Source organism: Kribbella sp. CA-294648, assembly GCF_050943845.1.
In the GTDB taxonomy this organism is placed as follows: domain Bacteria; phylum Actinomycetota; class Actinomycetes; order Propionibacteriales; family Kribbellaceae; genus Kribbella.
In genome coordinates this window covers 5662658-5717427 of record NZ_CP191981.1, presented here as the reverse complement: position 1 = coordinate 5717427, position 54770 = coordinate 5662658, and the positions used below count along the sequence as shown (strand labels likewise).

Annotated in this window: 57 protein-coding genes (2 of these 57 running past the window's edge); 27 read left to right on the top strand and 30 right to left on the bottom strand. The window is 68.1% G+C overall.

What is annotated here, in order from left to right; all coding sequences use genetic code 11:
* A protein-coding gene (locus ACQPYM_RS26990) for an AraC family transcriptional regulator (RefSeq protein ID WP_433005550.1) crosses the window boundary here: on the top strand, nt 1-374 show its 3' portion. The gene continues 283 nt to the left of window position 1, outside the view; the window shows 374 of its 657 coding nt (coding positions 284-657); its start codon lies off the left edge, out of view; it ends in the stop codon at nt 372-374.
* Between the two features lie 374 nt (nt 375-748).
* On the opposite strand, the gene ACQPYM_RS26985 is transcribed toward ACQPYM_RS26990, so the two are convergent.
* Both ACQPYM_RS26985 and ACQPYM_RS26980 read right to left on the bottom strand, forming a co-directional pair.
* Nucleotides 749-1321 (bottom strand): OsmC family protein, encoded by a 573-nt coding sequence (locus ACQPYM_RS26985; protein WP_433005547.1) that lies wholly within the window; start codon nt 1319-1321, stop codon nt 749-751.
* A 62-nt stretch (nt 1322-1383) separates the two neighbouring features.
* Complete coding sequence (locus tag ACQPYM_RS26980; protein ID WP_433005544.1) at nt 1384-2634, bottom strand: MalY/PatB family protein; 1251 nt, start codon at nt 2632-2634, stop codon at nt 1384-1386.
* Nucleotides 2635-2716: 82 nt separating this feature from the next.
* Between ACQPYM_RS26980 and ACQPYM_RS26975 the strand changes: the two genes are divergently transcribed.
* Both ACQPYM_RS26975 and ACQPYM_RS26970 read left to right on the top strand, forming a co-directional pair.
* Nucleotides 2717-3169, top strand: coding sequence for an Lrp/AsnC family transcriptional regulator (locus tag ACQPYM_RS26975; RefSeq protein ID WP_433005541.1), 453 nt, complete (start codon nt 2717-2719; stop codon nt 3167-3169).
* Between the two features lie 253 nt (nt 3170-3422).
* Nucleotides 3423-4913 carry a leucine-rich repeat protein gene (locus tag ACQPYM_RS26970; RefSeq protein WP_433005537.1) on the top strand — a complete coding sequence of 497 codons (1491 nt, stop codon included), beginning with the start codon at nt 3423-3425 and terminating at the stop codon, nt 4911-4913.
* 3 nt (nt 4914-4916) lie between these two features.
* Here ACQPYM_RS26970 and ACQPYM_RS26965 read toward each other — a convergent pair whose 3' ends face one another.
* Together ACQPYM_RS26965 and ACQPYM_RS26960 are read right to left on the bottom strand one after the other, a co-directional pair.
* Nucleotides 4917-6572, bottom strand: coding sequence for a substrate-binding domain-containing protein (locus tag ACQPYM_RS26965; protein WP_433005535.1), 1656 nt, complete (start codon nt 6570-6572; stop codon nt 4917-4919).
* A gap of 125 nt (nt 6573-6697) precedes the next feature.
* On the bottom strand, nt 6698-8941 hold the full coding sequence (locus tag ACQPYM_RS26960; protein ID WP_433005533.1) for an ATP-binding cassette domain-containing protein: 2244 nt from the start codon (nt 8939-8941) through the stop codon (nt 6698-6700).
* A 63-nt stretch (nt 8942-9004) separates the two neighbouring features.
* Between ACQPYM_RS26960 and ACQPYM_RS26955 the strand changes: the two genes are divergently transcribed.
* Entirely contained in the window at nt 9005-9973 is a 969-nt protein-coding gene (locus tag ACQPYM_RS26955; RefSeq protein ID WP_433005531.1) for a helix-turn-helix transcriptional regulator, read from the top strand.
* A gap of 27 nt (nt 9974-10000) precedes the next feature.
* Entirely contained in the window at nt 10001-11002 is a 1002-nt protein-coding gene (locus ACQPYM_RS26950) for an acyl-CoA dehydrogenase family protein (protein WP_433005529.1), read from the top strand.
* On the opposite strand, the gene ACQPYM_RS26945 is transcribed toward ACQPYM_RS26950, so the two are convergent.
* From ACQPYM_RS26945 to ACQPYM_RS26930, 4 genes are read right to left on the bottom strand one after another with little or no spacing between them, the layout of a single operon-like run.
* Nucleotides 10919-11659 carry a carboxymuconolactone decarboxylase family protein gene (locus ACQPYM_RS26945; RefSeq protein ID WP_433005526.1) on the bottom strand — a complete coding sequence of 247 codons (741 nt, stop codon included), beginning with the start codon at nt 11657-11659 and terminating at the stop codon, nt 10919-10921. The genes ACQPYM_RS26950 and ACQPYM_RS26945 overlap by 84 nt on opposite strands.
* A gap of 13 nt (nt 11660-11672) precedes the next feature.
* The gene (locus tag ACQPYM_RS26940) at nt 11673-12491 is read right to left on the bottom strand and encodes an SDR family oxidoreductase (protein WP_433005523.1); all 819 of its coding nucleotides are present in this window, start codon (nt 12489-12491) and stop codon (nt 11673-11675) included.
* A 15-nt stretch (nt 12492-12506) separates the two neighbouring features.
* Nucleotides 12507-12971, bottom strand: coding sequence for an SAM-dependent methyltransferase (locus tag ACQPYM_RS26935; protein WP_433005519.1), 465 nt, complete (start codon nt 12969-12971; stop codon nt 12507-12509).
* A 25-nt stretch (nt 12972-12996) separates the two neighbouring features.
* Nucleotides 12997-13989 (bottom strand): alpha/beta fold hydrolase, encoded by a 993-nt coding sequence (locus ACQPYM_RS26930; RefSeq protein ID WP_433005517.1) that lies wholly within the window; start codon nt 13987-13989, stop codon nt 12997-12999.
* A gap of 270 nt (nt 13990-14259) precedes the next feature.
* On the opposite strand from ACQPYM_RS26930, the gene ACQPYM_RS26925 reads away from it, so the two are divergent.
* On the top strand, nt 14260-14976 hold the full coding sequence (locus ACQPYM_RS26925; protein WP_433005514.1) for a hypothetical protein: 717 nt from the start codon (nt 14260-14262) through the stop codon (nt 14974-14976).
* On the opposite strand, the gene ACQPYM_RS26920 is transcribed toward ACQPYM_RS26925, so the two are convergent.
* Nucleotides 14977-17688, bottom strand: coding sequence for an AAA family ATPase (locus ACQPYM_RS26920; protein WP_433005511.1), 2712 nt, complete (start codon nt 17686-17688; stop codon nt 14977-14979).
* 94 nt (nt 17689-17782) lie between these two features.
* A complete protein-coding gene (locus tag ACQPYM_RS26915; RefSeq protein ID WP_433005508.1) occupies nt 17783-18670 on the bottom strand; it encodes an alpha/beta hydrolase in 888 nt (295 codons plus the stop codon).
* A gap of 77 nt (nt 18671-18747) precedes the next feature.
* Between ACQPYM_RS26915 and ACQPYM_RS26910 the strand changes: the two genes are divergently transcribed.
* Nucleotides 18748-19449, top strand: coding sequence for a TetR family transcriptional regulator (locus tag ACQPYM_RS26910; protein ID WP_433005505.1), 702 nt, complete (start codon nt 18748-18750; stop codon nt 19447-19449).
* Here the strand turns inward: ACQPYM_RS26910 and ACQPYM_RS26905 are convergent.
* Together ACQPYM_RS26905 and ACQPYM_RS26900 are read right to left on the bottom strand one after the other, a co-directional pair.
* Entirely contained in the window at nt 19439-20119 is a 681-nt protein-coding gene (locus tag ACQPYM_RS26905) for a hypothetical protein (RefSeq protein WP_433005502.1), read from the bottom strand. The two genes, ACQPYM_RS26910 and ACQPYM_RS26905, sit on opposite strands and share 11 nt — an antisense overlap.
* Nucleotides 20120-20279: 160 nt before the next feature.
* Nucleotides 20280-21470, bottom strand: a complete 1191-nt coding sequence (locus ACQPYM_RS26900) for an NAD(P)/FAD-dependent oxidoreductase (RefSeq protein WP_433005499.1) — start codon at nt 21468-21470, stop codon at nt 20280-20282.
* Between the two features lie 315 nt (nt 21471-21785).
* Between ACQPYM_RS26900 and ACQPYM_RS26895 the strand changes: the two genes are divergently transcribed.
* On the top strand, nt 21786-22979 hold the full coding sequence (locus ACQPYM_RS26895; RefSeq protein WP_433005496.1) for an MFS transporter: 1194 nt from the start codon (nt 21786-21788) through the stop codon (nt 22977-22979).
* A 763-nt stretch (nt 22980-23742) separates the two neighbouring features.
* On the opposite strand, the gene ACQPYM_RS26890 is transcribed toward ACQPYM_RS26895, so the two are convergent.
* Nucleotides 23743-24081, bottom strand: a complete 339-nt coding sequence (locus tag ACQPYM_RS26890) for a putative quinol monooxygenase (RefSeq protein ID WP_433005493.1) — start codon at nt 24079-24081, stop codon at nt 23743-23745.
* A gap of 212 nt (nt 24082-24293) precedes the next feature.
* Here ACQPYM_RS26890 and ACQPYM_RS26885 point away from each other — a divergent pair, with 212 nt between their 5' ends.
* The 3 genes from ACQPYM_RS26885 to ACQPYM_RS26875 all read left to right on the top strand — a co-directional run bounded on the left by ACQPYM_RS26885 (nt 24294) and on the right by ACQPYM_RS26875 (nt 26593).
* Nucleotides 24294-25175 (top strand): GNAT family N-acetyltransferase, encoded by an 882-nt coding sequence (locus ACQPYM_RS26885; RefSeq protein ID WP_433005490.1) that lies wholly within the window; start codon nt 24294-24296, stop codon nt 25173-25175.
* Nucleotides 25176-25193: 18 nt separating this feature from the next.
* Entirely contained in the window at nt 25194-26222 is a 1029-nt protein-coding gene (locus ACQPYM_RS26880; protein WP_433005487.1) for a helix-turn-helix transcriptional regulator, read from the top strand.
* Between the two features lie 101 nt (nt 26223-26323).
* Nucleotides 26324-26593, top strand: a complete 270-nt coding sequence (locus ACQPYM_RS26875) for a hypothetical protein (protein ID WP_433005484.1) — start codon at nt 26324-26326, stop codon at nt 26591-26593.
* Nucleotides 26594-26596: 3 nt separating this feature from the next.
* On the opposite strand, the gene ACQPYM_RS26870 is transcribed toward ACQPYM_RS26875, so the two are convergent.
* Nucleotides 26597-27229, bottom strand: coding sequence for a hypothetical protein (locus ACQPYM_RS26870; protein ID WP_433005481.1), 633 nt, complete (start codon nt 27227-27229; stop codon nt 26597-26599).
* Nucleotides 27230-27385: 156 nt separating this feature from the next.
* Between ACQPYM_RS26870 and ACQPYM_RS26865 the strand changes: the two genes are divergently transcribed.
* Together ACQPYM_RS26865 and ACQPYM_RS26860 are read left to right on the top strand one after the other, a co-directional pair.
* Nucleotides 27386-29350, top strand: coding sequence for a sensor histidine kinase (locus ACQPYM_RS26865; protein ID WP_433005478.1), 1965 nt, complete (start codon nt 27386-27388; stop codon nt 29348-29350).
* Nucleotides 29338-29982 (top strand): LuxR C-terminal-related transcriptional regulator, encoded by a 645-nt coding sequence (locus tag ACQPYM_RS26860; protein ID WP_433005475.1) that lies wholly within the window; start codon nt 29338-29340, stop codon nt 29980-29982. The genes ACQPYM_RS26865 and ACQPYM_RS26860 overlap by 13 nt, the downstream gene beginning before the upstream one ends.
* Nucleotides 29983-29990: 8 nt before the next feature.
* On the opposite strand, the gene ACQPYM_RS26855 is transcribed toward ACQPYM_RS26860, so the two are convergent.
* Nucleotides 29991-30119 (bottom strand): hypothetical protein, encoded by a 129-nt coding sequence (locus ACQPYM_RS26855; protein ID WP_433005473.1) that lies wholly within the window; start codon nt 30117-30119, stop codon nt 29991-29993.
* A 157-nt stretch (nt 30120-30276) separates the two neighbouring features.
* On the opposite strand from ACQPYM_RS26855, the gene ACQPYM_RS26850 reads away from it, so the two are divergent.
* Entirely contained in the window at nt 30277-30630 is a 354-nt protein-coding gene (locus ACQPYM_RS26850; protein ID WP_433005470.1) for a hypothetical protein, read from the top strand.
* An 82-nt stretch (nt 30631-30712) separates the two neighbouring features.
* Complete coding sequence (locus ACQPYM_RS26845) at nt 30713-31756, top strand: phosphotransferase (RefSeq protein ID WP_433005467.1); 1044 nt, start codon at nt 30713-30715, stop codon at nt 31754-31756.
* A 30-nt stretch (nt 31757-31786) separates the two neighbouring features.
* Here ACQPYM_RS26845 and ACQPYM_RS26840 read toward each other — a convergent pair whose 3' ends face one another.
* Nucleotides 31787-32161: a DUF4267 domain-containing protein gene (locus ACQPYM_RS26840; RefSeq protein WP_433005464.1), complete on the bottom strand. Its 375-nt coding sequence runs from the start codon at nt 32159-32161 to the stop codon at nt 31787-31789.
* Nucleotides 32162-32267: 106 nt separating this feature from the next.
* On the opposite strand from ACQPYM_RS26840, the gene ACQPYM_RS26835 reads away from it, so the two are divergent.
* On the top strand, nt 32268-32840 hold the full coding sequence (locus tag ACQPYM_RS26835; protein WP_433005461.1) for a TetR/AcrR family transcriptional regulator: 573 nt from the start codon (nt 32268-32270) through the stop codon (nt 32838-32840).
* A 62-nt stretch (nt 32841-32902) separates the two neighbouring features.
* Here ACQPYM_RS26835 and ACQPYM_RS26830 read toward each other — a convergent pair whose 3' ends face one another.
* Entirely contained in the window at nt 32903-33640 is a 738-nt protein-coding gene (locus ACQPYM_RS26830) for an IclR family transcriptional regulator (protein ID WP_433005459.1), read from the bottom strand.
* A 155-nt stretch (nt 33641-33795) separates the two neighbouring features.
* Here ACQPYM_RS26830 and ACQPYM_RS26825 point away from each other — a divergent pair, with 155 nt between their 5' ends.
* Together ACQPYM_RS26825 and ACQPYM_RS26820 are read left to right on the top strand one after the other, a co-directional pair.
* Complete coding sequence (locus ACQPYM_RS26825; RefSeq protein ID WP_433005457.1) at nt 33796-34482, top strand: SDR family NAD(P)-dependent oxidoreductase; 687 nt, start codon at nt 33796-33798, stop codon at nt 34480-34482.
* A gap of 202 nt (nt 34483-34684) precedes the next feature.
* Nucleotides 34685-35680, top strand: coding sequence for an RNA ligase family protein (locus tag ACQPYM_RS26820; protein WP_433005454.1), 996 nt, complete (start codon nt 34685-34687; stop codon nt 35678-35680).
* A 21-nt stretch (nt 35681-35701) separates the two neighbouring features.
* On the opposite strand, the gene ACQPYM_RS26815 is transcribed toward ACQPYM_RS26820, so the two are convergent.
* Entirely contained in the window at nt 35702-36091 is a 390-nt protein-coding gene (locus tag ACQPYM_RS26815; RefSeq protein ID WP_433005451.1) for a VOC family protein, read from the bottom strand.
* 146 nt (nt 36092-36237) lie between these two features.
* Between ACQPYM_RS26815 and ACQPYM_RS26810 the strand changes: the two genes are divergently transcribed.
* From ACQPYM_RS26810 to ACQPYM_RS26790, 5 genes are all read left to right on the top strand, one after another.
* Nucleotides 36238-36771 carry a DUF1360 domain-containing protein gene (locus ACQPYM_RS26810; protein WP_433005448.1) on the top strand — a complete coding sequence of 178 codons (534 nt, stop codon included), beginning with the start codon at nt 36238-36240 and terminating at the stop codon, nt 36769-36771.
* A gap of 76 nt (nt 36772-36847) precedes the next feature.
* The gene (locus tag ACQPYM_RS26805) at nt 36848-37234 is read left to right on the top strand and encodes a DUF2243 domain-containing protein (protein WP_433005445.1); all 387 of its coding nucleotides are present in this window, start codon (nt 36848-36850) and stop codon (nt 37232-37234) included.
* Nucleotides 37234-38067 carry a cytochrome c oxidase assembly protein gene (locus ACQPYM_RS26800; RefSeq protein ID WP_433005442.1) on the top strand — a complete coding sequence of 278 codons (834 nt, stop codon included), beginning with the start codon at nt 37234-37236 and terminating at the stop codon, nt 38065-38067. The genes ACQPYM_RS26805 and ACQPYM_RS26800 overlap by 1 nt, the downstream gene beginning before the upstream one ends.
* 9 nt (nt 38068-38076) lie before the next feature.
* Complete coding sequence (locus ACQPYM_RS26795) at nt 38077-38844, top strand: hypothetical protein (RefSeq protein ID WP_433005439.1); 768 nt, start codon at nt 38077-38079, stop codon at nt 38842-38844.
* A 619-nt stretch (nt 38845-39463) separates the two neighbouring features.
* Nucleotides 39464-40024, top strand: a complete 561-nt coding sequence (locus tag ACQPYM_RS26790; RefSeq protein ID WP_433005436.1) for a hypothetical protein — start codon at nt 39464-39466, stop codon at nt 40022-40024.
* Between the two features lie 45 nt (nt 40025-40069).
* Here ACQPYM_RS26790 and ACQPYM_RS26785 read toward each other — a convergent pair whose 3' ends face one another.
* Both ACQPYM_RS26785 and ACQPYM_RS26780 read right to left on the bottom strand, forming a co-directional pair.
* On the bottom strand, nt 40070-40939 hold the full coding sequence (locus ACQPYM_RS26785) for a cytochrome c biogenesis CcdA family protein (RefSeq protein ID WP_433005433.1): 870 nt from the start codon (nt 40937-40939) through the stop codon (nt 40070-40072).
* Between the two features lie 12 nt (nt 40940-40951).
* A complete protein-coding gene (locus ACQPYM_RS26780) occupies nt 40952-41545 on the bottom strand; it encodes a redoxin domain-containing protein (RefSeq protein WP_433005430.1) in 594 nt (197 codons plus the stop codon).
* Nucleotides 41546-41755: 210 nt separating this feature from the next.
* Here ACQPYM_RS26780 and ACQPYM_RS26775 point away from each other — a divergent pair, with 210 nt between their 5' ends.
* Nucleotides 41756-42088 carry a TfoX/Sxy family protein gene (locus ACQPYM_RS26775; protein ID WP_433005427.1) on the top strand — a complete coding sequence of 111 codons (333 nt, stop codon included), beginning with the start codon at nt 41756-41758 and terminating at the stop codon, nt 42086-42088.
* Nucleotides 42089-42160: 72 nt separating this feature from the next.
* Here the strand turns inward: ACQPYM_RS26775 and ACQPYM_RS26770 are convergent, their stop codons facing one another.
* Both ACQPYM_RS26770 and ACQPYM_RS26765 read right to left on the bottom strand, forming a co-directional pair.
* Complete coding sequence (locus tag ACQPYM_RS26770; protein WP_433005424.1) at nt 42161-42949, bottom strand: alpha/beta fold hydrolase; 789 nt, start codon at nt 42947-42949, stop codon at nt 42161-42163.
* Complete coding sequence (locus ACQPYM_RS26765; protein WP_433005421.1) at nt 42946-43467, bottom strand: PadR family transcriptional regulator; 522 nt, start codon at nt 43465-43467, stop codon at nt 42946-42948. The genes ACQPYM_RS26770 and ACQPYM_RS26765 overlap by 4 nt, the downstream gene beginning before the upstream one ends.
* Nucleotides 43468-43598: 131 nt before the next feature.
* Here ACQPYM_RS26765 and ACQPYM_RS26760 point away from each other — a divergent pair, with 131 nt between their 5' ends.
* Nucleotides 43599-44012, top strand: a complete 414-nt coding sequence (locus ACQPYM_RS26760; protein ID WP_433005418.1) for a hypothetical protein — start codon at nt 43599-43601, stop codon at nt 44010-44012.
* A 146-nt stretch (nt 44013-44158) separates the two neighbouring features.
* On the opposite strand, the gene ACQPYM_RS26755 is transcribed toward ACQPYM_RS26760, so the two are convergent.
* The 4 genes from ACQPYM_RS26755 to ACQPYM_RS26740 all read right to left on the bottom strand — a co-directional run bounded on the left by ACQPYM_RS26755 (nt 44159) and on the right by ACQPYM_RS26740 (nt 47480).
* Nucleotides 44159-44899 (bottom strand): NmrA/HSCARG family protein, encoded by a 741-nt coding sequence (locus ACQPYM_RS26755; RefSeq protein WP_433005415.1) that lies wholly within the window; start codon nt 44897-44899, stop codon nt 44159-44161.
* 321 nt (nt 44900-45220) lie between these two features.
* Nucleotides 45221-45571, bottom strand: a complete 351-nt coding sequence (locus ACQPYM_RS26750) for a hypothetical protein (protein WP_433005412.1) — start codon at nt 45569-45571, stop codon at nt 45221-45223.
* A gap of 77 nt (nt 45572-45648) precedes the next feature.
* Nucleotides 45649-46317: a response regulator transcription factor gene (locus ACQPYM_RS26745; RefSeq protein WP_433005409.1), complete on the bottom strand. Its 669-nt coding sequence runs from the start codon at nt 46315-46317 to the stop codon at nt 45649-45651.
* Between the two features lie 5 nt (nt 46318-46322).
* A complete protein-coding gene (locus ACQPYM_RS26740; protein ID WP_433005406.1) occupies nt 46323-47480 on the bottom strand; it encodes a sensor histidine kinase in 1158 nt (385 codons plus the stop codon).
* Nucleotides 47481-47760: 280 nt separating this feature from the next.
* Between ACQPYM_RS26740 and ACQPYM_RS26735 the strand changes: the two genes are divergently transcribed.
* Together ACQPYM_RS26735 and ACQPYM_RS26730 are read left to right on the top strand one after the other, a co-directional pair.
* A complete protein-coding gene (locus tag ACQPYM_RS26735; RefSeq protein ID WP_433005403.1) occupies nt 47761-48723 on the top strand; it encodes an SDR family NAD(P)-dependent oxidoreductase in 963 nt (320 codons plus the stop codon).
* A gap of 100 nt (nt 48724-48823) precedes the next feature.
* Entirely contained in the window at nt 48824-49852 is a 1029-nt protein-coding gene (locus ACQPYM_RS26730; RefSeq protein ID WP_433005401.1) for a LacI family DNA-binding transcriptional regulator, read from the top strand.
* Between the two features lie 107 nt (nt 49853-49959).
* Here the strand turns inward: ACQPYM_RS26730 and ACQPYM_RS26725 are convergent, their stop codons facing one another.
* The 4 genes from ACQPYM_RS26725 to ACQPYM_RS26710 all read right to left on the bottom strand — a co-directional run.
* On the bottom strand, nt 49960-50868 hold the full coding sequence (locus ACQPYM_RS26725) for an alpha/beta hydrolase family protein (RefSeq protein WP_433005398.1): 909 nt from the start codon (nt 50866-50868) through the stop codon (nt 49960-49962).
* A gap of 27 nt (nt 50869-50895) precedes the next feature.
* Nucleotides 50896-52773, bottom strand: coding sequence for a rhamnogalacturonan lyase (locus ACQPYM_RS26720; protein ID WP_433005395.1), 1878 nt, complete (start codon nt 52771-52773; stop codon nt 50896-50898).
* A 31-nt stretch (nt 52774-52804) separates the two neighbouring features.
* Nucleotides 52805-54094, bottom strand: coding sequence for a ricin-type beta-trefoil lectin domain protein (locus tag ACQPYM_RS26715; RefSeq protein WP_433005392.1), 1290 nt, complete (start codon nt 54092-54094; stop codon nt 52805-52807).
* Between the two features lie 216 nt (nt 54095-54310).
* Nucleotides 54311-54770, bottom strand: the end of a protein-coding gene (locus ACQPYM_RS26710; RefSeq protein WP_433005389.1) for a cellulase family glycosylhydrolase. Its footprint extends 1187 nt past the window's final position; only the last 460 of its 1647 coding nucleotides appear in the window; its start codon lies off the right edge, out of view; the stop codon is at nt 54311-54313.

Below are 54770 nucleotides of genomic sequence, written 5' to 3'. Positions count from 1 at the left end.
CCGGTGCTCTGATCCCGGGCGACAAAGCGCCGTACCCAGGAGACCAGCCGCCGCACCCGTCCGTCCAGCACGCCATGCGGTTGCTGGAGGCAAGTATCGACGACCGGTGGACGCTCACCCGGCTGGCCTCCGAGGTGAACCTGGCACCCAGCTACCTGGTCCGGCTGTTCAGCCGTACGGCGGGGGTGTCGCCGATGGCCTACCTGAACCGAATCCGGGCCGAACGTGCCGCTGGCCTGCTGATCGAGACCGACCTGCCGATCGCCACCATCGGCGCGATGGTCGGCTGGCACGACCCAAGCCACGCCACCCGCCGCTTCCAAGCATGCTTCGGCGACAGCCCCTCCCACTACCGCACAACCTTCCGCCCCTGACCCCGCCGAACCCACGTAACCAGCAAAACCCCCACGCCACCTCGCCGCTCGCTCCTCCGCCGCTCACTACTCGGCACTCCCACCCACTCCGCGATACGCTCCTACGTCGCGCGAACCGAGAGTAGGCACCCCATGCAGGCAAGGCCGGCCACCTTGCGCGATCCCCGTGATTGAGTGCTCGCCTAGGCCAGCCCCGGGCCGATCCCGTGATCGCCGCGACCCACCGCGCGCACCGTCTCTGCTCCGTACGCCGCAGAGGAACTCCCTCCCGCCGACGATCCACCGTCTGCCTGGGGCGATGACCACCAATAGCCTCGTGAGCGGGTTCCTGCCGGTACGGCGGTTGTGATAGCCGGCGGCATCCGGCGGAGCTTTCAGGTGAGTCGGGTGGTCACGGTCACGGGGTTGGCGATGGTGTCGCGGATGGGGGAGGTGTGCTCGAGGGCCTGGATGAGGTTCTCCAGTTGGTCCCGGGTGGCGGGGCTGTCGATGTCGACGTCGATGGTGATTCCCTGGGCACCTTTGCGGACGGTCTTGTCGATGCCGAGGAAGCCGGCGAGGTCGATGTCGAAACCCAGGGTCAGCCGGACCTGCTGGAGGTCGATGTGGCGTGCAGCGGCGAGGGAGGCAAGGGTGACCAGGTAGCAGCCGGCCAGTGCGTGGAGGACGTACTCGGCGGGACTGGCCGCGCTGTCGGTGCCGAGGAGGGCGACCGGTTCGTCACTGTGCACCGTGAACTTGCCTCGACGGGACTCGTCGGCCTGCCCGGCCTGCACCAGCGCACCGGTCTGGGTGCGGGCGCTGAGGCCGCCGCTGGACTGGCTGTGCATGGTGAAGCGGACCTGTCCGAGATCGCGGTTCTTGGTGACGGCGTCCACGGTTGTCTGTACGGCGTCGAGGTCGACGAACGGCCGGCTGCTGCTGGCGGTGGTCTGGCTGGCGGTCATGGCTTTCCTTTACGGTCGGTTGGCCGGGCTTGTGACCCGGTTGGTCAGCAGGAGGTGTAGCGCTAGCCGCGCTGCTCGAGAACTGAGGCGTGGTGGGCTTCGGCGCTTCGTCCCATCCGATGGATGGCTTCGCGGAGGATGGTGGGGGTGGTGGCGTAGTTGAGCCGGACGAACCCGGCGCCGCCGCTGCCGAAGACGTGCCCGGAGCTGAGCGCGACGCGGGCGGAGTCGAGGAACATCCGAGCCGGACCGGACAGGTCGCTGACCACCGCTGGCTCGTCGGCTGGGTTGCCGGGGGTGTCGTGATGGAGTCCGAGGTCGCGGCAATCGAGCCAAGCCAGGTAGGTGGCCTCGGGCCAGGTCATGGTGACCCTCGGCAGCAGCTTGTCGACCAGGTCGGCGAGCAGGCTGCGGTTGGCGTCGAGGCCGGCGAGGAGGGCGTCGAGCCAGGAACGGCCGTGGTCAAAAGCGGCCGTGTGGGAGAGGACGCCGAGGTGGCTGGGGCCGTGACTGACCTCCTCGGGAAGCCTCGCCAGGTCAGTGGCTGCGTCCGGACCGGCTACCAGCAGGGCAGCTTTCAGGCCCGCGAGGTTCCAGCCCTTCGACGCGGAGTACAGCGCGAATGCATCCTCGGCACCGGGGACACTGAGGTAGGGGACGAACTCCGCGCCGTTGAGGACCAACGGCGCGTGGATCTCATCGGAGATCACCCGCCCCCGGTGGCGGCGGGCCAGTGCCGCTACCGCCGTCAGTTCCTCACGGGTGTGCGCTGCCCCGGTCGGGTTGTGCGGGTTCGCCAGCAGCAACACCGGCATCCGCGAGCCGCAGCGGTCGAATGCCTCGGCCAGCGCGTCCAGGTCCAGCCGCCCCTCCGGGCCGAGCGGCGCCTCTACCACCCGACGGCCGGCATGGGTAACGAAGGCGTAGAACGGCGCGTAGACCGGTGAGCAGACGATGACCGCGTCGCCCGGATCGGTGATCAGCCGCAACGTCTCGACGATCCCCATCATCACGTCCGGCACGATCGCCGTCCGCTCGACCGCGACACCGTCCCACCCCCACCGGTCCGCGGCGAAGCTTGCCACCGCCTCCGCGTACCCGTGGCCGTTGGGATAGCCGGTGTCACCGATCGCGACCGCTCGATGCACTGACTCGGCCACTGCCGGCGCCAGCAGTACATCCATTTCCGCCACCCACAGCGGCAACACATCAGTGGGATGGGCGGTCCACTTCATGCTCGTCCGAGCCCGGAGCTGCTCCAAGGTCAACTGCTCGAGCGGGTTAGGGAGGAGGGAGTCGATGGGGCCGGCCATGTCGTCAACACTACGAGAGCAGGGTGGCAAACTGTTCGCCTCTTTTGCCCAGAATCGGGGCCCAAGCGCTAGATTCCGGGATATGGATGCGACTGACCGCAAAATTCTTGCTGAGCTCCAGGCAGATGGCCGGCTTACTCTCACCGACCTCGCCGACCGGGTGAACCTCAGCATCTCCCGCTGCCAACGACGGGTCCGTGAGCTGGAAGCCCAGGGCGCGATCCGCGGCTACCGCGCCGTCATCGACCCGGCCGCGGTCGGGCTCGGCTTCGAGGTGCTGGTATTCGCCGTTGTCGTGCATCCAGAAGCTGTCACGCAGATCGACGCAGCACTGGAAGCAATACCCCAGGTCATCGAAGCGCGACGGCTGTTCGGCGACCCCGACTACCTGATCCGCGTCGTGACCGCCGACCTCGCCGACTACCAACGGCTCTACGACACGGTTCTCAGCAAGATCCCCGGTATCCAACGCCTCAGCTCCACCATCGTGCTGAAACACAGCGTCCCCACCCGAGCACTGCCCACCCAGCTCTGACTCAAGGCGAAACCGAAACGCGCTTCGCTACCCGCCAACTCCAACCGTCAGCCCTGGGAGGATTGCGGGCCGAGTCGGGTCAGCAGGCGTGCGGCCTGGGAGCCGAGCCTGAACCCAAACGTGTTGACCACTCGCGCAGGCCACCGCCCTCGACGATTGGGTTACGAAAGCGAAACTGTGATTTCTTGTGTCCGTATCTGCGTTGGCCCAGTCTCCTGGACGGGTGGTTGCGATGGATCGGTGAGAGGACTCGATGAGGCAGTTTCTTGTGTGTGCCGGGCTCGTCCTGACGATGGCGGCTTGCGGCACCTCGGCGACCACCCAGGCGAGCACGCCAGTGAGTCCTCCGGTGAACACTGTGCCGAGCACCCCGGCGAGCACGCCGGCGGGGGAGCAGACGACGCCGGCGATCTCCGCGCCGGCCTCGCCGGGTGTTGTCGCCAAGCAAAGACCCGCTTCCACGCCTACGCCCACTAGGGCCCGGAAGGCAGCTCCCTCCGCAGGGAACGGCGACCCAGGCGTGGACCCGGTCTTCGGCAGCGACTCTGTGTTGAGTCAGCGCGAAACCTATAGCTACCGGTACTCCGAGCCGGGTGACCACAAGTTGCCGGCGGGCACGTTCGCCCTCCGCTACAACGTGTCGACCGCCGGCCGGTCACCACTGAAGGGCCGGCTGGCCGATGCTGGGCAGGCGCTCGCCCGGGCCGGCGGTCTGGCCGTCTACCTCGACGGTGGCACAGCGCTGAACGATGCCGACCTCACGACGATCCAGTCGCTGCACCAGCCGTCGGCGAATGGTGGGCTCGGCCTCACCAAGCTCAGTCGGCTGTACGTCTACAACCTCAAGACGCTGCAAGGTGGCAAGGAGTGCACGCCGAGCTCGGGCCTGGCGTGCGCCGGGCAGACGGCCCGCGGCGGCCTGTCGCCGTACCTGTGGTTCAACGGCTGGTGGGAATCCTGGGTCAGACATCTCACCCTGGACGACCTCGAAGAAGTGAAGGCCGGTTCCTTCAGCAACAGCCCGCTCGAGTCGGTCAGCCTGCGGGCGGCACGGTCGATCGGGGTCATGGGGTTCGGCCACCGGCCCTACGCCAAGCTGACCGAGCTCTATCTGCCCAGCGTGACGTCGATCGGCAGAGACGCGTTCCGCCGCAACCAGTACCTGGTCAAGGTGAATCTGCCCCGGGCGACCAAGATCGACGACTACGCGTTCGACGACACCTCGCGGCTGGAGTACTTCAACGCCCCGCGGCTGGTGTCCATCGGCCGCAACGCGCTCAACGACACCCATGCGCTGAAGTCGGTGAACTTCCCGGCGCTCGAGTACGTCGGGATCAACTGCTTCGACCTCAACGGCGACGCGCGGACCGGGACCGGGGTCACAGTGCTGCGGCTGCCGAAGGTGACGGTGCTGGACAAGAACGCCCTGACCGGCTTCGCCGGCTTGCGGCACATCTACGCACCCAGGCTGACGACCGCATTGCACGACGCGGTCACGAACAATCCGAGACTGGCGACGGTGTACGCACCGAACCTCGGCCGGCTCGGCCCGCGCGCCTTCCGCGGCAACCCCGAGCTGCGCGCGGTCCACCTTGGCCACCAGCCACCGTCTCAGGAAGAGGACGTGTTCGCCGGTGCCGACCCGCGAAAGCTGACGATCTACCACCTGGGAACCGCCGCCGCGTGGACGCGCTTCGTACCAGCGGGCAACTCCCGCGTTCCGGTCCGCCAACAGAAGCAGTGAGTTTCAGCGACCTTGGAGGGCGTTGATGAAGACTTCCTGGAGGTCTGCGGGGCTTCGGGCTACGTAGCTTTGGCCTCCGGTTGCCTTGGCCAGTCGGGAGAGTTCCTCGGAGCTTGCCTGCGGGCCGATGCCCAGTGCGATGATTCGGACCGGGCGGGCCGGATCGCTCAGGTCTCTGAGCTTTTGAACGGCTTGGTCGAGGGTCAGGCTGCCGGGGTCGTCCTGGTTGCCCTGGCCGTCGGTGAACAGCAGGACGGTGTTCACCGCGCTGGGCTGGTAGCTCGCCTGCATCGTCTGCATGGCCGCGATCACCGTGTCGTACAACCCGGTCCCGCCGCCGACGACCGCCTTGACCCCGCTCAACTGGCCGAGGAGATCTTGTCGCTGCGGCCCGGTCAGCTTGCGGACCGGGACCAGCGGCTTCCAGTCCTTCTGGCCATTGAGCTTTTCCGAGAACGTCCACAGCCCGATCGCGGAACTCTCCGGGAAAAGCTTCAGCCCGGTCGCGGCGGCCTCGACGGTGAGCTGCATGCGGGTCTTCCCGGTCCCCGGAACAGGTGCCGCCATGGAACCGGACACATCGATCACGGCCAGCGAGTTCGTCGGCAGCGACAGGGTGAGCCAGGCCCGAAGCGATCCATCGATGGCGCGGGCGGACGGCGCCGTGAGCCGGCTGACGTCTCCCGCACCGCGGCCGTCACTCAACGGACTGAGCAGCGGATCCCGGAAGCCCGCGTCCTCCCGAACCTTGGCCGCGTCGCCCGTCAGCAGTTCCTGGGCCAGTGCCTTGCCCGCCTCGGCCAACGCCTCTGAAGTGGGCTTGGCCGTCACGACCAGCGGATAGTCGAGCAGCAACGTCCCGGTGCTCGGTATCACGCCCTTCAGTTCAGCACCGGGATGCTCGTCCTGATACCTGACCACGCTCTGCTCCGAAGCCGGTACGACGATCTTGCTGCCACCGGCCGCGGCCTTCCCGAGCAGGCCGTCGACATCGACGTACGGCTTCGCCATCGCACCCAGGCGTTGCGCCAGCGGCACCAGCACCCCCGCGACCTGGGTGTTGGATGCCGCGGTCTTGGCGCGCTCCGCCTGGACGGCCAGCAGCGCCAAGGCTCCGGTCGACTGGCTCATCGGATCGAGCAGAGCTACCTCCCGGCCGGCGAAGGAGCCCAGCCAGGACGGGGTGTTCTCGAGGTTCTCACTCCGGCCCGCCAGCACCAGCGGCGACGACGCGAGCGAGGGGACCGCCACCGTAGGGACCGACTCGCCGTCATCGGCACGCCCGATCCAGATGGATGAGTCCGGGACCCACAGGTCCGGACGTCCGTCAGCGGCACTGGCGAGTTCTTTGGCGACCTTGGCCGACGGTGCTGCCGTGATGGTGAACCGGGCACAAGGGGCACCATTCGCACCGCCCTTGGCTTCCAGCGACTTCGCGGCCGCCACCAGCAGCGGCTGGACGTCAGCCGTCGCGCTCACCTGGATCTGCGTCGAGCCCTCGCACGACCGACTCGACAGACCGCTCTCCCCATCACCGTCCGACCCCAGACCGCGGATCACCAACACGGCGGTCAACGAGATCGCCAGCAGACCGACCGCGACGATATACACGACCCGGCGGTTGCCACCTCGCTTCACCGCAGAGACATGTTTCCCCATCGCTCGGCCCACTTCCTCCCAAAGGCAACTGCGAGCGCAGACTACCTGGTCCCACGCTCACCAGCGTTGCCAGCCGAGTGATCGTGACAGTGCGACAGACGCGGGGGCTGGTGAGCGGCTCGACTTCAGGCGGGTTTGGCGTGGCGTAGGGCGGCGGCGGTGGGGGTGTCGCGGGGGAGGAGGTTCTGGACCGGGCCTTCGTGCAGGACCCGGCCGCCGTACTTGCCGGGGCCTGGGCCGAGGTCGATGATCCAGTCGGCCTGGAGGATCACGTCGACGTTGTGCTCGATGACGACGACGGTGTGGCCGCGTTCCACGAGTTGGTCGAGGACTTCGAGCAGGATGTCGATGTCGTTCAGGTGGAGTCCGGTGGTGGGTTCGTCGAGTACGTACACCGCGGGCTCGTCGGCGTCGTGGAGTTCACGCCCGATCTTCAGTCGCTGGCATTCGCCGCCGGACAGGGTGCTGAGTGGCTGCCCGAGGCGCAGGTAGCCGAGCCCGACAGCGGCGAAGCTCCGCAGTGCCCGGACGACGGCCGGCTCGGGGAAGCGCCGGATCGCCTCGTCCACGGTGAGGTCGTCGATGTCCGCGATGGACAGACCGTCGACCTGATAGCCGAGTACTTCGGACGTGAACCGTCGGCCCTGGCAGGTCTCGCAGACCGTCTCCTGCCCGTCCATGAAGGCGAGGTCGGTGTAGATCACGCCGAGTCCCTTGCACGCCGGGCATCCACCATCGGAGTTCGCGCTGAACAGCGAGGCCGGTACTCCGTTGCGCTTGGCAAAGGTTTTGCGGATGGCGGGGGCGATGCCGGTCCAGGTGATCGGCGTGGATCGCCGGTTGGTGCTCACCGCCGACTGGTCGATCACGATCGCCGGGTGCTGCTCGATCAGCTCCGCGGCCAGGCTGGACTTCCCCGAACCGGCGACTCCGGTGAGCACGGTCAGCAACCCGGTCGGAACGTCGACCGTGAGGTCGCGCAGGTTGTTCCGTGTCGCCCCGGCGATCGTGATGCTGCCGCGCGGTGTCCGCGGGACCGGCTTGAGCGAGCGGCGTCGCCGCAGCGCGACGCCGGTCGGGGTACCGGCGTCGAATAGTTCGGCGTAGCTGCCCTGGAACACCAACTGTCCGCCGTCGTCGCCGGCACCGGGGCCGACCTCGATGATCTGGTCGGCGACGGCCATCACGTCGGGGTCGTGCTCGACGACCAACACGCAATTTCCCTTGTCCCGCAATTGTTCGAGCAAGGTGGTCATCGCCGGGGTGTCGTGCGGATGCAGGCCGACGGTCGGCTCGTCGAACACATAGAGCATCTCGGTCAGACTGCTGCCGAGGTGCTTGACGGTCTTGATCCGTTGCGACTCGCCGCCGGACAAGCTGGTGGTGGCGCGGGCCAGGTGCAGATAGCCCAACCCGATCGTGATCATCGCTTCCAGTCGCGCCGTCAAGGCCTGTACTACGGGCGCCACTGTCGCGTCCGTGATCCCGCCGATCAGGGCGGCCAGGTCGGTGAGTTCCATCCGCGAGAGCTGGCCGATGGTCTGGCCCGCCACGGTCGCAGTACGGGATGCCTCGTTGAGCCGGTCGCCGTCGCAGTCGGGGCACGTCGTCGATCGGGTGAAGCGGCGGATGGTCTCCTGCTTGCGTTCGGACATCTCCTGGGAGGTGTGCAGGTAGATCCGTTCGAACCGTTCGACGACGCCCTCGTAGTCCTTGGGCGGTTTGGTGCCGAGCTTCGCGGCCGCCTCGCCGCCGTAGAGCAGCGCCTCCCGCTCCATCGGGGTCCAGTCGCGCAGCGGGGTGTCGAGCGCGAAGGATCCGATATCGGCGTACTGGCTGTACCAGTAGCCGCCGTTGCCGAACCCGGGCAGCAGGATCGCTCCCTGCGCGAGTGACTTGTCGAGATCGAGGAAACGGTCCGTGGCACTCGCGACCACCTCACCCAGCCCGGTGCAGGTCGGACACATGCCGGCCGGGTCGTTGAACGAGAAGTGCCCCGACTCACCGACGTACGGCGTACTGATCCGGGAGAACAGCAGTCGCAGATAGGTCCACGCGTCGGTGATGGTGCCGACGGTGGATCGTGCGTTGCCGCCCAGCCTCCGTTGGTCGATCACCACCATCGGCGACAGTCCGTCGATCTCGTCGACCTCGGGACGGCTCCAGCGGGGGAGCCGGTTGCGGGTGAACGGTGGGAAGGTCTCGTTGAGTTGGTGGCCCGCCTCGGCCGCGATCGTGTCGAAGACCAGCGACGACTTGCCCGAGCCGGAGACCCCGACGAACACCAGCAACTGGTCGCGCGGGAGGTCCACGTCGAGCCCGGCGAGGTTGTTCGTGCGCGCGCCGCGGATTCGGATGTGTTTGCCCATGAGCACCGAACGTAGCCCGCTATGTGGCCGGATCCTGACCGCATTATGAGCGACAATCGAGGGGTGGCGGATGTGACCGAGCGAATGCTGGCGCTGCTGGCCACGCTCCAGACCGGGAGGGCGTTCAGCGGCCCTGAACTGTCGGCCCGGCTCGGCGTGAGCCCGCGGACCCTGCGGCGCGACATGGATCGGCTTCGCGGCTATGGCTATCCCGTCCAGACGCAGCCCGGGCGAGGCGGCTTCTACCGGCTCACCGCGGGCCGTGCGCTGCCACCACTGGTCCTGGACGACGACGAAGCCGTGGCGACGCTGTTGGGGCTGGCCACGCTGGCTTCCATCGGCGACGCGGGAGAAGGCAGCCTGGATGACGCAGCCACGCGCGCCTACGGCAAGATCGACCAACTCCTGCCTACTCGGCTGAGGCCCCGCGCGCACGCGATCAGGTCCAGCCTGGAGGCCGGCCGCCAGGTGGCCCCGGCGACGAGCCCGCGAATCCTGGCCGAGCTCGCCGACGCGGCCCGCGAGCGGCGTACGGTGACCTTCGACTATCAGGGCGCCTCCGGGCGGCGGTCGTCACGACGCTGCGAACCCCACCGGCTGGTCTATCTCAACCTGCGCTGGTACTTCCTCGGCTGGGATCTGGACAAGGACGACTGGCGGGTCTTTCGCTCCGACCGGGTCGACGGCTTGCACACCACCACCCAACAGTTCCGGGAACGGCCCCTCCCGGCCGACAGCGCCGTTGACTACCTGCGCCAAGGACTCGGCAAGGACCTGGTATCGGTCAGGCTCACCGTCGAGGCCCCGCTGGACCGGGTCGCCGACGCACTCCGCTACCAAGAGGCCGAGATCGCCGCGGTCACGGACCGGCGTACCGAGGTGACCGTCAAGCTCGACAGTTGGCACTGGCTGCTGCTCACCCTCGCGTTCCTGGACGCCGACTTCGTCATCCACGAACCGCAGGAGTTCAAGGACGCCTACCGCGCCTACGCCCGACGACTCACCAACGCCGTACGGACGAGCGGGGTCTGAACCGGGACGCAAAGTATTGTGCCCAAGGTGGACGCCGACACCATGATCGCCCGCGCACAGGTGCTTGCCGACGACGTACTCTTTCCGGCCGCGCTCACCGTCGATCAGGCCGATTGGATACCAGAGTCGACGATTCAATCGCTCGTCGAGCAAGGCTTCTACGGCATTGCCGCGCCGGCCGAGACGGGCGGGCTCGGCGAGCCCGACATGGCCGTGGCGGTCCGCATTCTGGAGACGCTGGCCAGCGGGTGCCTGGCCACCGCGTTCACCTGGATGCAGCACCACGGGCCGGTACTCACCGCCGCCTACTGCGAACAACCGGGGATCCGAGAGAAGTGGTTGGCGCCGTTGGCGAGCGGTGAACTGCGCGGCGGCATCGCCCTTGCGGGGGCGCGCCAAGGCGGCCTCGCGGTACGGCGAACCGGCGACGGCTACCTGCTCAACGGCAGCGTGCCGTGGGTGACGGGCTGGGACATGATCGACCTCGTCCACGTGGCCGCCCTTGACGACTCCGGCAACGTGGTCTTCCTGCTCATGGATGCGGTGGCCTCGGAATCACTGGGTCCCGAGCTCAACGATCTCGTCGCGGCGCGGGCGAGCCGGACGGTGACACTGACCTTCCGCGACCATCTTGTGCCCGTGGATCGGTTCACCGGCGCCCAGCCGTTCGCGGACTGGCAGCGCGCGGAGGCGTCCGGCTCGGCCCTCAATGGTGCCCTCGCGCTCGGCGTGGCCACACGCTGTCACAGGTTGCTCGGTGACGATGCCGCAGGCAACGGGTTCGCGGACGAGATCGATGCCTGCCGCGCGGCTCTGATCGCGGCCGACGCGGGGAGCACGCCCGCCGCACGCGCTGTCGCCTCCGAGCTTGCGCTACGGGCCGCCACTACCTTGATGGTCCAAACCGGAAGCCGGTCGGTGCTGACCGGCAACCCGGCCCAGATGCTACTTCGCGAGGCGGGATTCCTGCTCGTCTTCGGCACCCGCCCGCTGATCCGCGACGCCCTCCTCGCCCGCATCAGCCGCTGACCCGTATCCACTGGGAAGTAGGACCTCTGCGGCGGCCCAGGCTCGGGGAAGGCCGAATTCGGCTAGGCCGCGGATCAGGTCGCGGAAAGTGTTCTCGGTGGCTCCGGCGGACGTGGCCAGCTCTGCGTGCAGGCGTAGCGACCGGCCCAGTGTCTGGTAGTGGACGTCCACGGTCAGGCAGGCGATCGCCCGCTCGCGGATGCTGAGATACGGCCGGGCCCAGCGCTGTGCCAGTTGGTCTTCGGTGAAGGCGGCCAGTGCGTCGTCCACAGTCGCCAGGCTGTGGACGGTACGGAGTAGGGGACCGGTCAGCGGCACCGGCTCGACCGCATCGGTGTCCTCCGCTGCGGGTAGGCCCAGCTCGGTCAGGCGCTGAAACGCGGTGACGAGGATGGGGTAGCCGACGTACGGCGCCAGGTGGCGGTAGAGCTCCCTGATCGATTCGGGCTCGACTCCGTTGGCCAGGGCCATCTGCACATGCATGGCCAACGGCACGTCGAGGTGCGGGTGGCAGAGGTCGGCGGTCAGGCAGACGAAGGCTTTCTCCCGCATCGTCAGGTGAGTCAGCCCCCACAGGTTGTGGCCGGCGCCCACGGCGAGCTTGGCGAAAACGGGGTCGAGGGCGGTCAGGGCGTCCGCTCCGGCGAGCTGGGTCATGGACGAGCTCCGTTCAGGACAGGCCCAGCGCGCGCAGGCGCAGGGCATCGAGGGTGTACTGCGGAACGACGCGGCCGAGCGTGCTCATCAGCCGGGACTTCTTGCCGACCGGGTAACGCGCGCGGGGTTTGCGCGCAGTGAGGGCGTGCAGTACGGCGCGGGCGACCACGTCGGGGTTGGAGCCGGAGCGCTCCTCCTTCAGCCCGTGCGTGACCATGGTGCGGTAGGCATCGCCGTACAGCCGCCGGCCGTCCTCGCCGAGGGAGGCCAGGCGGGGTTCCACCTCGTCTTCCAGCTTGTCGACCGCCTCGGTGTGGATCGAACCGGGTTCGACCAGGACGGCGGCCACGCCGTACGGCGTGAGTTCCATCCGCAGCGCGTCGTTGAGGGACCGGATGGCGTGCTTGGACGAGCACAGCGGGCCGCCGAACGGCAGGGTGATCCAGCTGCCCACCGAGCCCACCGTGACCACCCGGCCGCGCGATGCGCGCAACATCGGCAGCATGGCCTGGGTGACCGCCACTTGGCCGAAGACGTTGACCTCGTACTGCCAGCGCAACGTGTCGAGAGGGACGAACTCCAGCGGGCCGGTGACGCCGACCCCGGCATTGTTGACCAGGGCATCCAAACGGCCGAGCCGTTCGGCCGCATCGGCGATCTGGCCGGTTTCGGTGACATCCAGCGTGATCGGGGTGACGGTCGGGCCGAGAGCCTGACCGTCGGCCTCCTTGCGCACTCCGGCAAAGACGGTGAAGCCTTCGCGGGCCAGCAGCAGGGCGGTGGCACGGCCGATTCCGCTGGACGCGCCGGTGACCAGGACGGTTTTCGCCATGAGGATTCCTCCAGCTCAGTAGTAGGTGCGCATCAGGTCGGTCGCCCAGTCGGGTTGGAACGTCGGGCCGTGGGGTCCGAATTCGGCCATGTAGGGCTTGATGTCCAGAACCGGTGTGCCGTCGATGGCGTCCAGGCCGCGCACGTGCAGGTCCAGACCGTCGACGGCGATGAGCCGGCAGCGAGATACGCCGAGCAGGTTGGGGCGGTTCTTGCCCCGCTGGGCGAAGATGCCGACCTTGGGCCAGTCCGGGTTCCCGCGGGGGTGGCGGGCGGAGGTGTTGATCGATGCGGGCTCGACGAGATGGAACCGGTACACGATCTCCAGATGCGAGAAGGCGTCAAGCCCGGCCAGGGTTTCCGGGCCGAAGCGGGTTCCGTCGAGGCGGATCAGCGCCTGTTCGGCATACCAGTCGTCGTCCGAGGCCTCGAGACGTCCGCCGAGTACTGTCGCGACGGGTTCCAGCACGATGGTCTGCACAGCATTCCTCCAAGGATTCGATCGGTCAGCGCGCGTCGGCGAAGAAGGTCGCGAGGTGGCGGTTGACCGGTTCGGGGCAATCGAGCTGCGGGACGTGGCCGCAGTTGTCCAGGATCACGAGCTGGTCGTTCGGGAGCAGCTCAGCGAAGCGGTGCGCGCGTTCGACGGGCTGGATGGTGTCGTGCTTGCCCCACAGCACCAGCGTCGGGGCCTTGGTGGCCGGAAGGGCCTTTTCGGTTGGCGCCCAGTCCAGTCGGCGTTCCAGCAGGTAGGTGGCGCGGATGTTGTCGTGGAAGGTCATCGGCGCCCACCACTCGTCCACCAACTGATCGGTCACGCGGTCCTTGTTGACCATCATGTCCTCGGCCAGCCCACGGACGGTGGACTTGCCGGTGGACAGCTTGACGGCCAGCTCGCCGACGACGGGGAGCTTCAGGGATTCCCACATCAGGGTGCCGCGAAGGTCCAGCCCAGTGGCGTCGAGCAGGGCGAGCTTGGTCACGCGATCGGGGTGGCGTTGGGCGAAGGCCAGCGCCCAGCCTCCGCTCCAGGAGTTGCCGGCCAGGGCTGTTCGCCGTACGCCGATGCTGTCCATGAACGCGCCGACCGCGGAGACCATGGCATCCAGGTCGAAAGCGAAGTCGGAGTCCTTCAACTCGGTGTAGCCCTGGCCGGGGAGGTCGACCACGTAGACGGTGTGGTCGCGGGCCAGTACGTCGACCTGGTCCTTCCAGCCGATGACGGACGTGCCGCCGGGCGAGAGCAGGATCACCGGGGTGCCGGAACCGGCTTGGACGTAGTGGAAGCGGGCGATCGGGGTGTCGGCGTAGCGTGAGCCGACCTGAGCCAGGTACGGCGAGCGGAACGCGCGGCCGTCTTCGGCGGGCTGCCAGCCGTACGCGCCGAACAGCAGCACGGCCACCAGCAGGGCCAGCGCTGCCGCGAACCAGCGCCGCCAGCGCCGCTTGCGCGCCGGCCGGGCGGCAGCGGGTCGAATTGTCTTGTCCAGGCTGACCATCGTGTTCCCCTTGGCTTGGTCCGAAGTGTCCGTAGGTCTGGACACGCGGGGTGTGCGCAACGGTGACAGCCGCGGCACGTGATCCGGCTCTCACGTATCGGCCGGACGTGTTGCCAGAAGGTTAGGAAGATCGCGACGGCGTTCGCCTCCGTCAGGTGACTGATAGCTGCGCGGGACACATCGGTCGTCAGCGTCAGCACGGTTGCCGGCCGGTGAACTTCAGTCAGATGACGGAGGCGATCCCGAGCGCTCGCGGCTAGCGTCGGCGCCATGAAGCTGATCAACGACCACCTGGCCATCAAAGCCCGGGTGCTGCCCACGACGGGCGACGGCTATGTCCTGCTGGCCGGTGAGGCCGGCTCCTGGCGCGGTCCCTTCGCGGTTCCTCCCCTCGAGCTGGCCGGCCGCCTCAAGACGCTTGCCGAGGGCATCGAGGCCACCGAGGCGAACGTGTTCCGCGCGGTACTGCGGCCGCCCGGCGAGGGCAACCAGGTGCTGGCCGCCAGGAGCATCCGCCCGGCGCGCTTCGACCTCGTCGTACTGTTCCGAACCACTTCCGTGGAGGCAGCCCTGGAGTTGCGCGAGAGTGCTGCCTACAAGCAACTCGCCGAGACACTGCGCTCGGCCTCCCGCCGTACGCACGAGATCGTCGCCGACAACGCCGGACGGCTCGGCGACGTGGACCACAGCCAGGACCACCGCTACCTGCTCAACTACTTCTACGCCGACGATCGCGAGACCTTGCTGAAGGTTTGGGAGTACTCCGCGGGGTGGTTCCAGGCGAACACCGCGCTGCCCAACTCCGCACTGATGCGGCCGGTGGAAGGCGAGCCCGCCGACTACGGTCTGATCAACCACGCCAGCTGGCCGAACTGGCGGACCTTCCTGCCCAGCCTCATCTTCCGGCCCACCTACCGCCGCTTCGTGCTGGCCAACTTCAAGGCGAACGACATCGCCGCGCAGCCGATCATCTACCGCCTGGTCTGACTAGGCCAGCAGCAGCCTGGCCAGCTCGGCACGAGACGAGATCCCCAGCTTGGGAAACGCCTTGTACAGATGGGAGGCGACGGTGCGAGGGCTGAGGAACAGCTGGGCCCCGATGTCCCGGTTGGACGCTCCGGTGACAGCCAGCCGGACCACCTGAAGCTCCTGGGGTGTGAGCGCGGCCAGCGCATCGCTGTTCCGGGAGCGGTCCGGCAGAGAAGCTCCGGTGGCCCGCAGCTCGGTTGCTGCGCGGGCCGACCACGCGGCGGCATCGAGCCGGTCGAAGGCCTCGACGGCAGCCGCGAGCTGGGCGCGAGCCGCGATACGCCGCTGATGACGGCGGAGCCATTCCCCGTAGACCAGGCGGGTGCGTGCCTCGTCGAAGCGCTGCTCGCTCTCGGCATGCAAGGCCAGTGCCTGCTCGAAAAGTCGCTCGGCCTCGTGGTCGGCGGCGAGCAGAGCCCGCGCCCGATGCAGTACGGCGAGAGGTTTGGCCCGTCCAGTGGCCTGCGCCCACTCGGCGTACCGTCGCAGCGGTTCCTGCGCACGCTGGGGATGTCCCGCCCGCGCGGCGGCCTCGACGTAGTCGGGCCAGACGTACCGCCAGAGGAAGGCATGGCGGGTCGGGCCGGCTGCTGCCCGGTCCACCCGCTCGAGCGCCGCCTCGTAGCGACCCGCCGCGAGGTCGACCATCAGCTGCGCGTACTCCGCCCACCAGGCGCCCGGCATCCACCTGCGGTGATCGGCTTCGCGGATCGCCTGTCCAGCCATCGCCGCGCACTCCTCGGGCAGGCCGGCAACCGCCGACAGCCAGGCATGCACGCCTGCGAGGTAGCTGGTCCACTGCGGCTGACCTACGTCGGAGGCCAGGGCCAGTCCGGCAGCCACGGTGGCTCGCGCGGCACGGTGGTCTCCGCTGATGAGCTGGGCGATCGAGTAGATCGTCATGGCCTGGGGCATGCGGCCCAGGCGTCCCGAGGCGCGGCAGTCCTCGACGAGCTGCGCCGCGCCGTCCAACATGCCGTCGGAGTCGGCGCGGACGATGGCCTGGTAGGTGAGGACGAAGCGCATTTCGAAGGGAACGTGCTCGGCCTGGCCTGGCAGCGGATAGGTATGTGTGGTCGCCGCGTCGCCCTCGATGATCAGGCGGAAGCCGTGGTTGATCGCACGGACCACAGCGGCCAGCCCGTCGCCGTCCGGGCACAGCTCCTCGGTACGCTGGGCAAGCGCGGCTTGAGCGGCATGGGGTGCACTGGCCCAGGTGTAGAAGCCTGCCATGCTCAGCATCGGCAGCTTGGCGGACAGGTCCGCCACCGCCTCTACTGCCTCAAGCAGCAGGCGTACGCCGTCCAGCGGCCGGCCCGCCTCGATTTCCAGCTTCGCCCTGACCTGGGCCAGCTCGGCCAGGACAGAGGTGGGCGGCACCGAGTCCTCCGCCAGCCGCCGCGCCCGGTCGACCAGCTCACGTGCGCGCTCCCACAAGCCCGCCTCGGCCGCCGCCCCGGCTGCGGCAGTCCACCGGCGTGCGGCCTCGGCGGGGTCAGCTGACAACTCGGCTGCGCGTGCGTAGGCAGCCGACACTGCCGTCTGCCCGCCGCGCTGCCCGGCGCGCACCGCCAGGCACTCCATCATCCGGGCCACTTCTTCATCGGGCCTCAGGGTGACGGCGGCCAGGTGCCAGGCCCGCCGATCGTCGTCGACCGCCTCGGCCAACGCCCGGTGCGCCGCCAGTTGGGCGGTGAAGTCGGAGGCGAGCAGTACTGCGGTCCGTACCAGGGGATGGCGGAAGGCAACGCCGTCCGTGCCCACCCGGACCAAGCCGCTCCGCTCCGCCTCGGCGAAATCGATCAGCGTGGCGCCGAGCAGACCGACCGCGTGCGCGAGCGAGCCCAGCGCGGCGCGGTCTTCGAGGGCCGCCACCAGCAAGCAGCAGCGGGTCGCACCCGGCAGGGCCGCGATCCGGTCACGGAAACCGCGCAGCACTCGATCGGTCACCGGCCGCGCCGTACCGAAGGAGAACGGCAGTGCGACGAGGGCACCCCTGCGCTGCTCTGCTGTGAGCATGCGGGGCAGCTCGAGCAGAGCGAGTGGGTTGCCCTGGGCCTCGGCGACGAGCTGCTCCCGCACGGCGGGCGGCACGTCGGCGGCCTGCTCGGTGACGAGCCGGTGTGCGGCCTCGGCCTCCAGCTCGCCCAGCCGCAGCTCGGGCAGCCCACGGGTGGGAAAGTCGTCCTCGCCCTCTCGCACCGCGAACAGTGCGGTGACGGGCTCAGTCTGCAGCCGCCGTACGGCGAACAGCAGCGCGTCGGCCGATTCGCCGTCCAGCCAGTGGGCATCGTCGACCAGGCACACCACCGGACCCGCCGCCGAAAGCTCCACGAGCAGACTGAGCGTCGCCAGCCCGACCAGGAAACGGTCTCCTCGGGTCGGGCCGCCGAGCCCGAGCGCGGCACGCAATGCCTCGGCCTGCTGTGGCGGCAGCGCTGCCAGCTCGTCGAGGACTGGGCGAAGGAGGAGGTGCAGGGCGGCGAACGGCAGGTCGGCCTCGGACTCGACACCGTTCACCCGCAGTACGCGTGCCTGTGCTCGCCCAGCGGCGTAGTCCAGGAGGGCCGACTTACCGATGCCTGCCTCGCCACGCACGATCAAGGCGCCGGAGCGCGACTCCAGCAAGTCGTCTACGGCAGCTTGCTCGGCCTGACGCCCGTACAACATCGGATGCTATCCCCTTCGCTTGGTCCGGAAGATGTTCGAAGGTCTGGACACGCGGGGTCTGCGCACCAGTGACATGCGCGGCAGATGATCCGGCTCACACTGTGGCGGAGCTGCGGCGGCAGAAGTCGAGCTGGTCGGCGACCACGCGGTCGCGGAAGCTGGGATCTGTGTAGAAGGTGAAGTGCGTGCCGGGGTAGGAGCGCAGTTCGCCTTGTGGTGCGCGGTCGGCCAGCGCTCGGGTGGTCTCCAGCGGCGTCTCCCGATCGTCGGCGGCGACGCAGACCAGGAGCGGGCAGGACAGGCGGGCCGCGGCCTCCGCGGGCCGGTAGCGCATCATCTGGAGCAGCCCTCTGGGCGCGACGGCGTTGCGCCACAGGGTTTCCTGGCCACCGGTCAGCGTCTGGATGTGCTGGTCGGCCTCCGGGGTCGCGGTCACGGCGAGCTCTCCCGGCCGTCCGACCATGGGGATGTAGTAAGGCCGCAGGCCGAGCTTGCCGCGCAGCGCGTCCCAGAAGATCGCGCCCAGCAGCCGCAGTGTGTCAGCGGTCGAGCGTCCCTCGACCTTCTTCGGGAATCCGTTGAAGGGGATCTGCGCCACCACGCCGGCGATCAGGGGATCGTCGGCCGCGACAGTGACTGCGTGCGCGCCGCCCAGCGAGTTGCCCCACAGCAGCACTCTGTTGGGATCGACGCGCTCGTGCCCGCGGGCGAAGGCCACGGCGGCGCGGACGTCGACGAGCTGGCAGTCGATGTCGGGAACCTGGCGTGGCTCGCCGTCGCTCTCGCCGAAGCCCCGGTAGTCGAAGACCAGGGCCGCGAAGCCCTCGGCGGCGAAGCGCTCGGCGTAGTCGAAAAGCCGATCCATCGTCCCGCTGAAGCCGTGACAGAGCACCAGGCACGGCACCGGTTCGGAGCCCGTGGGGAGGTAGAGGTAGCCGGCGCACCGGACGCCGGCAGCGGTGAAGGACACCTTGGTTCGCATCAGATCGCTCCTACCGCCCTAGACTGACTTCCGGTAGGCACCTTAGCGAAAAAACTGACCGCAGGTAAGTGGGATCAATGACAGCCGAACGGATTCTGGAGGCGGCCCGCGCGTTGTTCGCCGCCCGCGGTTACCGCGCCACCTCGATGCAGGCCATCGCCGACGACGTGGGAATCACCAAAGCCGCGCTGTACTACCACTTCGACTCCAAGGAGGAGCTCCTCCGCCACCTCACCGTGCCACTGCTGGACGAGCTGGAGGCGGTGCTGGCCGAAGCGGAGTCCAGCGACGACTCCGAGGAGGTCCGGTGGCGGGCGATCGAGGGGTATGTCGATGTCCACCTGCGCCATCGCCACACGCTCGCGATGCTGGTCAAGGACATGACTTTGCTGGTCCAGGCGCCGATCGCCGACCGCTTCCGCACGGCGATTGCCCTGGCCAACGACCTGGTGGCCGGCCCCGGGAGCGGGCTCGAGCAGCGCGTGCGCGCCTGCCAGGTGGTCGCCGGCCTGGCCGACCCGGTCGTGCTGTTCCGCGACGCACCGACCGAACGGCTGCGCCCCCTCATCCTCGACGGTGCCAGGGCGTTGCTGGGGGAGGAGCCCGTACCTCGAGCGCCTGGGCGCGCCCGGGGACGGAAGGGTGGGCGACGCGGCCTCCTCAGCGACGAGCAGGCGGCACAGGCGCGCGCCCTGCACACCGAAGGCCTCAGCGCCGAGGAGATCGCCACCCGCTTCGAAGTCTCCAGAGCAACCATCTACCGCTATCTCAAAATCTAATGATTCCGAGATTTGATTCTGAGACAAGACCCGGCAACGGGATCTGGCCGCCGCGGAGGTAGTGCGAGTAGGCGGAGTCGCGGAGCGGGTGCTGGGTATAGCTGGTGGGGACGACGCGTCCTTCGAGGTCGTCCCAGGTGGTGTCGGCCAGGCGCCAGAACCTGTGCGCCAGTCGGCCGGCCCGGCCGGTGTGTGGTGAGTGCGGATGTGCGCGAGTCGGCGCGACTTGCTCAGCGGCTTGTAGTTGCTCGGCCACCTGGTCGAGGAGCGCAGGTGGCAGTTTCGCGTTGAGTAGCTGGACATATGCGGCTTCGAGCTGTTCGTGCTCTGCTAGCAGCCGGTCGATCTCACGCCAGACGTCGCTGTGCCGGAGATGCTGCGCCCGGCCGTCGCCGTACTGGCGGGCCTTGAGGAATCGCAGCGCGATCTCCAGTTGCCGGACCTGCCGGGCGTACGCCGCGACGTGGCGGCGGCCATCGGGAAGGCGCCGGACATGCGGCAACAACACGTCTCCGGCCGCCGCGAGGTGTTGCGCGGTGATCGCGTAGAACCAGTCGGTCTCATGCCGCCTGTCACTCCGCCCGGCCTCGGGAGCGTGGGCAGGGGCAGCAAGTTCCCGTACGCCGTTGTGCGTCCGGTCCAGCGCCAACTCGAGCATCGACTGCATCATCGCGACCACCTCCTGAGGGCTTTGTCCAACACCCCTAGTTCGCAGCCGACCCGCTCCCGGATGGCCGGACGCCGCGCGGTCTCCCTAGCGCCTGAGCCAGCCGACCGATCCCGTGATCACCGCGACCCGCCGCATGCTGGGGATAGCGGCGAAACCGGCGTCACGCGCTCGGTGCCGACAGGTTCTCGTTCCGGGTTCGTAGCAGGGTGGGCCGGTGTCCACGGTCCGTCGGCCAGTGGTGCGAGCCCGGCTTGTGCGCCTCGGTCACCAGGTGCTTGACGCTGGCGGCGCAGGAGTACTCCTTGAGCTTGCGGCCCATGAACCCGGTGAAGTACAGCCGCTTCGCCGTGTCGTCCTTGTGCAGGAGTTGGAAAATCCCGGCACCGCGGCCGAAACTGAAGCACATGGCCTGGAAAGCCAGGTCGATCGGCGCCGGCTGCTCATCCGCGATCCGGGCCAGCACCGTGTCAGCGGCGTGCGCGCCCAGGCATCCAGCGATGTAGGCACTCATCCGGAACGGCAGGTCCGACGGCGCCGACGCGTCGCCGGCCGCGATGATGCGAGTGCTGTCGATGCTGGTCAGTGTCTCGTCAGTGAGCAGCCGCCCGGCAGTGTCGGTGCGCAACCCGCTGCGCTCGGCCAGATCGGGTACACCGAAACCCGCAGCCCAAATGGTGACCTGACTTGCCAGGGTGCGATCGTCACCGAGTTCCACGGTTCCCGACCTCACCGCGGTGACCGACAGCTCCGGACCTTCGATCACCTCAACGCCCAGTTCGGTCAGGTATTTGCGGGCTGTGCGTCGAGCGCTGGGGTGCAGGTACGGGCCGACGACACCGCCGCAGACCAGCCGGACACTGCGGCCCTGTTCCGCGAGTTCCGCAGCGGTCTCGATACCAACCGGACCGCCCCCGACGACCGTCACCGCAGCCGTCACGGGCGTGTCGAGGAGCACCGACCGCAGCCGCTGCGCGGCTTCCAAAGTCGCTACCGGATAAGCGAATTCGGCCGCACCCGGCACCTGCGGTCCGCCGCTGTGGCTGCCGACGGCGTAGATGAGGTAGTCGAAGCCGATCCTGCCGCCGTCGGCGAGGGTCACGGTGCGCCCGGTCGCGTCGATGTGCGCCACATTGCCGACCAGCAGCTCGACGCTTTCGGCGAGGACCTCCTGGTAGTTGACAACCGCATCGTGGGTCCCGCCCACCAGTTGGTGCAGCCGCAGGCGTGGTACGAAGACCTGACGCGGATTGATCACGGTCACTGTCACGTCGTCACGTTGGCTCACCCGATTGGCCGCCATCACTCCGGCGTAACCACCGCCCACCACGACTACGTCGATGCTCTTGCCCATGAGGTCTCCTTCGATCCGAGAGGGTCGAGAACAAGACACCGCATCGACGACAGCTGTGACAGGCTGCCGGATGACGCCGCGGCGCGGCGCGGCGAAATTCTCTTGCTTGCTTGGGGCAAGTTGCCGAAAGCTGGTCGATGCAGACTCGGGCGCCAAGGTGAGGAGAGGCTCATGAGGAACGGGTTCATGTCCATAATCCCGGTCTACTCGAAGGACATGACCCTTGGTGAGCGCGCTCGATACTCAACGCATCTTCCTCCTCGAACTCTCTAGCATCTCTCCAGGCCGCCGACGTGGCCGGCTCCAGGCCAGCCGATGAACAGTCAGGCCTTGGTCGGTGCCTTTGTTCGCTGGACCTGGATGCGCGCGGTCCTGCACAACGGCTGGTGGCTCGTGGCCAGCGTCTATATGGTCGTCGATGCCGGCCTTTCGGCGTCGCAGATCGTGCTGATCGGTTCTGTGCAAGGGGTCTTCGCCTTGTTGTGTGAGGTGCCGGCGGGCGTCTTCGCCGACACCGTCAGCCGTAAGTGGTCGCTCGTGCTGTCCCAGCTTTTGATGGGTACGGCGATGCTGGCCACCGGTCTTGTCACCTCGTTCCCGCTGCTGATGGCGGCGCAGGTGCTGTACGGCCTGTCCTGGACGTTCGCCAGCGGCGCCGACATCGCCTGGATCACCGACGAACTCGACCAGCCGGATCGCATTGCGGCGGTGTTGTCCCGGGCAGCGCGCGCGCAACTGGCCGGCTCAGCCACCGGCCTCCTTGCGATTGGCGCGCTGGCCTGGGCGACCCGGCGCGATATCGCCGTCGTGGTCGCCGGCTCAGCCATGTTCCTGCTGGCCTTCTACCTGATCGTCCGGTTCAGAGAAGAACGGTTCGTCGCTATTCGCACCGCGCGGTGGTCCACCTCCTGGACCACCTTCAAACGCGGACTCACACTGGTCGGTCGAAGCCGAGAGATCCTGCTGATCTTCCTGGCCACGTTCCTGATCAACGGGGCTGCCGACGCCGGTGGGCGGCTCGCTCCGAAACAGCTGGTCGAGTTGGGGCTGCCCACGACTGCCGATCCCATCGTCTGGTTCACCGGACTCGGCTTCGTCGCGCTCCTCATCGGTACGGCGGCACTGCGCATCGTGGAGAAGCGCGTCGACGGACGTCACGCCCGCCACTCCTACGCGATGGCCGCCGCCATCGGGGCAGTCGGCATGACCCTGTTCGCGTTCGCGCCCGAACCCATCAGTGCCAGTGCCGCGCTGGTGGTCATCTCCGGGATCGCCATCCCGCTGACCCGCATCATCAGCGCCATCTGGGTCAACGCACGGACCACCAGCGAGGTACGCGCCACCACCCACTCCTTCCTCGCCCAGGCCGAGTACCTCGGCGAAGTCACCTGCGGCCTGGTCATCGCCATAGTCGCCAACCTCCTCGGCCTCTCCCTGGCGCTCGGGTGCTGCGCCCTGCTCTTCCTCCTCACCGCGGGCCTCATGCGACACCGACGCAACGGACCGTGAACAAGCTGGTCTGGTCGGTTACCCAAAACGCCGCCCAGATTCGCCATCCGGACAGGCGAAGCACTCTGCGCTTCAAGGGGTGTCGAGCGGGTACTGGCGGGGCTAGGAAGGCCACAGGCGGCTTCGCGTCGGGTATGCGCCCGGCCAGGCCGAGTGCAGCCAAGATCGAGGGCCGGGTCTCGTCTGGTTCCAGGGATTGGCGCTCGGCGCGAAGCACCACAGCACCGGCACCGGGTTGATCAACGCCTCGCCCGATGCCGGGCCGGCCGGCGGCTTCGGTGCTCGCTCCCCCTCCGAGCCCGGAGCCGCTCAGCCATGGGATCTGGCGGCCGGGCCACTACCTTTTGCAACAAGGTGCAATGCAAAGCGAACTGTGCCTAGCCACGTTGAGGCGGGGTAGTGGGAGGCCATGCGTAGTTCTTTGCGGAGCACCCCGACCTGGGTCGCTGGTCTGCTGAGTGCTTTCCTCTTCGGTTCTGGGATGGGGATCTACTCCAAGTACGACGGGGCGAGTACGGGGTTCGCTGTCGTCGGCGGAGTCATCAGCGGATTGTTGTTCGGCGTTGCGATGACGCTGTTATTCCGCAGGGTGGAGCACCTCACGAAGCAGGCTCTGGGGGAGACACCTTCGGACGTGCGAGGGGCGGCGTACCGTGTGCTTCGGCACGGCGCACAGGTGCCCACTGATCCAGAGGTTCGGGTCGCCGCGATCAAACTGGCCGAGCATCAGTTGGCCCTGTTCCTTCGCTGGCGTACCGCTGCGTCAGGTCAGCGGGTGGTAGGTCTTGGCGACCGGAAGGGTGTCTACGAAGGCCTGGAGGTCGGGGGTGATGTCGCCATGCAACTGCAGTGCGGTCATGTCGGCGAGCGCGAAGGCGTTGGCCAGGAGTTGTTCGCAGTGCTGGTTGTGGGCGAACGCCGCGGCGGCGTCGACGTACTCCTCGAGGACGACGAACCGGTCCGGGTCGGCGTCCTGGTACCAGTCGTAGCGAAGGGTGCCGGGCTCGGTCTCGGTGGCCGCCGCGAGCGCCTTGGCCGCGACGACGAAGGCTTCCCGCTTGCCGTCGTGCGCGGTGAACTCGACACGTGAAACCAGGGTCATGGTTGATCTCCATTCGAGGACTCACCCGCAAACCCTATGGCGCCCTCTGTGTGAACCGGACGATCTCCTGTCTACTTCACGACAATGTCAGTTTGTGGACGTACGTTCGCGTCTATGGTGGGCGGCGCCGCTGCGGTTGGCCGCCGACGATCGAGGGAAGCGGTATCGGGTCGTCGGGAACAGCCGCAGCGGCCCGGAGCAGGGAGGTAGCTGTGGTTGGTTCCCGCCAGACGACCGTGATCCGTGCACTGACCCGAACACATCTGGCAGCGTTGGCCGGCGTGGTCGACGCTGATGCGCTGCCCGGTCAACCGGGCTGCCGTGTTGGCGCACTACTCGGCGCAACCGGACTGCGGCCCACGGGCTCGGATTTGCGGACGGGTGCCGCACTGGGCCAGGTCGGGACGGTTCGGGATTGGCAGACGCTGGTCGCCATCAGCGACGAGGTGCTCGGGGCCGTCTGCTTCGGACGCAGCGACGGTGGACGAGTTGGGACGATCAGATGGTTGCATGCACGCGAGGACCCGGCCGTCGTCGCCGACCTGCTGGATCAGGCGCTCGCACGGCTCTCCGGTGGCCGGGTGATCGAGGCATTCGTTGCTGACGGCATCGACCCGCTCGTCGCCGGACTGCCGGACGATCGCGATGCGACCCGGGAGGCCTTGGCGGAGCGAGGATTCACCGGGAAGCAGGCTGGGCGTTTCTTGTACCGCGCACTGCAGGCTCCGCCGGCCGCCGGCGATTCCTGTGCGGTACAAGTGGTTGCTGTCGGCAATGAACGTCGTCTGAGCATCGCCGGGCCGTCCGGTGATCAGGTCGCGAAGGCCACGATCTCGGTGCTGGCGCCAGGACACGGTGTCGTGGACTGGATCGAGGTCCATCCCGCGCATCGCGGCCAAGGACTGGGTGGGCGTCTGCTCAAGGCGTGCCTTCGGTTGATGTACCACCTCGGCGTACGCCATGTAGTCGGACTTCTCGACGACCACAACCTCGATGCCGATGACGGGCACGGCCGGATCGGCGCCCACATCGTCACCTCCCGGGCCGGCTTCGTCACGGGCGCCCACCTGGCGACGTACAGAAGGACACGGTGAGCTGGCTAGGGTGCCGGTATGGGCTACCTGCTTGAGCCGGTCGGGCTGTCGGAGACTGACAACAGAGTGCTCTTGGCGGTGGTGACCGCGCCGCAGGCCACCCCGGCGGAACTGGCCGATCAGCTGGGGATCTCCGCCTCGGGCGTACGGCGAGCGCTCGGGAATCTGGTGGCGGCGGGGCTGGTGACCAAACTGGTCGTGCGACCGCCCCGGTATGTGCCTGCACCGCCGGACGTGGCAGTGGACGCCCTGGTCGCCCGCAGGCAGCAGGAGCTCGAGCAGTTGCGGGCCGATGCCCGTGAACTGGCGACCAGAGTGCGGCAAACGCCCGGGCGGAGTCCGGCCGACCTGTTGGAGGTTCTGGAGGGAAGCGCGGCGATCCAGCAGCAGATGGCGCAGATTCAGCTCGGCGCTCGTGAAGAGGTGCTGATGGTGGATGCCCCGCCGTACATTCACGGCCAACCGGTGCCGAACCTGGAAGAGCTGCAGGCACTCAAGCGAGGAGTGTCGTACCGCTGCGTCTATGAAGGACCGGCGTTGGAACTACCCGGCCATTTCGAGCAGCTGCTCATGTACGTGCGAGCCGGTGAGGAGGCGCGGACCCTGCCCGTGACCGCGATGAAGATGCAGATCGTCGACCGGCGAATCGCGATCCTGCCGCTCTCGCTGGACCCGGCCGAGACCGGGATGCGGCTGCTGGTGCGCGCCTCCCCGCTCCTGGAAGCGCTGGTCCGTTGCTTCGAATCGATGTGGGAGCAGGCCACCCCGGTCGCTGCGATGGCCGGCGACGGGCCGGCTGAACCAGACACGGTCACCCGCAGGGCCCGGGAGCAGAGACGGACCGCGAAAGGACCCAGCGGACTGTCCGATCGCGACCGGCGCCTGTTGACCCTGATGGCTGCCGGAATGAAAGACCGTGTCATCGCCCGGACGATGGGCGTCACCCAGCGAACGATCAGCCGCCAGGTAGCGGAACTGATGGCGGATCTCGGCGCCGAGACCCGCTTCCAGGCCGGCCTGGAAGCAATGCGCCGCGGCTGGCTGTAGCCGGCCCTTGCCGGTCGTTCGACGGTCCGGTGCGTGTGTCGGGGCGCGGCGGGGTACTGGTGCCGGAGGCAACCGTGCGGCGCCGCGAAAGGGGCAGCGCGATGACAGAGGCGAAGACATCCCGTGGCAGTGGCCGGGAATGGACCGATGACGACGTGCGACAACTGCGGGAGTTGGCCGCGGGCAACACCCCGGTCGGTGTGATGAGCGTGCGGCTGAGGCGCAGCGAGGACGCCGTCAGGTCGAAAGCGGAAGCCGAAGGCATCCCGCTCCCGCCGACAAGGCGGCCACCGTACGGCGACAAGTCGGCGGAAGCCGAAGGTATCTCACTCCCGCCGACAAGGCGGCCGCCGTACGGCGACAAGTCGTAGGTGCTAGCGGTCGATTCGGGCGCGGAGGCGGGCGGTCCGGTCGGTCGGTGCTCCGGTGGACTGGGTGTAGACGGCCCAGTAGAGAACGCAGAGGCTGATGCCGTAGATGGTGACGCCCGCGGCGAGGGCGCCGGTGAAGCTCACGCCGATCATCACGAGGGACCACAGGCCGGCGCCGAGCGGGGCATAGCGACGCCACCCGCTCCATCCGCCTGAGCGCAATACCGAGATACCGGCGATGATGAGCCCGGCGGCAGTGAGCGTGACGCCGAGACCGAAGGCGGCTCCGACGACCTGCGGTCCGGTCTCGTCCAGCCGCTGGTCGGCGAACGGGACAGTGGCGAACTCCGCCAGGAAGAAGACGAAAGTCCCGACCAGGGCGAGGGCCGCGCCGACCCGAGCGGCCCGGTGGCTCACGCTCCGGGCGAACGCGAGCATCCCCAGGTACACCAGCAGGTGGAAAGCGGCGAACAGGACGGAGACCGGTACCAGCGCGTCGCTGCTCCAGGGGTAGCTCCACATCTGGTCGGAGACCTCCGAGGCCGGCTGGACCACGGCCGCGACGAACAGGCCGGACCCGGCCGTCAGCGCGCCACCCACCAGTCCGGTGGTGGCAAGTTTGCGAATGTCGTTCATGGTTTCCCTATCTCTCGAAGGTTTCTTCGACGCTAGGTTTCCGCGGCCGCCGGGCGCATCGGCGGCAGCACGACACCTCGGGCAGCGAGACCACGCGACCCGGCGTAAGTGTCAGCACTGTTGGCGGGGACTGCCCGGCGCTGCCACGATGGTGGCGTGGGCGGGAGAAGCCGACGGCCGATCCCGGCCGTGCTGTTCGGAGCGACGGTGATCGTGGAGATCGCCGCCGTCGCCCTGTCCTGGGGACTCGAACCGCAGTACGAAACCGTCCTGTACACCGTTTTCACCCTGGCCTCTGTCGGTGCCGGAACGCTGATCGCCCGGCGTCACCCGGAGAACCCGATCGGCTGGCTGTTCTGCGGATTCGGCCTGCTCAACGCGGTGTTGGCAGAGTTCGCCGAAGGCTGGGGACTTCGGGCCGCGGCCGAGGGCTGGCCGGGCGGTCCGATCGCCGAGTGGAGCACCTATTCGGTGAGCTGGTTGCTGAACGGTTACGGCTGGATCCTGACGTTCGTCCTGTTTCCCACCGGCCGGCTGCTGGACGCGCGGTGGCGAGTTGTGCCGTGGATCGGCGCCTCCGGGATGCTGCTCGCCCTGGCCGGCTGGGCGCTGAGCCCGGATCGTGACCGGGACTTCGCCGGTGGCCGCAATCCGATGGCGGTCGAGTCGCTGCCGACCGGAGTCCTGCTCGCCGTCGGGATGCCGTTGTACCTCGGCGCGCTGATCGCCGCCGCACTGTCCCTGATCGTTCGCTTCCGGCGGGCCGAAGCCTTACAGCGACAGCAACTCAAGTGGTTCGCGCTGGCCGCGGCGGTCGTTGGTGTGTTCCTGCCGCTGAGCTTCGTGCTCTGGTACGTCACACCGCTGGCTGATCTGCTCGCCGCACTGGCCCTGACCGGCCTACCACTCGCGGCGGCCGCGGCGATCCTGCGCTACCGCCTGTACGACATCGACCTGTTCATCAGCCGCACGGTCGCGTACGCCACCCTCACCGTCCTGCTCGGAGCGGCGTACGCCGTCCTGGCCGTTGCCCTCGGCACCTTGTTCGGCCAGGGTTCGGCCTGGGCCACGGCCGCGGCGACGGTGGGGTGCGCGATCCTGTTCCGCCCGTTGCGCGGCCGGATCCAGGACGCGGTCGACCGCCGGTTCAACCGGTCCCGGTACGACGCTCTGCACCGGATGGCCGCCTTCCTCGACGAGGTCCGGGCCGGCCGGCGCACACCCGAGGAGGTGCAGACCGTCCTGCGCGAGATCGTCGCCGATCCCGGTCTGGAGCTCCTTCTCTTCCTGCCGGAGAGCCGCCGGTACGTCGACCTCGCGGGCAGGACCCGGGCCGACGACAGCAGGCACCGCATCGCGATCGAACGCGGTGACCAGCCGATCGGCGTCGTCCAGCACAACAGCCCGGCCGGGTTCGGTCCGGAGCTGCTGCGGCGCGTCGTCGAGGACGGCGGACTGGCGGTCGAGATCGCCCGGCTGCGGGCGGAACTGCGGCTGCAGTTGAGCGAGGTCGAGGCATCCCGGGCCCGGATCGTTGCCGCCGGCCATGCTGAGCGCCGGCGGATCGAACGCGATCTGCACGATGGCGCTCAGCAGCGGCTGGTCTCCATCGGTCTGGCTCTTCGGCACGCCCAGCACCAGTTGGGTTCGGCACCCGCGGCCGCCGGTGCGACCCTCGACGGTGCCGTGGCCGAGGTGAGTGTCGCGATCGGCGAACTGCGGGAACTCGCTCGTGGTCTCCCGCCGACTCAGCTGGACGCCGGTCTCGGGCCGGCCTTCGACGATCTTGCCCGGCGGGCGCCGTTGGCGGTGTCGGTCGAGGTACCTGAGGAGCGGTTCGACGCCGGGGTCGAGGCGGCGACGTATTTCATCTGCTGCGAGGGCCTCACCAATGCGGTCAAGCATGCCAGCGCGACGCGGGTCGATCTCATTGCCCGCCGTCAGCAGCACAGCCTGGTCGTGACGGTGGCGGATGACGGTGTCGGCGGTGCATCCGCCGGTAGCAGTACTGGTCTCACCGGGCTGGCCGATCGGGTCGCGGCCCTCGGCGGGATCTTCCGCATCGACAGCGAGCCCGGTCACGGTACGACGCTCACCGCGGAGCTGCCATGCGGATCGTGATCGCGGAGGACCAGGTGCTGCTGCGGGAAGGGCTGAAGATGCTCTTCGTCGATGGTGGCCATCAGGTGGTCGCGTCGTTGGGCGACGCGGACGGACTGCTCGCGGCCGTGGCGGCGTACCGGCCGGATCTCGTGGTCGCGGACATCCGGATGCCGCCGACGTTCAGCGACGAGGGCACCCGTGCGGCGGAAGCGGTGAAGCGCGCGCACCCCGACATCGGCGTACTGCTGCTGTCCCAGCACATCGAGACGACGCACATTGTCGGTCTCGTGTCGCTGGGCGGATTCGGCTACCTGCTGAAGGATCGGGTGCTCGACGTCGGCGAGTTCCTGGGGTCGGCCGAGCGGGTCGCCCGAGGAGGGTCGGCGCTGGATCCGCAGGTCGTGGCCGGACTGGTTGCGCAGCGTGGGGACAGCGACCCGCTGGCGGCGCTGACCGAGCGGGAACGACAGGTGCTCGAGTTGATGGCCGAAGGACTCACGAACAGCGGGATCGCGCGGCGGCTCTTCCTCAGCGAACGTACGGTCGAAGCACACGTCCGGCATGTGTTCACCAAGCTCGCGTTGCCCGAGTCCGAGGACGGTCACCGTCGCGTACTCGCCGTACTGACACATCTCAGCGTCGCACGATAAGGAGCGCGCTAGCCGGGGAGGTTGCCGGTGGCCATGAAGTGGCGTGCGACGGCGGTCAGGCGCTGGTTGCGGTCCTGGGAAGAGCATCGGATCGCGAGTGCGCCGCGGATCCCGTTGCCGCCGGCTTGGTCAGCCATCCCTCTTCTCCTCCGCACAGGCATGGTTACGGGCCCGGCGCCGGACTCTGGACGCTGACAGTGACGCACTGATAACCACGGACAGTGCTGGAAACTCGGAGGCGTCAGAGGTTCGCGGGGATGCCCGGGCTGCGCCCGCGACAGCCGATACTTGCCCATGATGTTTTCCAGCGACCAATGGCCCCAAGATCCCAGGCTGGATCCGTTCCGCGACGCGGTGTGGGAACTGAGCCGGAACGATCAGGTTGTCGCCCACCTCACGACCCGGGTCATTCGCATGCGCTCTTTCCCCTTTTTCTGGCTGAAGCGCGAGTGGCTCTGGTACCAAGTCAATTGGCTCAATGGTGAGAAGGATCGGCCGCAGGAAGACTACGGTCCGGGCTGGTACGCGGTCGCCGAACTGGAACAGGGCAGATTCAACCCAGACGACGATGACGACGGTCTGGACGCCCGACCGGTCGGGGAGATACAGCGCGGAGAGCTGTGGGCCCGGTACGGCCCCCCTGCCTAGCAGACGGTCACCTGCATTGGCGGCGGCGGGTTGGTTGGAAAACCCGTATGTCTGTAGACCCCTGGCGCATAGGCTCGCGCTCATGACCGACGGCTTAGGGGGTGGCGGGTTCGGGCAGCGTCGGCCTTCTGGGGAGACTCTCGCCGGGGCTGCCGATCCGGTGCTGCGGAGGACGCTGGCGGCTGCTGGTCTGTCGGCAACCGGGCGCTTTGTTTCGAAGGCCGGCTGGGTCAGTCGCGTGTGGGTCGGCGACGAGTACGTCGTACGGCTGAACACCAACGGACAGTTCCGCGATGCGTATCGTCACGAAGCTGCAGTCGTCAGGCTGCTCGCCGGCAGTGAGGTCCCGCACGCCCGGCACCTCGCCCATGGCGACGGCCCGGACGGGCCGTGGTACATCTCCGAACGCCTGCCCGGCCGAACCCTGTACGACGCATGGCCGGCGGCGGACTCGCGCACGCGCCGGGCGATGGTCGAAAGCCTCGGCGCTGCGTTGCGCGCGCTTCACCGCGTTCCTGTCCCGGCCGACCTGCTGCCGCCCTGGCTTGCCGAAGCGCTGGCCGACTCGCTCACCGGCAAGCCGTGGCCCGCGTTCCACCCTCCCGTAGTGAGCGCGACGCTCCAGCAGGTCGAGGCTGCCCGGCGACTACCCAGTCATGACTCGCGCCTGCTCGCGAACGTCGCCGACTGGATCCAGGAGCGGCTCGAGTTGTTCGCCGCCGACGAACCCGTCCTCGTCCATGGTGATCTCCATGGATCCAACGTGATCGTCGACCAAGGACGCGTCACCGGACTCATCGACTTCGCGGAGGCGTTGGCTCAGCCGGCCGATGTCGAGCTCGACACCATCCTGCGCTGGTGCGCGAAGGCGCGAGAGTACCCACCCACACCCGACCTGCAAGGGCTCGATGAGGCCACACTCACGCAGGTCCCTGGATGGCTGCACGGCGCGTATCCGGAGCTGTTCGAGCGCGAGCAGTTGCGCGAGCGGCTGAACTTCTATGACATGTACGTGGAGCTCGCGCTCTACGCACACCACCCCCAGCCTGATGTCCGCGAAGCGGCGCAGTACCGCATTGCCCGCCTGCTTTCCGGCCATAACCATCTAGACGGACTCGTCTGGTAGTAGCCGCCGCCGGCCGGTCAATTGCCGTGCTCAGGCCAGGAGCAGGAGGACGGCGATGACGGCCATGACCGCCGCGGTGGCGAAGTGGACGCCGTACGCCGCCGCGCGGGGTCCCTTGGAACGCACGACGATCAGGCCGTCGAAGACGGGCATCACGGTGGCGGCGAGCATGACCCAGCCGGTGAGCGAGGTGGTGCCGAGCGCGGTCACGACCAGGAGCATGAGTCCGGTGCCGACATCGCGTCCACCTTTCACCGTGAGCCAGTGGTCGAGGACCGGGTCCGGGGCGGTGCCGGGGATGCCGAAGGTGGCGTAGAACTGGGGCTTGAGCATGCCGGTGGTGCCCATGGCGACGACGGCGATTCCGATCAGCGCGGCGAGGACAGCGGCGATGGTGGCGAGCATGGGGGTGGTTCCCTTCGGGAGATTGCTATGAGATCTAGCGTCGCTAGTTTAACGGTCAACGATAGACCGTCGGTGACAAGAAATCTAGCAGTGCTAGAATCACGGGGTGACTGCCACTGAACGCCGTGAACGGCAACGCGCCGAACGCCACCGGCTGATCATCACCGCCGCCCGTGAACTCGCCGAGGCCGAAGGCTGGGAGACCGTGACCACCCGCCGGCTCGCAGACAAGGTCGAGTACAGCCAACCGGTCCTTTACGGCCACTTCGCGAACATGGAGGCCATCCGCGACGCCGTCGCCCTCGAGGGCATCGGCGAGCTGGCCGAGCTCCTTCGGGAGGCGCGCCTCGCCGCCGCCGAGCACGAGGCCATCCGCGCGATCTGCACCGCGTACCTGGAGTTCGCCGCCGCGCACCCGGCCGCATATCAGGCCATGTTCTCCTTGCCCACCAGCATGAAATCGGCCAGCGATGAGACCCCGGCCCCGCTGCGCGCCGCCTTCAACGAGATGGTGAGCGCGTTCGGCCCGGTCAACGACCGGAACGCGGCCCTCGCCGAGCTGATCTGGGGTTCGCTCCACGGCATGGCGGTGCTGCTACGCAGCGGCCGGATTCCGCCGTCCGCACAGGAGCAGCGCCTCAACCTGCTCGTAGCCCTCTTCGCCAACGCCCCTGCGTGAGCCGTTCGTGTACTGCCTAGGGCAACCCTGGCACCGTGGGCAGGCTTGCGCCCGATGCCAGTTCATAGCCACCCTTGGTTGACCGGTCGTACCTGGTCCAGCTCTTCCCGGATTTTTCGGCCGATGGTGATGAGGCGCGCTTTCGGGAGGCGGATCGTGGGCCCGGCGACCGCGATCGCGGCCCGCGGTGTGACCGCGATCGCGACACAGGAGATCCCGGCCTGCTGGCTGTCCAGATCGAGGGCGAAGCCATGGCGCTCCGCGTCGACGATTTCCTGCGCGTGCTGTTGCCACCGCTGCGGATCGTCGGCGCGGACGGCTCGCGCAAGATCGGGATCGGCGGCGAGCAAGGCGTGGCCGAGGGCTTCCCCGAGCAGCGGCTTTCGCTCGCCGGGCCTCACGGCCAAGCGGAGAGGCTTGTCCGACTGCACGGAATCCACGCACAGGTACTCCGTGCCTGTGACGAGCGCGAGAAAACTCGACTCGCCTGATGCTTCGCTCACCTTCTTGAGTACCGGCCGGAGGCGTGCCCGCAGGGCGAGCTCAGCCTCGGCGTCCAGGCGCAGTAGCCGATTGAGCTTGCTGGTCAGCCGGTAGGCGGCACCCTTCTTGTCCTGGGTGATGTAGCCCAGCTCCTCGAGCGAGGCGAGCAGATTGTGGGCGGTGCTGCGGTTGAGGCCGGCGCCGTCGGCGAGCTCGCTCAGCCGAGCGCCTTCGGAGTGCGCGGCGATGCGTTCCAGCAGGTCGAAGGCCCGCCGCACCGACTGGATCACCCGTCCCGACGATGTCTCGGATTCCATGATGCTGAACTCTACCTGATTTTGATCCTGATCATTTGACGATGTGGACACGCCTGCTCAAGCTGGGTGACAAGGGGCGCGTCCGACGGACGCCGCGGCACGGCCACCGGCCCCCGCGTCCAGCCCGAACCCCACGAAGGAAGTGACAACCAGATATGGCACGCATCATCCTCATCACCGGCGCGAACCGTGGCCTCGGCCGCGAACTGGCCGCTCAGCTGACTGCCGACGGCGACACCGTGCTGGTCACCGCCCGCGACGCCGACGCCGCAGCCAAGGCAGCGGCTGAGATCGGCGGCGACGCCCACCCGATCCAGCTGGACACCTCGGACCAGGCGAGCATCGAGTCGGCAGCACAAAAGATCGCGGCCGAGCACGGCCGCATCGACGTACTGGTCAACAACGTCGGCGGCATCTTCGACTACGGCCAGCAGCCCTCCAGTGTTGACCTGGGCAAGGTGCAGGACGCGCTGGACATCAACCTCTTCAGCGCATGGCGCACCACCCAGGGCATGCTTCCGCTGGTACGCAAGGCTCAGGCAGGACGGATCGTCAACGTGTCCAGCGAGGCGGCCTCGCTGGAGCGCATGGGCCCAGATACCTCCGCCTACGGCGTGTCCAAGGCGGCGCTCAATGCGCTGACCCGGTCATTGGCAGCCGAACTCACCGACGAGGCCATCACCGTCCACTCCGCGAGCCCGGGCTGGACCGCTACCGACCTCGGCGGCGAAGGTGGCCGCCCGGTTTCAGAAGGCGCGGCCAGCATCAAGCACGTCGTGAACCTGCCTACCGAGGCGGGCACCGGTCACTACTACCAAGACGAGCAGACCCTCCCCTGGTAGGGAGCGATCCGCCGACACCCCGGTTCGAGCTGAGATCTGATCGGCGGCTGATCGCCGCGGGATCGGCTCGGCACCGGGTCGGGATGTCGGGGGTTGTCGGTTTTGAACCACCGCTCACGGTACTGGGCTGAGATGGTCCGGTAACGGATCCGCGGGGCGCGCGATGTGGTGTCAAACCCTTGCCTAGGGCAACACTGGCGTAGTGGGCAAGCTGGGGTCCGATCTGCTCGGGCCGGTGGCGCTGGAGCTGGCCCGGGCCGAAGAACAACTCCCCGGGCCCAACGGCATGCCGGGCGGTTCGCGGTACGAGTTGAAGTGGGACGGCTTCCGGGTCGGCGCTGTGTGCCGCGGGGGCGAGGTGCGCTTGTGGTCGCGCAACGGCAAGGACTTCACCGCGAAGTTCCCCGACATCCAGGCAGCCCTCGCCGACCAGGCCGGCGCCGACTGCGTGCTCGATGGCGAGCTGGTGGTGTGGACCGGGGAACGGATGGACTTCGACGCACTGCAGGCCCGGATGGTCAACACCGCCGCGACCGTACGGCGCCGCCTGGTACGCGACCAGCCGGCCTCGCTGGTGGTGTTCGACGTACTCGCGGTGGGGAGCGTCGACGTGCGGCCGATGCGCTGGACGGCCCGCCGCAAACGGCTGGAAGGGCTCGCCCAGGCATGGCGGCCGCCGCTGCAGTTGTCGCCGGTGACCGCCGACGTCGCCGAGGCGCGTGAGTGGCTGGAGGCGTTCAAGGCCTCCGGTGTCGAGGGCCTGGTCGTCAAAGGCGCGAACAGCCGGTATCAGCCCGGTCGCCGGGAGTGGGTGAAGTGGAAGACCCGTGACACCGTCGAGGCGGTCGTCGGCGCGGTCACCGGCCGGCTCCAGACGCCCGAGGTTCTGGTCGTCGGGCGGTACCGCGGCGAGGTTCTCGAGGTGATCGGCCGGACCGTGAGGCTGACAGACGATCAGGCCGCCGCGATCGGCCGGTTGCTGAAGCCCGCCGGTCCGCGCCATCCGTGGCCGGACGAGATCGCCACCTATTGGGGCAAGGGCAGCAAGACACCACTGATCAAGGTCCAGCCTCAGCTCGTCGTCGAGGTCGCCGCTGACGCCGCGTTGCAGGCCGGTCACTACCGCCACCCACTGCGGCTCGTTCGCCACCGCACAGACCTCACCGCCGGCGACGTCGAAACGCTTCCACCACAGTGACTAGAACGCTCGTCCCTGTGGTCAGTCTTCGACGTGGATGACGCAGAACTCGTTGCCGTCGGGATCGCGAAGGACGATGAAGTCGTGCTGGTCGGGGTAGTCCCAGTCCTCGACGAGGGTGGCGCCGAGTTCGACGAGCCGCGCGACATGGCGGTCTCGCTCGCGGGTGTAGAGGTCGATGTGCACCGGCGCGGGATCGGTGGGGATCTTCTCTGCTCGCTGGACGAGCACGGTTGGGCCGGCGCCGGATGGGTCCGTGACCTTCGCGAACTGGTCGGTGTCACCGATGTGCTCGGGGCGGGTGTAGCCGAGCGCGGCAGACCAGAAGTTGGCCGTTTTGTCCATGTCGACGGAGTTGACGACAACCGTCGCGAGGAGCAGGTCCCCGACTTCTGATTTCTTCCCTGTCATAGCACTTGTGTCCCTTCGGCAAACGCAAGGCTCCCGTCCTTGGATGAGTCGCCGGTGCCCAGCGCAGGTTGGGCAAAAACGTCGGTGAGCTGTGGTTTGGGGTCGGGGTACCGCTGGGCATGGCGGCCGATGGGAGGAACCAGCAGATGACCGACCGCGCTTGGGCGCAGCGATTGACGGAGGCGGCGGATCGCCAGAGTGCGCAGTACGGAGCCGATCATCCGTTGCGCGGCCATGTCGGTGCGCTGGCCGCCTTCGCGCTGTACGGCGCGACGTTGGTGGCCGTCGGCAAGCTCAGTGGGCGGCGGTTGCCCGACCACATTCAGACTTTCGATCTGGTTCTCGGCGCCACTGCCACCTTCCGGTTCAGCAAGCTGGTCACCAGGAACACTGTGACCGATCCGCTCCGGGCACCCTTCACCCGGTACGGCGGGCCGGGTGGTCCCGCGGAGACGATCGATGAACCGCGGGGGAGTGGTGTCCGGCGGACGATCGGTGAGTTGATGACCTGCCCGTTCTGCTTCTCGGTCTGGACAGCGACCACTTACACGGCCGGAATGGTGCTCGCTCCGAGAGCTACCCGATTGATCGGAGCAGGGCTCACGATGCTTACCGGCGCCGACCTGCTGCAGCTCGGCTCGACCACCCTGACGCGCGTCGCCACGGCGGAGCACGACTGAAGAGATGCAACCGGCGATCGAGGTACGGGCATCAGTGCTGGCCGGGGCGTTGGTGGGGGCGGCGTTGATGGCCGGCGTGGACGAGGTGGTCTTTCATCAGCTGTTGGGATGGCATCACTTCTACGATCGGGCGACGCCGGCGCTGGGGTTGCTGTCGGACGGCTTGCTGCACGCTGCTGAACTGGTGGCGCTGGTTGCTGGATTCTTCTGGTTCGCGGAGCTGCGGCGGCGTCGTGTGTTTCACCGGCTTGCGGGCTGGTCGGGTCTGCTGACCGGGGCTGGGGCTTTCCAGTTGTTCGACGGGTTGGTGGACCACAAGGTTCTGCGGGTCCACCAGATCCGGTACGGCGTGGACAACCTGGCGTTGTACGACTGGCTATGGAATCTCGCTGCGGTGTTGCTGCTGGTGGCGGGAGCCATGCTGGGCCTTCGTGTTCGCGCCGCCCGGCGGGAGACTGGTTGATGCTGGGCCTGCATGGTGGGCATGGGGGCGACTCAGCGGCCGGCGATGCGTGGCTGCCGTTCGCCGTCGTACTGGTGCTGTTGGCCGGCGCCGTGGGTGCGTACCTGTGGATGACTCGCCGGACGACCCGCGGCTGGAGGTCGACGCGCACTGCGGCGTGGGTGGCCGGCTGCTTGGTGGTGGCCGTCTCGATGTCGCCGTTGCTGGCCGACCGGGCTGATCCGGTGGCTCACATGGCGCAGCATCTGCTGCTGGGGATGGTGGCGCCGTTGGGGCTGGTGCTGGGTGCGCCGGTGACGCTGGTGCTCGCGTCGTCCACGCCGGCGGTTAGGCGAAGGGTCGCGCGTGTCCTGCGGTGGCGGGTGGTTCACCTTCTCGGACATCCGGTGAGTGCAGCAGTGCTAAGTGTCGGTGGATTGGCCGTGGTGATGCTGACCTCGGCGTACGGCGCGCTGGAGCGGTATCCGTTGTTGCACCACGCGGTCCACCTGCATTACTTGGCGTCGGGCTACTTGTTCGCCTGGTCGATAGCAGGGCCTGACCCTGCGCCGCGGCGACCCGGTCTGCCGGTTCGGGTTGCCGTTTTGATCGCGGCGGCCGCGGCGCATTCGGTACTGGCGAAGGTCGTGTACGCGCAGGCGGCGAGTCTGCCGATGAGCGAGGGGCAAAGCGTTGAAGTAGTTCAGCGGGCTGCTCGTTTGATGTACTACGGCGGCGATCTGGCCGAGGTCCTCTTGGCCACGCTCCTGTTCAGCTCTTGGTTCGCCAGTACGGCGTACCGGGGTTCTTCGCGCGTGCGGAGTGTCGGGGTTGGTGGGTCGGGGCGGCGGTAGCGTGGTGGCGTGCGTTTTTTCGATCACGGGTCGGCGTACGACGACGACGCAGCCAACGAGGGGCGGCCTGTCCACGAGATCGAGGCTGAGCGCCTGCGCTACCAGATGCTCACCTATGGAGTGTCGCGGCCGGTGGAAGAGCAGGCCAAGCTTGCGTACGTCGGCTTCTCACCGGCGAGCAATACCCGGCAGATGCTTCTGCTGCTCGGAAAGTGGGATTGCGGCTCGGTCGACTTTGATGTGTGCGGGCGTTGCCAGCGGGTGCACATCTGGCACCTGGGTGTTCTCGCCGTCATGCAAGGCTACGGGTTCGAGACCAGCATGTTGCGCATGATTCGGGCCAGAACGCCCGACTACTACCGGTGGACACGCAGCGGGCTGGCCACCTGTCCCCAGGAGTTCTGGGACGGCCTTCCGCCCGAGCTGAGCAGCCGACCCGCAGTACCGTGCGAGCACTTTGACTGGCGTCCGGGGCGGGTCCGTAACGCGTGGGCGTGCTTGCGTTATCGGCGGCTGACTGGAAAGTGGTATTGGCCGGATGCCCGGGCCGAGCACCGGGCCGTCTCCGCAAGCCCGGCCGCGCGACGGGCCGCACCCGAGCGTCTCGGCGCTCAGCTCGAACAGGCCCGCCAGGATCTCGCCGAGGCCGACCGGAGAATCGCCGAGGCCGCCCGCGAGAATCAACAGACCGAGGCCCAGCGGGCACACGCGCTCCGCAAGAACACGCTTGCCCGAATCAAGTGGCTGGGCGAAAGACTCGACGAACCCGATCGCTGAACGAGCGCCGTGCTCATGCTCGGGTCTAAGGAAAGCTCCCGGGCTGCCTCGCTCGCTCTTGCGTTGCTCGCCGCTCGGCGCTCCCACCCACCCGGTGATGCGCTCCTGCGCCGCGGGAACCGAGAGTAGGCACCCGCACCGCGCAGTGCTGGACGGCGCGCGACCTCTCCCAAGGTTGTTGGGCGCAGGCTGTCGGACGGCTTTCGGCGAGGGGCCAGCGAGAGTGTCTCGCACCGGTGGGGCGGGCAGGCGTCGCGAGCCCCACGCCAGCATCACCCGCTCGCCTCGCCACCGCGGGGTCACGCGCGTCAGCGCCGGTTCTCGCAGGCGATGCAGCCGGCGTAGCGAAGCGGAGCAGGCGTCGCGAGCCCTGCCGATGCGCGCGGCTCGTGGGCCGTTCAGCGCCAGCGGTTCGCCCGCCGCCCGGCGCTTGCCTCACCACGGCGGGGTCACGCCGTGCCAGCTCTCACCGGCGATGCAGCTGGCGTAGCGAAGCGGAGCGGGCGTCGCGAGCCGTCCGAGTCAGCTCAGGTTGCCGAAGGTGCCGCGGGCGCGGTGCTGGCGAGTGGGGCATGAAACGGAAATGGCCAAGGCCCTCGGGTGTCGTATTGTCGCGGTTGTGGCGTCGTCGGCTTATCCTCCGCTTCCTTGGCAGCTTCCTCCGGCGGCGGAGCGGCTGGTCGACGAGTTTCGTCGTACCGGGTCGTTCGAGTTGGAGACGTCTCGTAAGGCGATTGCCGGGATCGTGGTGTGCACCGTGCCGTTCCTCGCGATGTTCGGCTATTCGTTCGCCAGTCCGAATCCGACGATGCCGGTCGTGATCGGGGCGATTTTCGGGGTTCCGCTGGTCGGGGTCGCGATCTGGATCATCCGCCTCCTCTCCCCGCGGGTCCGGGTCGTCGTCGACGGCAACGGGTTGGTTGTCCGGGGCAAGCGAGTGCCGTGGGTCGAGATCTCTGAGTTCCGGATCGGCATCGCGAGCAGCCGCGCGACGTACACCTACGTGATCGCCGAGCGCACCGGTCCCGACGGCCACCCGATGCCCCCGGTCAGTCTGCCGCTGCTGCTCAGCCCCAACGCGACCAAGCTGAAGGCCGCTCTCGATGTCCTGCTCGCGGAGCGACATGCCGCCGCGCGCGGCATCCCGGGAAGGATTCAGCGATGGCCACGGCAACAATGAGGCCGTTGCTGGCGATCGGATAGTACTGCGATTGTGCGCCCCGCTTCAGGTTGAGCCGGGCTGGCCGGTGCCGCGGCGGGATCGTCGGGTACGGCGTACGACGATCGCGATGATCAGCAGTATTGCGAACAACCCGGCAACTGTGGCAGTCCCGAGTTGGCCGAGTCCGTCGGCGATCCAGTGCTGGATCCGGCCGGCGGTGTCGATGATCGGGTCGGTGGTCGTAGTACCGCGAAACACCCGGATCTCGTACCAGCCGTAGTACGCGACGTAGGAGCCCGCGATCAGAAGTAGCCCGCCGCCGAGCCGAGACGCGATACCACCGAAGCGGCGGATCCGGTTGACGGTGCCTCCCTGAGCCAGCGCAACCGCGAGCGCGGCCGCGCCCACCAGCAGGCCCATCCCGGCGGCATAGGCGGCGAACAACGCAATCCCGGTCACGGTCGAGTCCGTGCGGAAGGCGGACACCACGATCGCCAGAAACGGCCCGATGGTGCAGCCGAGCGATGCGATCGCGTACGCCCCACCGAACAAAGCCATCGACAGGGCGGAACGAGTGACGGCTGGACCACGACGCGCCTTCGGTACCAGCGTGGGCAGCTCTCGGCCAATCAGCAACCACCCGCCCGCGCCGGCCAGCAGCAACCCCAAGCCGATCGTGAACCAGGGCAGGTGTTGCTGGAGTGTGCCGGCCACCGGAGCGATGGCCAGCCCGAAGAGACCGAAGACCGTCGCGAACCCGGCCGTCATTGCCGCGGTCGCCGCCAGCGCCCGCCCGACGGCCACCCGCCGCGAGGGCGAATCCTCGCCGATCACCAGCAGCGACAGGTACGCCGGCAACATGGCGAAGCCGCACGGGTTGACCGCGGCCAGCATGCCTGCCGCGAGGGCCAGCGCGAACGGAATCTCACTCATTCGAAGGGCCGGTCAACCGACGAGTTCTGCGAGCTTGTCGGACAGACCGGAGCCGCCGGGCAGGTTGCCAGTGAAAACCTTGTTGCCCTTGGCATCGAGCACCACGTAGACGCTCTGCTCGGTGACCTCGAATCGCTTCCAGACGGCGCCTGTCTCATCCGCCAGATGGGGGAACCCGGTAACCTTCTGCTCGGTGACAAACCCGCGCATCGCGTCGGCCTTGTCGAGGCCCGCGACCCCGACGACGTTGACTCGGCCCTGGTAGTCGGCGGCAACCTTGCCCGTCGCCGCGGCCTGGGCCCGGCACCTCGGGCACCACGGCGCCCAGAACCACAACACTGCCGGCTTCCCGGCCAGCGCGGCGCCGTCGAAGGCCTTCCCGTCCAGGGTGGTGGCGGTGAACTTCAGGGCCTCCGGTACTGCGGCCGACGGCGAAGCGGACCCGCTCGTACTGCGGGAACCTGGCGGCGTGACGGATGGAGAAGGCGTGCTGACGGAGTCGTCAGACGCCGGGCCGGCACTCGGTGGGGAGTCAGTCCCACCGCAACCGGAGAGCGCGAACAGGGCGACCGCCAGCGCGGCGGGGGCGAATCGTCGTACGAGCATCACAACTCCAGGACGCGGGGACTGTTCGATCCCAACCTAGAGCGGCTGTTCTCCGAACGGGGACGAGACCTCCTTACGGCTCGATGACCCTTGCAGCGCCTCGTGGTTGAGGCGGCAGTCAGCGGTTGAGGTGCCAGCTGGCTGCGCGCGCTGCCGGTGCTGACGGTGGACCTGGACCAAATTGTCGGGGGCGGTCGTTAGGGTCGGGGCATGGCGTACGACGAGGAGCTGGCCGACCGGATCCGGGAGTTGCTGGCGTCGGAGAGCGGACTGAGCGAGCGCCGGATGTTCGGCGGGCTGGCGTTTCTGTTGGACGGGAACATGGCGGTCGCGGTCAGTCCGGGCGGCCTACTGGTCAGGGTCGATCCGGACGAGGTGGAGAGGTTGCTGGCGTCTACGCAGGCAGAGGTCGCGGTGATGGGTAGCCGGGAGATGCACGGCTGGTTGGTGGTGGCGGCCGAGCACCTCCGGACCGCCCGGCAGCTCCGGCCGTGGGTGCAGCGTGGAGTCGCGCGGTCCAGGTCCTACCCGCCGAAGAGCTGATCAACCGGCCGAGACGAGAGCCACCGTCGTCGCGGCCGGGACGTGAGTTGGCGTCGCCGTGGTTGGGCGGTGTTAGAGGTTGCGTAGGCGGGGTTCTACGCGGCCGTCGAGCCAGGTGAGGATCATGGCGTCGAACAGGTCTGGGTCCTCGATGTTCCAGATGTGGTGCATGCCGGGGGCGACCCGCGTCAGGGCTTGCGGGACCGCGGCAGCGGCTGCGGTGAGCGAGCGATGGGCGACCTTGGCCTCTCGTTCGCCGGCCACGAGAAGCATCGGGCCGTCGTACTTGGCGAGGCCGTCCGGAAGCTGGCCGGCCAGGACGTCGGCGTACATGCGTCGCGCTGTTTCCGGTCGCACCGAGAGTCCGTGGCTGACGTACAGGTCGCGGGCATCCGGCGGCAGTCGGAACGCCGCCGCTTGGGCCTTCCAGAACCACGCCTTCTCCAGCAGCGCCAGCTGTAGCCCGGAAACGAGCCGATGCGCGCGACCGAGCGGCAGGAGCAGCGCGCCGGTGGCCAGGACCGACGCAACAGCGCCGGGGGAGCGGGCCGCGAGGTGGAGGGCGACGACGGCACCCAGCGAGAGCCCGACGACATGGAAGCGTCGCCGGCCGGTCAGCGCGGCGACGCGTTCGGCAACGTCGTCGGCCGCGCCGGCGAGACCGGGCCATGGCTCGGCGGTCCGCGATCCGAAGCCCGGCAGGTTAGGTGTGACGACGGTGCGGTGCTGCAGTGCTTTGAGCTGCGGCTCCCACATCCAGCCGGCGACGTTTCCGCCGTGCAACAGGACGACGGGATGGTCGTCGCGGGCTGACGGCTGCGGGTCGGTTGCCGGATGAAGCTCGGGAAAGGTCGTGGTCACCGCAACTCCTCGATGAGGCTGTCGAGCCACTCCAGCTCGGTACGGGTGTGCCGGAGCCCGTTGTCCAGCGTGGCGAGCCGAAGACGGCCGGCGCGGTCGTGGGGTTCGGCGGTGCTGTCGCGGACCAGTTCGAGCGTGGCGAGAGTCGCCTGCGCGGCAGAGCGCTGCTGCTCCAACAGCTCGGCGATCTCCTCGGGCAACAGGTCGTCGGCGAAGAAGACCCTGGCCAGGAAGGCGTTGCGCTCGAGCGGTCGGTCCAAGTCGGAGGTCAACCACTCATGTAGAGCTGCTCGCCCGGCCGCGGTGATGTGATGCTCCTGGCGGCTGGGTCCGCCGACACCCGGCACGGTCCGCACCTCGGCGAGCCCTTCACTCACCAGCGCCGCCAGCGTCCGGTAGATCTGCGCCTTGTCTGCCGACCAGAAGTAGTTGACGGTCGAGTCGAAATGCCGCTTGAGGTCGTAGCCGGTCAACGGCGCGATCGCCAGAAACCCGAGGATGATGCGCTGCAAGATCACCTCAGTAGTAGACAACACATCTAGATGATTTGTCTACTAGTCGGCGTCGGCATTACCTCTGACGTTATCGATTGTGGCGGCGGTTGGCGGCAGAGTCTGGTGTCAAGAGCTACTACTGAAGGAGACGCAAGATGAGCACTCAGACGATCGGCGCCGCCCGTACCACGACGACGGTCCGCAACCGGTTTCTTTCCCAGGTACTGCGCTTTGACGCCGTCGCGTCGGGTGGACTGGGAGTTTTGTTGCTGGGGGCAAACAGTGTGCTGGACGACATGCTTGGCCTGCCGAGGGTGTTGAGCCTCTCAGCCGGCGCGTTCTTGCTGGTCTGGACCGCGGCCCTGCTCCTGATCGCCCGTCGGCCCGACCTGAACCGGACGGCGGTGAGCGAGGTGGTCGTCGTCAACCTCGCGTGGGTGGTCGCCAGTATCGCGGCGGTCTTCACCATCGACCTGACCGGTCTCGGCATCGCCTTCGTACTTGCCCAGGCCGGAGCTGTCGCCCTGTTCGCCGAACTGCAGTTGATGGGTCTCCGCAAGACCGCCTGAGGGTGTCCTGCCCAGGCATTCTCACCGGTCGGCGGCTTGGTGGCGTTCAATGAAATCTTCGACGGTTGTGACGTGGCCCAGCAGGCTTGCTGTTTCTGCTGGGTCTGCGGGTACCGGGTTGGCTGCCAGCCAGCGCCACATTGTGGTCAGGTCTTTGCCGGTGAAGCGTTCGAAGAGCCACTGCGGCATCGGGAAGCTGCGGGGTGGTCGGCCTGTTGTTGCGGTCCAGATCTGGCGGAGTTGGGCGATCGTGCGGAACTCCGCGGCGAGTGGGAGTTCCGCGCCGACGAATTCGGACGGGTGGCGAAGGCCCGCGCCGCGATCGCGCCGAGGTCGTCGACTGTCAGCCAAGGCACGGGTGTCTGGTCGCCGGCGAGCTTGGGCATCAGGCGCCAGACCGCTACAGGTGGGTAGAAGTCCTTGTCGGTCATCAATTCCATGAACGCTGTCGGTCGCAGTACCGTCAGTGGAACACCGAGCTCACGCAGGTAGTCGGCGATGATCTGCTTCGACTCCCAGGAGTCGACACCGGTGCCACGCAGACCCGGGCCAGCCGATCCGTAGACCACGTGCTGCACCCCGGTTGCCTTCGCGGCGTCCGCGACATTCTTGCCCTGCCGCACCTCGCCATCGTGGCCGGCGATCATCGGGTTCTGCACGCTGTAGACGCCGTACGCGCCCTCGAAGACCCGGAGCAACGAATCCGGCTCCGCCATGTCACACCCGGCGACCTCGACTCCGGACGCCCGCAAGGCATCACCGGCAGGGGAGTCCGGCTTGCGGCTCAGCCCGCGCACGCGCCACCCATCAGCCAGCAGATGCCGAGCGACCGCCCCACCCTGACGCCCTGTCGCCCCCAGCACCGCAATCAACCCGTTGCGTTCCATACCAAGCCCCCTGCTGCTCAGAGTAGAACCGCAAAACCCTCCCGACCAGAGCCAAATCCGCAGTCAACTCGATAGAGCGACCCGGCAACAAACTGGTGGGCGACACAAGGAGGCCAGCCGCTTCACGTCCCCTCGACCTGCCACCACAGCGGGACCGGCCAGACCTTTGCCCCGGACCGGACCTGCTCGACCGGCGGTACTCCGTGGGTCAAGGTGGCCGAGAACCGCGCGGACGTCTACATCTACAACGTCCCGGACGAATCCGGACGCCGGCGGGACACGCCGGTCTTGAAGGTCTCTGGTGGTTTCAGGGGGCCAGTGTCATGGGATGTCCTGGTTGGCGGGGCGGAGGTCGGATTGGGGGACCCAGGCGACGTTGCCGTTGCGGTCGCGGACTCGGCCGAGCCATTGGCCGCCTTCGCGGATCCAGGCGTCGAGTTCTCCCGATTCCCACGCGACGAGTTGTTCGACGGGTTGGGGTGGGTCGACGGTGCGGATGTCGTCGAGTGGGCGGGTGCCCTGGGCGTTGAACTGCAGGTCGAGGTCAGTTTTCATCTGTTCGGCCGCGGCCCGGTCGAGGTTGGTCACGCGCCAGCCGTTGACCGCGCTGTCCCACACCCCGAAGGTGCCGCTGCCGTCGTCTGAGAGACGCACTGTGAACCGTCCAAGCATGTCTCCACGGTAGCTCATCGTCGAACAGATGTTCTAGTGTTCGCACTGCCTGGAATTGTTCCCCGCGGAGCGCCCCGCTACTGGCCGGCGAGGGCCTGGTGGACGAAGACCGCGAGTTGGGTCCGGTCGCGGAGGTTGAGCCGGCCGAGGATGCTGGAGATGTGGGTCTTCACGGTCCCCTCGGAGATGATCAGTTCCTGGGCGATCTCGCGGTTGTTGGCGCCCGCGGCCACCAGGCGGACGACCTCTCGTTCCCGATCGGTCAGCCCGGACAGTTCGGGCGGCAGCTTCCCCGTCGACGGTTTCAGCGGCGTCGAGGCGAGCAGCGCGACGACCTTGGCCGCGGCCGCCGGAGCCAGCTGAACCACCCCACGCCGGGCCAGCCTGATGGCCCGGGCCAGATCTCGGGCGGGCAGGTTCTTCAGCAAGTAGCCGGTTGCGCCCGCTTGGAGCGCCTGCTGCACGTGTTCGTCGTCGTCGAACGTCGACAACACGAGCACCGTGGTGGAAGGTTCGCTGCGCAGGATCTCCGCAGTCGCACGCACCCCATCCAGGACCGGCATCCGCACATCCATCAGTACGACGTCAGGTTTCAGCTCCTCGACCAGGCGCAGCGCTTCGGCGCCATCGGCCGCGCTGCCGATCACCTCGATACCGGATTGCTGCCCCAGGATGGCAGTGAGCCCGTCCCGCATCAGCTCCTGGTCGTCCACGACCAGCAGCCGGATCGTGTCGCTCGGCTCCATCCCGGTCACCGCTTTCCCGTAGTAGTCCGCGGAACATTGACCGACAACCTTGTACCGCCGCCGGGTGCGACCGTCAGCTGAAGTCGGCCGCTGACCAGCTCCAGCCGCTCGCGAATCCCACGCAGACCGTTCCCGGGGTCGATCGGAGGACCGATGCCGTCATCGTCCAAGGTCAGCGAAGCCACCTCGGCAGCCAGGTCCACCTCCAGCCTCACCCGGTCGGCCCGAGCGTGCCGCTGGACATTGGTCAGACCCTCTTGAGCGGCGCGGTAAAGCGCCAGCAACTGCTGTCCGGAATAACGTTGTTCATCTCCAGTGAGCTGCAGGTCCAGTTCGAACGGCAGCACCTGGAGGTCCGCAACGAGCGACTCGAGCGCCGGTCCCAGGACGAACGGTGCCTCGTCCTTGCGGAGGGCGCGGACCGAGTGCCGTACGTCGGACAACGCCTGGTCGGCGAGCCTCTTCGCGTTGCCGACGGCAACAACCGCGGCCTCCTGGTCGGCTTCGACCAGCAGTTGGGCCTTCTCCAGTTGGACACTGATCACGGTGAGGTGCTGCCCGAGACTGTCGTGGATGTCGCGGGCGAGGCGGTTGCGCTCCTCGATCGTGGCCAGCTCGGCCACCCGACTCTGGGACTCGATCAGCTGGCGGTGCGAGGCGCCGAGATCGTGCAGCAGGGCTTCCGCCCGGTACCGGCTGGCTTGCTCGCGCCGGATCAGCAGAGCGGTGGCCGTGACCAGGACGACAGCGATCACGAACAGCGTGTACGCGTTCATGCTGGCTGAGTCGGTGAGCCAGGCAGGCTTGTGCCAGGTGAACCTCAGGGTGAACCAGGCGAGGATCACCGCGCCTGCCCAGACCCCGGCCCGAGCGCCCAGCCAGAACACGACCGGGAAGGGCAGGGCCAGGTACAGGATCGAGGCCACGCTCAGCCCGTCGGTCAGGGTCAGCGCCTCGACCAGTACGGCCTGAGCGGCCAGCGCGATCGCGGCGGTCACCGGCGGCGGCGCATCGCCGTACCGACGGCTGACCAGGATCTGCAAGGTCAGCAAGACAGCCACGGTGATCAGTGCGAGTCCAGAGGTGCCGGCGGACGGGCCGGACTCGCGAACGTCGCGGCTAATCACGGCGAGGAGGCAGCTGAAGCCGACGACTCCGGTCACGCCGACTGAAACAGGGATCGGGCGGGCAGCGCGCCGTGCCACTCGCGTCTCGGTCGACATAGCGCCCTTCGGTTCGGGAGAGGACGGTCTTAGTGCAGCACACGGTGGGCGCAGCGGCATCGCCCGACCGGCTTGCCGGGTCTGTCGAACGGCCTATGCCGAAGGTCGCGACGGCTGACGCCGAGCGATGGAGCAGGTCAGGTCATCGTGCCGATGCTCCGGTCCGTTCCGCCTTCCTAGGCTGCAGGAACACGTTGCCCGAGTGGAAGGTACAAGCAAGATGACCGAACAGCAGGATGCTGGTGAAAGCACTCAGCCGGAGCGTCGGCCGGGACGGCGGGCAGTGGTGGCCGGAGCCGCCGTTGCCACGGTGGTGGCGGCCGGGGCGGTGGGAGCAGTCGGCGGAAGGCTGACCGCGGCTCCCGGCCCTCGAATGAGTGCAGCGCCGGCGGCTGGGCAACGTTTCGCGGGCAAGGTAGTGCTGATCACGGGGGCGACGTCGGGGATCGGTCGCGCCACCGCCGAGGCGTTCGCCGCCGAGGGAGCCAAGGTCGGGTTCTGCGGCCGGCGAGAGGATCGCGGCCGCCAGGTCGAGCAGCAGATCCGCGCTCGGGGTCACGAAGCGACGTACCTGCGGGCCGATGTCAGGGTGGAGGACCAGGTCGTCAAGTTCGCCGACGGGGTGGCCTCGCGGTACGGGCGGCTGGACATCGTCTTCAGCAACGCCGGGGTCCATCACATCAGCCCCGTGCACAAGACCACCACGGCACAGTGGGACGACGTGCTGAACACCAATCTGCGGGGCGCCTACTTCACCCTGAAACACACGATCCCGCATTTGCTCACCGCGGGCGGCGGGAACATCGTGCTGACCGCCTCGATCAACGCGCTGGCGGTGCGGCAGGGCTTTTCGGCGTACGGCGCCAGTAAACACGCCCTGCTCGGACTCATGCAGGCAACGGCCCTCGACTACGGCGCCCAGGGAATCCGCGTGAACGCAGTACTGCCCGGGCTGGTCGACACCGAGATGGCTCGCAGGGTCTCCGGAAACGAGCGGACCCCCGATGCCCTCTACAACGCCGGCCTCGCTGTCACCGCGCGATCGCGGGCCCCCGCAGTCGGCCGCACAGGCCAGCCCGAGGAGATCGCCGCCTTCGTCCTCGACATCGCCTCCGACCGCTATCCCTTCATGACCGGCTCAGCCCAAACAATCGACGGCGGCGCCACCGCCTCCCTCCCGTAGCGCCGCGGCGTCTCGCCCGGCGCCACACAGGTGCCGTCGGCAATGAACAGGCGGCCGTGGGCGGTAGAGTTCGGTCATCATTCGTTGCCGTTGAGGAGCCATGACCGACATCGCGCCACAGCGCGGCAAACGCCCGCCGACCATCCACGACGTCGCCGCACAGGCGGGCGTCTCCCGCGGTACGGTGTCGCGGGTCCTGCAGGGCGGGCACAATGTCAGCCCGGCTAGCCACCGGGCGGTGGACGCCGCCATCCGCAAGCTCGGCTACGTGGTCAACCAGGCAGCGCGGAGCCTGGTGACCCGGCGGGCGGGATCGGTCGCGTTCCTGCTCTCGGAGACGCAGGACCGGTTGTTCCTGGACCCCAACCTGGCCACCCTGCTGCGGGGCTGTACCACCGCGCTGGCGGCACACGACATCCCGCTCGTCCTGGTCGCGGCAGGCACTGAGGCCGAACGCCGACGCATCGCGCCGTACCTGTCCGCCCAGGTCGACGGAGCGTTGCTGTTCACCTGGGACCGCGGTACGCCGATGTTCGACCTGCTCCAGGAGACCGAGCTACCGTTCGTGTGCTGCGGCAAGCCGCATGACCAGAATGCCGCCGTGTCCTACGTGGTCGCCGACGACCGCGAGGGTGCCCGGACGATGGTCCGCTACTTGCTCGAGACGGGGCGCAAGCGCATCGCGCACATCGCGGGGCCGGCCGATGGGCCCGGCGGGTCCGAAAGGCTGCAGGGGTACCGGGAAGTGCTTGCTGAGCACCGGCTCCGTTTCAGCAAACGGCTCGTGGCGACGGGGGACTACAGCAGGGCGAGTGGTGAGGCTTGCATGCAGCAGTTGCTGACTCGGGTGCCGGATCTCGATGCCGTCTTCGTCGCGTCGGACCTGATGGCCGAGGGTGCTTTGACCGCGATCGAGCGGGCTGGTCTGAGCGTGCCCGGCGATATCGCTGTGGGCGGCTTCGACGACTCGTCAGTTGCCGCTGGCACCAATCCGCCGCTGACCACGATGCGGCAGCCCTGGCAGCGGATCAGCGAGATGATGGTGCGCCAGTTGCTGGCACAGATCGAAGGCGACGGCCCGGCCAGTGTCATCCTCCCGACAGAACTGGTCATCCGCGAGTCGGCCTAGCCCGGAGCCAGGGGGTCGTGCTGGGCGCGGCGGCACCGCGGATGGTGCCACCCGGGGCCGGTCGGCGTGGCCGGCCCCGGGTGGTGTGCTCAGCTTGAGGTTGGGTGTCAGCTCAGGAGGGCCTCCCAGCGGGTTCCGGTTGAGGTGGCGTCGGTGCGGAGGCGGTCTCGGGCGACCGTGTCGGCGTACAGGCCCCAGCGCATCCAGTCGACGAAGGTGTTGCGGGCTCGGGAGTCGCTGAAGTAGCTGCTGTGGCTGCCGCCTAGGAAGGTGAGGAACGCCTTGGGGGTGGGGAGTTCGCGGTAGGCCTGGCGGGCGGAGGAGTAGGGGCAGGTGCTGTCTCGGTCGCCGTGGACGAACAGGACCTTGGCTCGGACCGAGGAGGACGGGTTGCCCATGTCCACACAGGCCCACGGGGCCGCCGCGACGATCCGCGAGTCTGGCGCGATGGTCAACAGACCGTGGGTGGTCATGCCGCCCATCGAGTAGCCGGACGCACCCACGCCGACCGAGGTGTTGATGTGGCCTCGCAGCGGGTCGTTGGCGGCCGTGTTCAGTGCGAGGGTGCCGGTGATGGCCCGGGAGGCGTCTCGGGAGAGGTTGCCGTTGTAGGCATCACCGATGGAACTGCCGAAGTGCGGAGCGGGGACGATGAATCCGGCCGCGGCGAGTGGGCGGATGTGCCCCAGCGCACCTTGCGGGCTGGCGCCGGAGCCGTGCGTGTACTGGCAGACGGGGAACACGCCGTCAGCCACGGGAGCGTTGGTGGTTGGACCCGAACCGGGCGTGCCCTTGGCGGGGTAGTAGACGTAGGTGTTCACGCGGCGGCTGCCGCGCCACCAGGTGTACTGGCGGACGCCGACCGCGAACGGCGTGGTCGGCGCACCGGCTAATGCGGACGCGGCTCCGAGGGCCTGTCCAGCGCCGAGTGCTTGGCCGGCGCCGAGTGCGGTGAGCCCTGCGCCGGCGGCTCCGGCGGCGGTGAGGCTGAGGAAGGTACGACGTTGCATGGGCATGAGCACTCCAAGGGGCGGAGGTGGTGGTCAGTTGCTGATGGCGAAGCTGGGGTGGGGCGGCTGGTTGTAGGCGGTGTTCTGCCAGGCGACCGCTACTCGGTACTGGCGGTCCTGCATGAGGGACGGGCGGGTGATGGTGGTGCTGTCGGTGGTGGAGTAGATGCGCAGGGCGCGGTTGTCGGAGGTGCGCCAGATGACTTCTTCGCGCCAGTCGCCGAGGATGTCGGCCGACAGCGCAGGGGTGGACTTGGTGCCGTTGTTCGACACGACGCCGGAGCCGGTGAGCAGGCGGGTGTCGCCGCTGGTGCCGTACTTGCTGATCTGTGTGCCGTTGAGCAGTTCGCGTTGGGCGTCGCCGTCCCACCAGATCACGAAGTTGATCGAGCCGGGTTTGCGGGCGGCGACCTGGCCGCCGGTGGTGGCGCTGCGCAGTCCGCCGACGGATGCGGACCAGGCTTCGGCGCCGCGGTTGCCGGCCCAGATGTCCGCGGCGACTGCCCTGCCGTTGTCACAGCCACACGACGGAGCGCTCCAGATGATCTGACCGGTCCGCGCGTCACCCATCCAGTGCGTCGGCTCGCTCGTCCATTCCGACGGCTTGAACACCTCGAGCCCGGGACGGCTCGGGATGAAGTCGCTGACGTGGTAGGCGTCGCCGTGGTGGGTGTTGTTCTGCCACAACCCACGTCCGTTGTCGTCGATCGCCATCGAGCCGTACATCACCTCGTCACGACCATCGGCATCCACATCCGCGATGGACAAGTTGTGGTTGCCCTTGCCGGCCCACTGGCTGCCGGCGGTGTTGGAGTCGAAGATCCACCGCTGCGTCAGCGCGCCGTTGCGGTAGTCCCAGGCCGCGATGACGGAGCGGGTGTAGTAGCCGCGGGCCATGATGATGCTGGGTCGGGTGCCGTCCAGGTAGGCGGTGGCGGCGAGGAAGCGGTCGACGCGGTTGCCGTAGTTGTCGCCCCACGACGACACGTTGCCGCGCGGCGGCTGATAGTTCGCGGTCGCCAAGACGCCGCCGTCCGTTCCGCGGAACACCGACAAGAACTCGGGTCCGGTGAGGATGTAGCCCGACGAGTTGCGGTGGTTCGCGCTCGCGTTGCCGATCACCTGCCCGGTGCCGGAGCGGGTGCCGTCCGCGGTCTTCACGGCGACTTCGGCGCGGCCGTCACCGTCGTAGTCGAAGACCTGGAACTGCGTGTAGTGCGCACCGGCCCGGATGTTGCGACCCAGATCGATGCGCCACAACCGGGTGCCGTTCAGCTTGTAGGCATCGAGGTACACATTGCCGGTGTAGCCGGCATGGGAATTGTCCTTGGCGTTGGTCGGGTCCCACTTCAGCACGATTTCGTACTGACCATCCCCGTCGAGATCACCCACGCTGGTGTCGTTCGCGACGTACGTGTAGCTCTCTCCGGACGGCGTCCGGCCGCCCGCGGGAATCTGCAGCGGTACGTCGCGACTGCTGGCCATGATGCCGGCCTCACCAGAAACGGCGTTCAGCGTCAGCGACTCTTCTGCCGCGAACTTCGCTGCCCGCTCGACGCCGTTGGTCGCTGCCCGTACGACGTACTTGGCACCTGCGGGCGCACCAGTATCGACGAAACTGGTCGCGCCGCTGACCGGCGCCTTGTTCACCTTGATGCCGTTGCGATACACGTTGAAGCTGGTGCCGGCCGGGTCGTCGGCCAGCTGCCGCCAGCTGACCCGGTTGCCCTTGCCGGTGTGCACGCTGATCACGCCGCGGTTCAACTGCTCGGGCCGCGGTGCCGAGGTCTGCGTTTCGTTGCCTAGTGGTGCTTTGGAGGTCGTACCAGCCGAAGTACCGGGCAGGAGTCCGACCACGGTGATGCCGGCGATGGCGACTGCCAGCCGTCGGCCGATGGTGAAGCGACGCATGGGTATTCCTTTCGCCAAAGGGGAGGGATGGTTACGGCTGCTTGGTCCACTGCTGGCCGGGGCTGCCGTCGCAGGTCGCGACAACGAGCGGGGTGTCGTTGGCGGTGCCGCCGCCGGCAGCACCGAGGCAGCGACCGGACAGATCGTTCGTCACCGTTCCGTTGGCGTTGACTGTCCATTTCTGGCTGCCACCGCCAGTGCAGGAATTGATCGTCACTCTGGTGCCTTGCTGGGCTGCTCCCGCGTCCATGCACTTGGGGTTGTCGTAGACCCGCAACTCCTTCGCGGAGGTCTCGCTCCAGCGCTGGTTCGGATTGGTGTGGCAGGTCCACAGGAGCAGCCCTGCGCCGTTGACCTGAGAAGCGGCCGCAACGTCGGCACACTTACCCGAGCGATTGACCAGGTTGTACGTCGTACCGGTGGATCCGCCCGGCGGGACTAGCGGGCAGCTGCTCTGGTACGACGTGATGCCGGTCCAGTCCTGCAACGGGCACAGGAACTGTGGGTAGCGGGTGTCGTGGTCGACGAAGATCTTGAGCCAGGGGATGACCTTGCGCATCATCACCGAGTTCGACGTGGTGGGGAAGCCGTGTCCGGCGCCGGTCAGTTCGAGGTACGCCTTCTCCGTCGTCGCCGGGATCGCGTTGTAAAGGTTCCTGACGCTCGAGGGGGTGACCGTTCCGTCCCGCTGCCCGGCCAGCAACATGGAGGGGACTCGCATCCCGGAGGTGCTCTGTGACGGACTGAAGGGGGCGAGCCCGACAGCGGCCTTCAGGGACGGCCGGCGCAGGGCAGCGGAGATCGCGCCGCCGCCTCCCATCGAGTGGCCCATCACGGCCAGGCGGCCGGCGTCCACCCGGGTACGCACCGAGCTGCGCTGGGTCAGGTAGTCCAGTGCCGCCAGCAACTGAGTGCCGCGGGCGGTGTCGAAATCGTTGCGGCTGAGGGTGTCGATGCCGATGACAACGAAGCCGAACGAGGCGAGCCAATGTCCCATCCACGCACCTTCGGCAGCCCAGGTGGCGGTGTAGCCCGGCACGATCGCGATGGCGCCGAACGTGCCCTGGCTGGCGTCGGTCGGGTAGTAGATCTTCGCGCCGCCGAAGCCGTTGCCGCTGCCGATGCTCAGCTCGGCCGTGGCGAAGGTGCCGCGGGACGCCGCGATGCTGGCCTGCGTCGGGTTCGGCCCGCGCTGGTAGGGATTGTCCGCGGCCGAGGCCGGGGCGACGGAGATGACGGCGGCGGCAACAGCAGTGACGGCGACGAGCGTCGTCGACGTTCGGCGAAACAGGCGGCGTAGCAGGTCTGGAGTGTGAGGCATGGGGCGGAAACCTCTTCCGGGCGGTGGATCAACGGAATATGACTGTGAACGTGCACAGTCTGGATTCCCAAGATAAAAACGCATCAGTGCACGCGCTGGCAAGAGCTCATGGAAAGAAACTGGGATCGTGCACAGCTTCGTGTCCAGGACGTCTTCGGGCATGGCTGTGGGGCCGGCCTCTGGTGAGGCCGGCCGCTGAGCTAGTCGTGGGGTGGGCTACTGGCCGGCGTAGATGGTGGCTTCCTTCGAGGTCTGCCGGATTCCGTTGCTGCCGTTGATGATTCGCTGACCCCACGGGGTCAGGCGGCTGGGGTCGAAGGAGTAGACCATGTCGAGGTACTCGACGCCGCCACCGTTGCCGCTCCAGGACCAGCCGAGATACCCGAGGCCTCTCGCTTGCGCCTGAGCGAGGATGGTGTTCTCGTCGGGATCGCCGTCGCTGTGGAAGTGGCCGAACTCGCCGACCACCAGCGGCAGCCCGGCGTTGCGGAAGGCATCGAAGTACGCGGTGATCTTGGCCGCGGTGTTGTAGACGCCGTACATGTGGATGGAGAACACGGTGTTGCGCTGCGGATCGGCGGCCAGTACTGCGGCCGCGTTGTTGCGCATGATGTTCTGCCAGTCCTGGCCCCACATCGGCGCGTCGGCCATCAGGAGATGCTGGAGTCCGGCGCCG

Coding starts and splice junctions, on each gene's coding strand:
- ACQPYM_RS26985 (WP_433005547.1), bottom strand. CDS start 1,321: ATGACCGCCAGCCAGACCACCGCCAGCAGCAGCCGGCCGTTCGTCGAC.
- ACQPYM_RS26980 (WP_433005544.1), bottom strand. CDS start 2,634: ATGGCCGGCCCCATCGACTCCCTCCTCCCTAACCCGCTCGAGCAGTTG.
- ACQPYM_RS26975 (WP_433005541.1), top strand. CDS start 2,717: ATGGATGCGACTGACCGCAAAATTCTTGCTGAGCTCCAGGCAGATGGC.
- ACQPYM_RS26970 (WP_433005537.1), top strand. CDS start 3,423: ATGAGGCAGTTTCTTGTGTGTGCCGGGCTCGTCCTGACGATGGCGGCT.
- ACQPYM_RS26965 (WP_433005535.1), bottom strand. CDS start 6,572: ATGGGGAAACATGTCTCTGCGGTGAAGCGAGGTGGCAACCGCCGGGTC.
- ACQPYM_RS26960 (WP_433005533.1), bottom strand. CDS start 8,941: ATGGGCAAACACATCCGAATCCGCGGCGCGCGCACGAACAACCTCGCC.
- ACQPYM_RS26945 (WP_433005526.1), bottom strand. CDS start 11,659: ATGACCCAGCTCGCCGGAGCGGACGCCCTGACCGCCCTCGACCCCGTT.
- ACQPYM_RS26940 (WP_433005523.1), bottom strand. CDS start 12,491: ATGGCGAAAACCGTCCTGGTCACCGGCGCGTCCAGCGGAATCGGCCGT.
- ACQPYM_RS26930 (WP_433005517.1), bottom strand. CDS start 13,989: ATGGTCAGCCTGGACAAGACAATTCGACCCGCTGCCGCCCGGCCGGCG.
- ACQPYM_RS26925 (WP_433005514.1), top strand. CDS start 14,260: ATGAAGCTGATCAACGACCACCTGGCCATCAAAGCCCGGGTGCTGCCC.
- ACQPYM_RS26920 (WP_433005511.1), bottom strand. CDS start 17,688: ATGTTGTACGGGCGTCAGGCCGAGCAAGCTGCCGTAGACGACTTGCTG.
- ACQPYM_RS26915 (WP_433005508.1), bottom strand. CDS start 18,670: ATGCGAACCAAGGTGTCCTTCACCGCTGCCGGCGTCCGGTGCGCCGGC.
- ACQPYM_RS26910 (WP_433005505.1), top strand. CDS start 18,748: ATGACAGCCGAACGGATTCTGGAGGCGGCCCGCGCGTTGTTCGCCGCC.
- ACQPYM_RS26905 (WP_433005502.1), bottom strand. CDS start 20,119: ATGATGCAGTCGATGCTCGAGTTGGCGCTGGACCGGACGCACAACGGC.
- ACQPYM_RS26900 (WP_433005499.1), bottom strand. CDS start 21,470: ATGGGCAAGAGCATCGACGTAGTCGTGGTGGGCGGTGGTTACGCCGGA.
- ACQPYM_RS26895 (WP_433005496.1), top strand. CDS start 21,786: ATGAACAGTCAGGCCTTGGTCGGTGCCTTTGTTCGCTGGACCTGGATG.
- ACQPYM_RS26890 (WP_433005493.1), bottom strand. CDS start 24,081: ATGACCCTGGTTTCACGTGTCGAGTTCACCGCGCACGACGGCAAGCGG.
- ACQPYM_RS26880 (WP_433005487.1), top strand. CDS start 25,194: ATGGGCTACCTGCTTGAGCCGGTCGGGCTGTCGGAGACTGACAACAGA.
- ACQPYM_RS26875 (WP_433005484.1), top strand. CDS start 26,324: ATGACAGAGGCGAAGACATCCCGTGGCAGTGGCCGGGAATGGACCGAT.
- ACQPYM_RS26870 (WP_433005481.1), bottom strand. CDS start 27,229: ATGAACGACATTCGCAAACTTGCCACCACCGGACTGGTGGGTGGCGCG.
- ACQPYM_RS26860 (WP_433005475.1), top strand. CDS start 29,338: ATGCGGATCGTGATCGCGGAGGACCAGGTGCTGCTGCGGGAAGGGCTG.
- ACQPYM_RS26855 (WP_433005473.1), bottom strand. CDS start 30,119: ATGGCTGACCAAGCCGGCGGCAACGGGATCCGCGGCGCACTCGCGATC.
- ACQPYM_RS26850 (WP_433005470.1), top strand. CDS start 30,277: ATGATGTTTTCCAGCGACCAATGGCCCCAAGATCCCAGGCTGGATCCG.
- ACQPYM_RS26845 (WP_433005467.1), top strand. CDS start 30,713: ATGACCGACGGCTTAGGGGGTGGCGGGTTCGGGCAGCGTCGGCCTTCT.
- ACQPYM_RS26840 (WP_433005464.1), bottom strand. CDS start 32,161: ATGCTCGCCACCATCGCCGCTGTCCTCGCCGCGCTGATCGGAATCGCC.
- ACQPYM_RS26830 (WP_433005459.1), bottom strand. CDS start 33,640: ATGGAATCCGAGACATCGTCGGGACGGGTGATCCAGTCGGTGCGGCGG.
- ACQPYM_RS26825 (WP_433005457.1), top strand. CDS start 33,796: ATGGCACGCATCATCCTCATCACCGGCGCGAACCGTGGCCTCGGCCGC.
- ACQPYM_RS26815 (WP_433005451.1), bottom strand. CDS start 36,091: ATGACAGGGAAGAAATCAGAAGTCGGGGACCTGCTCCTCGCGACGGTT.
- ACQPYM_RS26810 (WP_433005448.1), top strand. CDS start 36,238: ATGACCGACCGCGCTTGGGCGCAGCGATTGACGGAGGCGGCGGATCGC.
- ACQPYM_RS26800 (WP_433005442.1), top strand. CDS start 37,234: ATGCTGGGCCTGCATGGTGGGCATGGGGGCGACTCAGCGGCCGGCGAT.
- ACQPYM_RS26785 (WP_433005433.1), bottom strand. CDS start 40,939: ATGAGTGAGATTCCGTTCGCGCTGGCCCTCGCGGCAGGCATGCTGGCC.
- ACQPYM_RS26780 (WP_433005430.1), bottom strand. CDS start 41,545: ATGCTCGTACGACGATTCGCCCCCGCCGCGCTGGCGGTCGCCCTGTTC.
- ACQPYM_RS26775 (WP_433005427.1), top strand. CDS start 41,756: ATGGCGTACGACGAGGAGCTGGCCGACCGGATCCGGGAGTTGCTGGCG.
- ACQPYM_RS26760 (WP_433005418.1), top strand. CDS start 43,599: ATGAGCACTCAGACGATCGGCGCCGCCCGTACCACGACGACGGTCCGC.
- ACQPYM_RS26755 (WP_433005415.1), bottom strand. CDS start 44,899: ATGGAACGCAACGGGTTGATTGCGGTGCTGGGGGCGACAGGGCGTCAG.
- ACQPYM_RS26750 (WP_433005412.1), bottom strand. CDS start 45,571: ATGCTTGGACGGTTCACAGTGCGTCTCTCAGACGACGGCAGCGGCACC.
- ACQPYM_RS26745 (WP_433005409.1), bottom strand. CDS start 46,317: ATGGAGCCGAGCGACACGATCCGGCTGCTGGTCGTGGACGACCAGGAG.
- ACQPYM_RS26735 (WP_433005403.1), top strand. CDS start 47,761: ATGACCGAACAGCAGGATGCTGGTGAAAGCACTCAGCCGGAGCGTCGG.
- ACQPYM_RS26730 (WP_433005401.1), top strand. CDS start 48,824: ATGACCGACATCGCGCCACAGCGCGGCAAACGCCCGCCGACCATCCAC.
- ACQPYM_RS26725 (WP_433005398.1), bottom strand. CDS start 50,868: ATGCCCATGCAACGTCGTACCTTCCTCAGCCTCACCGCCGCCGGAGCC.
- ACQPYM_RS26720 (WP_433005395.1), bottom strand. CDS start 52,773: ATGCGTCGCTTCACCATCGGCCGACGGCTGGCAGTCGCCATCGCCGGC.
- ACQPYM_RS26715 (WP_433005392.1), bottom strand. CDS start 54,094: ATGCCTCACACTCCAGACCTGCTACGCCGCCTGTTTCGCCGAACGTCG.